The organism is Hymenobacter rigui (assembly GCF_003944715.1).
GTDB classification, from domain to species: domain Bacteria; phylum Bacteroidota; class Bacteroidia; order Cytophagales; family Hymenobacteraceae; genus Hymenobacter; species Hymenobacter rigui.
Genome location: NZ_RWIT01000007.1, coordinates 1 through 57671, shown reverse-complemented (window position 1 = coordinate 57671; position 57671 = coordinate 1). Strand labels below are relative to the sequence as shown.

The 57671-nt window shown below is 57.4% G+C and carries 43 protein-coding genes (1 of these 43 running past the window's edge); 22 read left to right on the top strand and 21 right to left on the bottom strand.

What is annotated here, in order from left to right; all coding sequences use genetic code 11:
• Both EI291_RS13895 and gcvT read right to left on the bottom strand, forming a co-directional pair.
• Positions 1-289, bottom strand: partial view of a 2-phosphosulfolactate phosphatase gene (locus EI291_RS13895; protein ID WP_125420934.1) — the 5' end (the start) only. The gene continues 434 nt to the left of window position 1, outside the view; 289 of the gene's 723 nt are visible here — the first part of the coding sequence; the start codon lies at positions 287-289; the stop codon falls past the left edge of the window.
• Positions 290-436: 147 nt separating this feature from the next.
• Complete coding sequence (gene gcvT / locus EI291_RS13890; protein ID WP_125420931.1) at positions 437-1543, bottom strand: glycine cleavage system aminomethyltransferase GcvT; 1107 nt, start codon at positions 1541-1543, stop codon at positions 437-439.
• 195 nt (positions 1544-1738) lie between these two features.
• Between gcvT and EI291_RS13885 the strand changes: the two genes are divergently transcribed.
• The 3 genes from EI291_RS13885 to EI291_RS13875 are packed head-to-tail and all read left to right on the top strand — an operon-like array spanning position 1739 to position 4167.
• A complete protein-coding gene (locus tag EI291_RS13885; RefSeq protein ID WP_125420928.1) occupies positions 1739-2104 on the top strand; it encodes a CZB domain-containing protein in 366 nt (121 codons plus the stop codon).
• Between the two features lie 27 nt (positions 2105-2131).
• Positions 2132-3673 (top strand): sensor histidine kinase, encoded by a 1542-nt coding sequence (locus EI291_RS13880; RefSeq protein WP_125420925.1) that lies wholly within the window; start codon positions 2132-2134, stop codon positions 3671-3673.
• Positions 3674-3723: 50 nt separating this feature from the next.
• The gene (locus EI291_RS13875) at positions 3724-4167 is read left to right on the top strand and encodes a response regulator (protein ID WP_125420922.1); all 444 of its coding nucleotides are present in this window, start codon (positions 3724-3726) and stop codon (positions 4165-4167) included.
• 93 nt (positions 4168-4260) lie between these two features.
• Here the strand turns inward: EI291_RS13875 and EI291_RS13870 are convergent, their stop codons facing one another.
• Positions 4261-4836, bottom strand: a complete 576-nt coding sequence (locus tag EI291_RS13870; RefSeq protein ID WP_125420919.1) for a ribonuclease HII — start codon at positions 4834-4836, stop codon at positions 4261-4263.
• Positions 4837-4969: 133 nt separating this feature from the next.
• On the bottom strand, positions 4970-5212 hold the full coding sequence (locus tag EI291_RS13865; RefSeq protein WP_125420916.1) for a hypothetical protein: 243 nt from the start codon (positions 5210-5212) through the stop codon (positions 4970-4972).
• Positions 5213-5661: 449 nt separating this feature from the next.
• On the opposite strand from EI291_RS13865, the gene EI291_RS13860 reads away from it, so the two are divergent.
• The 8 genes from EI291_RS13860 (at position 5662) to prfB (ending at position 14420) form a co-directional block, all read left to right on the top strand.
• A complete protein-coding gene (locus tag EI291_RS13860; RefSeq protein WP_205701603.1) occupies positions 5662-6234 on the top strand; it encodes an NUDIX domain-containing protein in 573 nt (190 codons plus the stop codon).
• Between the two features lie 104 nt (positions 6235-6338).
• Positions 6339-7163 (top strand): lysophospholipid acyltransferase family protein, encoded by an 825-nt coding sequence (locus EI291_RS13855; protein WP_240635551.1) that lies wholly within the window; start codon positions 6339-6341, stop codon positions 7161-7163.
• Positions 7164-7225: 62 nt separating this feature from the next.
• Entirely contained in the window at positions 7226-7513 is a 288-nt protein-coding gene (gene gatC / locus EI291_RS13850) for an Asp-tRNA(Asn)/Glu-tRNA(Gln) amidotransferase subunit GatC (protein ID WP_125420913.1), read from the top strand.
• Between the two features lie 6 nt (positions 7514-7519).
• On the top strand, positions 7520-10579 hold the full coding sequence (locus tag EI291_RS13845; protein WP_125420910.1) for a tetratricopeptide repeat protein: 3060 nt from the start codon (positions 7520-7522) through the stop codon (positions 10577-10579).
• Between the two features lie 17 nt (positions 10580-10596).
• Positions 10597-11316, top strand: a complete 720-nt coding sequence (locus tag EI291_RS13840) for an ABC transporter ATP-binding protein (protein WP_125420907.1) — start codon at positions 10597-10599, stop codon at positions 11314-11316.
• A 72-nt stretch (positions 11317-11388) separates the two neighbouring features.
• Positions 11389-11937, top strand: a complete 549-nt coding sequence (locus EI291_RS13835) for a cob(I)yrinic acid a,c-diamide adenosyltransferase (RefSeq protein ID WP_125420904.1) — start codon at positions 11389-11391, stop codon at positions 11935-11937.
• 181 nt (positions 11938-12118) lie between these two features.
• The gene (locus tag EI291_RS13830; RefSeq protein ID WP_125420901.1) at positions 12119-13183 is read left to right on the top strand and encodes a branched-chain amino acid aminotransferase; all 1065 of its coding nucleotides are present in this window, start codon (positions 12119-12121) and stop codon (positions 13181-13183) included.
• Positions 13184-13342: 159 nt separating this feature from the next.
• A protein-coding gene (gene prfB / locus EI291_RS13825) for a peptide chain release factor 2 (protein WP_125420898.1) occupies positions 13343-14420 on the top strand; the annotation gives its coding sequence in 2 pieces (ribosomal slippage) (positions 13343-13402 and positions 13404-14420; 1077 coding nt in all).
• Between the two features lie 114 nt (positions 14421-14534).
• Here prfB and EI291_RS13820 read toward each other — a convergent pair.
• On the bottom strand, positions 14535-15959 hold the full coding sequence (locus EI291_RS13820; protein WP_125420895.1) for a SusD/RagB family nutrient-binding outer membrane lipoprotein: 1425 nt from the start codon (positions 15957-15959) through the stop codon (positions 14535-14537).
• 12 nt (positions 15960-15971) lie between these two features.
• A complete protein-coding gene (locus EI291_RS13815; protein ID WP_125420892.1) occupies positions 15972-19190 on the bottom strand; it encodes a SusC/RagA family TonB-linked outer membrane protein in 3219 nt (1072 codons plus the stop codon).
• A gap of 732 nt (positions 19191-19922) precedes the next feature.
• On the opposite strand from EI291_RS13815, the gene EI291_RS13810 reads away from it, so the two are divergent.
• The 5 genes from EI291_RS13810 to EI291_RS13790 all read left to right on the top strand — a co-directional run bounded on the left by EI291_RS13810 (position 19923) and on the right by EI291_RS13790 (position 30209).
• Positions 19923-23180: a SusC/RagA family TonB-linked outer membrane protein gene (locus EI291_RS13810; protein WP_125420889.1), complete on the top strand. Its 3258-nt coding sequence runs from the start codon at positions 19923-19925 to the stop codon at positions 23178-23180.
• Between the two features lie 21 nt (positions 23181-23201).
• Complete coding sequence (locus tag EI291_RS13805) at positions 23202-24761, top strand: SusD/RagB family nutrient-binding outer membrane lipoprotein (protein ID WP_125420886.1); 1560 nt, start codon at positions 23202-23204, stop codon at positions 24759-24761.
• Positions 24762-24803: 42 nt separating this feature from the next.
• Complete coding sequence (locus EI291_RS13800) at positions 24804-25358, top strand: hypothetical protein (protein ID WP_125420883.1); 555 nt, start codon at positions 24804-24806, stop codon at positions 25356-25358.
• 242 nt (positions 25359-25600) lie between these two features.
• Positions 25601-28810: a SusC/RagA family TonB-linked outer membrane protein gene (locus tag EI291_RS13795; RefSeq protein WP_125420880.1), complete on the top strand. Its 3210-nt coding sequence runs from the start codon at positions 25601-25603 to the stop codon at positions 28808-28810.
• Positions 28788-30209 carry a RagB/SusD family nutrient uptake outer membrane protein gene (locus EI291_RS13790; RefSeq protein ID WP_125420877.1) on the top strand — a complete coding sequence of 474 codons (1422 nt, stop codon included), beginning with the start codon at positions 28788-28790 and terminating at the stop codon, positions 30207-30209. The genes EI291_RS13795 and EI291_RS13790 overlap by 23 nt, the downstream gene beginning before the upstream one ends.
• Positions 30210-30259: 50 nt before the next feature.
• On the opposite strand, the gene EI291_RS13785 is transcribed toward EI291_RS13790, so the two are convergent.
• The 4 genes from EI291_RS13785 to lon form a co-directional block, all read right to left on the bottom strand.
• Positions 30260-30991 (bottom strand): SDR family NAD(P)-dependent oxidoreductase, encoded by a 732-nt coding sequence (locus EI291_RS13785; RefSeq protein ID WP_125420874.1) that lies wholly within the window; start codon positions 30989-30991, stop codon positions 30260-30262.
• A 113-nt stretch (positions 30992-31104) separates the two neighbouring features.
• Entirely contained in the window at positions 31105-32523 is a 1419-nt protein-coding gene (gene hslU, locus EI291_RS13780; protein WP_125420872.1) for an ATP-dependent protease ATPase subunit HslU, read from the bottom strand.
• Positions 32524-32611: 88 nt separating this feature from the next.
• A complete protein-coding gene (gene porQ / locus EI291_RS13775; RefSeq protein WP_125420870.1) occupies positions 32612-33679 on the bottom strand; it encodes a type IX secretion system protein PorQ in 1068 nt (355 codons plus the stop codon).
• A gap of 135 nt (positions 33680-33814) precedes the next feature.
• Positions 33815-36271: an endopeptidase La gene (lon, locus tag EI291_RS13770; protein WP_125420868.1), complete on the bottom strand. Its 2457-nt coding sequence runs from the start codon at positions 36269-36271 to the stop codon at positions 33815-33817.
• A gap of 359 nt (positions 36272-36630) precedes the next feature.
• On the opposite strand from lon, the gene EI291_RS13765 reads away from it, so the two are divergent.
• On the top strand, positions 36631-38706 hold the full coding sequence (locus EI291_RS13765; RefSeq protein ID WP_125420866.1) for an OmpA family protein: 2076 nt from the start codon (positions 36631-36633) through the stop codon (positions 38704-38706).
• Between the two features lie 337 nt (positions 38707-39043).
• Here EI291_RS13765 and EI291_RS13760 read toward each other — a convergent pair whose 3' ends face one another.
• The 3 genes from EI291_RS13760 to EI291_RS13750 form a co-directional block, all read right to left on the bottom strand.
• Positions 39044-39547, bottom strand: coding sequence for a DUF6702 family protein (locus EI291_RS13760; RefSeq protein ID WP_125420864.1), 504 nt, complete (start codon positions 39545-39547; stop codon positions 39044-39046).
• A gap of 137 nt (positions 39548-39684) precedes the next feature.
• Positions 39685-41100, bottom strand: a complete 1416-nt coding sequence (locus EI291_RS13755; protein WP_125420862.1) for a site-2 protease family protein — start codon at positions 41098-41100, stop codon at positions 39685-39687.
• Positions 41101-41195: 95 nt separating this feature from the next.
• Complete coding sequence (locus tag EI291_RS13750) at positions 41196-42368, bottom strand: 1-deoxy-D-xylulose-5-phosphate reductoisomerase (protein WP_125420860.1); 1173 nt, start codon at positions 42366-42368, stop codon at positions 41196-41198.
• A 155-nt stretch (positions 42369-42523) separates the two neighbouring features.
• On the opposite strand from EI291_RS13750, the gene EI291_RS13745 reads away from it, so the two are divergent.
• Complete coding sequence (locus EI291_RS13745) at positions 42524-43000, top strand: hypothetical protein (protein ID WP_125420858.1); 477 nt, start codon at positions 42524-42526, stop codon at positions 42998-43000.
• On the opposite strand, the gene EI291_RS13740 is transcribed toward EI291_RS13745, so the two are convergent.
• From EI291_RS13740 to EI291_RS13720, 4 genes are all read right to left on the bottom strand, one after another.
• Positions 43001-43456, bottom strand: coding sequence for a 3-oxoacyl-ACP synthase (locus EI291_RS13740; RefSeq protein WP_125420856.1), 456 nt, complete (start codon positions 43454-43456; stop codon positions 43001-43003).
• Positions 43457-43842: 386 nt separating this feature from the next.
• Positions 43843-44688 carry an endonuclease/exonuclease/phosphatase family protein gene (locus EI291_RS13730; RefSeq protein ID WP_125420852.1) on the bottom strand — a complete coding sequence of 282 codons (846 nt, stop codon included), beginning with the start codon at positions 44686-44688 and terminating at the stop codon, positions 43843-43845.
• Positions 44689-44740: 52 nt separating this feature from the next.
• Complete coding sequence (locus EI291_RS13725) at positions 44741-45355, bottom strand: SMI1/KNR4 family protein (RefSeq protein ID WP_125420850.1); 615 nt, start codon at positions 45353-45355, stop codon at positions 44741-44743.
• 193 nt (positions 45356-45548) lie between these two features.
• Positions 45549-47045: a GH3 auxin-responsive promoter family protein gene (locus tag EI291_RS13720; protein WP_125420848.1), complete on the bottom strand. Its 1497-nt coding sequence runs from the start codon at positions 47043-47045 to the stop codon at positions 45549-45551.
• Positions 47046-47214: 169 nt separating this feature from the next.
• Here EI291_RS13720 and EI291_RS13715 point away from each other — a divergent pair, with 169 nt between their 5' ends.
• Together EI291_RS13715 and EI291_RS13710 are read left to right on the top strand one after the other, a co-directional pair.
• Positions 47215-47643: an OsmC family peroxiredoxin gene (locus EI291_RS13715; protein ID WP_125420846.1), complete on the top strand. Its 429-nt coding sequence runs from the start codon at positions 47215-47217 to the stop codon at positions 47641-47643.
• A gap of 127 nt (positions 47644-47770) precedes the next feature.
• Positions 47771-48250 (top strand): hypothetical protein, encoded by a 480-nt coding sequence (locus EI291_RS13710; RefSeq protein WP_125420845.1) that lies wholly within the window; start codon positions 47771-47773, stop codon positions 48248-48250.
• 102 nt (positions 48251-48352) lie between these two features.
• Here EI291_RS13710 and dnaA read toward each other — a convergent pair whose 3' ends face one another.
• The 4 genes from dnaA to EI291_RS13690 all read right to left on the bottom strand — a co-directional run bounded on the left by dnaA (position 48353) and on the right by EI291_RS13690 (position 53360).
• A complete protein-coding gene (dnaA, locus tag EI291_RS13705) occupies positions 48353-49852 on the bottom strand; it encodes a chromosomal replication initiator protein DnaA (protein WP_125420843.1) in 1500 nt (499 codons plus the stop codon).
• 314 nt (positions 49853-50166) lie between these two features.
• Positions 50167-51096 carry a bifunctional metallophosphatase/5'-nucleotidase gene (locus EI291_RS13700; RefSeq protein ID WP_125420841.1) on the bottom strand — a complete coding sequence of 310 codons (930 nt, stop codon included), beginning with the start codon at positions 51094-51096 and terminating at the stop codon, positions 50167-50169.
• 126 nt (positions 51097-51222) lie between these two features.
• Positions 51223-51981 carry a 5'-nucleotidase C-terminal domain-containing protein gene (locus EI291_RS13695; protein WP_125420839.1) on the bottom strand — a complete coding sequence of 253 codons (759 nt, stop codon included), beginning with the start codon at positions 51979-51981 and terminating at the stop codon, positions 51223-51225.
• Positions 51982-52136: 155 nt separating this feature from the next.
• Positions 52137-53360, bottom strand: a complete 1224-nt coding sequence (locus tag EI291_RS13690; RefSeq protein WP_148103411.1) for a porin family protein — start codon at positions 53358-53360, stop codon at positions 52137-52139.
• Between the two features lie 175 nt (positions 53361-53535).
• On the opposite strand from EI291_RS13690, the gene EI291_RS13685 reads away from it, so the two are divergent.
• On the top strand, positions 53536-55314 hold the full coding sequence (locus tag EI291_RS13685; protein ID WP_125420835.1) for a methylmalonyl-CoA mutase family protein: 1779 nt from the start codon (positions 53536-53538) through the stop codon (positions 55312-55314).
• 106 nt (positions 55315-55420) lie between these two features.
• A complete protein-coding gene (gene scpA / locus EI291_RS13680; RefSeq protein ID WP_125420833.1) occupies positions 55421-57541 on the top strand; it encodes a methylmalonyl-CoA mutase in 2121 nt (706 codons plus the stop codon).
• Positions 57542-57671 lie beyond the last annotated feature (130 nt).

Sequence of the window (57671 nt, the reverse complement as noted above, 5' to 3'; positions counted from 1 at the left end):
CGGGCACCACGCCATCGAGGTAGCCGAAGGGCGAGTTACCCAGGTCCACGCCCTCGGCCTGGCGGCCGTCCCGCTCGGCGGCGGTGAGGTAGCCGGCCGCGGTCTGGGCCCGGCACGCCTCCAGCTCACTGAACGGCACCAGATGCGTGACGCCCTGAGCCAGCGCCGTGACGATGCTGCTGGTGGCCCGCAGCACGTCTACCACCACCGCCACCTTGCCGCGCAGGTCGTAGAGCGGCAGCAGTTCGGGCGAGAAGCACACGTCGAGCGTGGGGAGTTGATTGGTCATCGGAGAAAGTTAAAAAACGTCATGCTGAGCGAAGGCGCAGCTGTAGCCGAAGCATCTCTACTGAGGGTAATCCAAGGAATTAGCCAGAGGTAGAGATGCTTCGACTGCGGCTGCGCCTTCGCTCAGCATGACGAGTAATAGATTCGTTTATGCCTCCTCGGTGCCGGGCACGAAGGGGAGCTTGGTGACGGTGGCGGGCAGGTTCTTACCGCGCACCTGCACGAAAATCTGGCTGCCGGGCTTGCTCAGCTCGGTTTTCACGTAGCCCAGGCCCACGCCCTTGCTCAGGCTCGGCGACTGGGTGCCGCTGGTTACTTCGCCAATTACTTCGCCAGCCTCGTTCACCAGCGGGTAATGGCTGCGCGGGATACCGGGGCCGTCCATCAGGAAGCCTACCAGCTTGCGCTCCACGCCGGCTTCCTTCTGGGCCTTCAGGCTTTCGGAGTTGGTGAAGTCTTTGGTAAACTTGGTAATCCAGCCCAGGCCGGCTTCCAGGGGCGAGGTGGTGTCGGTGATGTCATTGCCGTAGAGGCAGTAGCCCATTTCCAGGCGCAGCGTGTCGCGGGCGCCCAGGCCGATGGGCTTGAGGCCGTAGGGCCGGCCGGCTTCCATCACGGCATCCCACACCTGCTTGGCGTACTGGTTGGGCACGTACAGCTCGAAACCGCCCGCGCCGGTGTAGCCGGTGGCCGAAATGATTACGTCGGGCGCGCCGGCGAAAGTACCCTGCACGACGGAGTAGTACGAAATGCTGCTCAGGTCGGCGTCGGTGAGGCTCTGGAGGGCAGCTGTGGCTTTGGGGCCCTGCACCGCGAACAGGCTCATTTCATCCGAAATGTTCTGCATATCGGCACCCTGGGTGTTGAACTGCTGAATCCAGGCCCAGTCCTTGTCGATGTTGGAGGCGTTTACCACCAGCAGGTAGTCTTCCTCGGCCAGCATGTACACCAGCAGGTCATCTACAATGCCGCCTTGCTGGTTGGGCAGACAGCTGTACTGGGCTTTGCCGGGGGTGAGCTTGCTGGCGTCGTTGCTGGTGACGCGCTGAATCAGGTCGAGGGCCTGGGGGCCGCGCACCCGGAACTCGCCCATGTGCGACACGTCGAACATACCCACGGCCCGGCGCACGGTGTGGTGCTCTTCCAGGTCGGAGGAGTAGCGCACGGGCATGTTGTAGCCCGCGAAGGGCACCATTTTGGCACCCAGCTGCTGGTGCACATCATTGAGCGGAACGGTTTTGAGCGACTCGGACATGGGGTGGAGTGGAAATTGGGAGGTGAATAGCCCGGGGCGTTTGAGTGCCCCGGATTAGCCGGGCGAAAGTAGCCAATAATGCCCGGCCGGCCGCCCTGAATTCTGGTTATCTTTGCTGTCACTGCTCTGTTTGCGCCCGAGTTGGCATAGTTGCCGCTCTGCCGTTTTTGCACGAGCAACCGTATATTCCATCGTATGTCTGATGAACTGAAACAGGAGTTTGATGCCGCTCGCATCAAGCACCTGCATTTTAAATCCAAACTCCGCTCCTTCCTCTACGGCAGCAATACTGCCGAGGCCCCCATCCGTGACCCCCAGCAGTGCTCGTTTGGCCACTGGATTTCCGGCTTTCTACTTCCCCAATACGGGCATCTGCCCGAGAGCCGACAGCTCGACAATCTCCATGACAAAATTCATCAGGAAGCCAACCGGCTCATGGATATGGCGCAACAGGGCCAGCGGGAGGAAGCCATTGCCAGACTCGCGGAAATTAATCGCCTGGCCGACCAGATTGCGCTGCTGCTGCGTACCATAGAAGCCACGGTGCGTAGTAGCACCTAATTGCCCTTGTTCCGCCGCCGTTTCCGCATGAAATTTAAGCTCTCCACCAAATTATTCGCGGGCTTTTTGGTTATCTCCATGCTGTTTGCGGCGGTAGTGGCCATCAACTACCAAATGTCGAGGGCCGTGCTGCGCAACTCCCAGCGCGTGGAACGCTCCCAGCGCATCACGGGCGAGGCCACTACCCTTATGCGCAACATCATCGACATGGAAACCGGCTTCCGGGGCTACCTGCTCATCGGCAACGAGGTGGTGCTGGATCCTTACTATGAAGGGGAGCGGAACCTGCTGGGCAGGTTTGCCCAGTTGCGCAACGAGCTGACGCTGGGCACGCCACAGTATGAACGCATGGTACGGGCCCAGTACCTGTTTCAGCAGTGGGCCGCCTACTCGCATTTGCTCATTGGCGAAAAACGCGAAGCCCTGCGGCGCAACCCCGCTCAGACGGGTATTGAGGGGCTGGAGCACCGCAACCTCACCACCGACCTGACCGGCAAAATCCTGATGGACCAGATTCGGGTGCTGTTTGCCGTATTTGATCAGGAAGAGGCTGATATCCGCGTGAAGCAGCGTGTAAAGCTGCAGCAGAGCATCCGGGAAACGCGCATTCTATCGGTGAGTATTACTCTGGCGACTATTTTTCTGGGACTGCTCTACGCTGGCTACATGGTACGCCTGTTCTCCCGGCGCATCAGCGGTATGATTGAGCAGGCCCAGCGCATTGCCGGCGGCGACTACTCCACCCAGGCCCGCGACACGGCTGACGACGAACTGACGACCCTCACGGAGTCGCTGAACGTGATGACGGATACCATCAACACCAATATCCGGCAGCTGGAGCGGCGCAATCAGGAGCTGGATCAGTTTGCATACGTGGTTTCTCACGACCTGAAAGCTCCGCTGCGGGGCATTGAAACGGCTTCGCGCTGGATTGAGGAAGATATGGGCCAGGGCCTGCCCGAGCACATCCGGGAGTTTCTGCTGCTGATGCGCACCCGGGTGAGCCGCATGGAAAACCTGATTACCGGTATTCTGGACCTAGCCCGCGTGGGCCGCACTCCGCAGGCCGATGAAGCCGTGTTTGTGCGGCAGTTACTGCGCGAAATTATTGACTCGCTGGAGCTGCCGGCGGGTTTTGCGGTGGAACTGCCATTTTATCTACCCACCCTACACACCAACCGCGTGCAGCTGCAGCAGGTGTTCACCAACCTCATCAGCAATGCCGTGAAGTACCACCATCACCCGGAAAGTGGTGTGGTGCGCATCGGCTGCGTGGAAGGCCCCCGGTTTTACACCTTTTCGGTGGCAGACAACGGACCGGGTATTGCGCCTGAATACCACGAGCGGATTTTCGTGATATTCCAGACCCTCACAGAGCGCGACACCCTGGAGAGTACCGGAGTAGGCTTGGCCATCGTAAAGAAAATTGTGGAGCGCCAGGGCGGAGCCATTCACGTTGAATCCGCTGAGGGACAAGGCGCTACTTTCATCTTCACTTGGCCCAAAGAGCCGAACCGCCGCACCGAGGAAAAAGCAAATAAATCACTCTTCCCCACCCGAGTGCGTTAATTGCCGTATACACCTTTGCCGCTGGCGGCCTTTATTTTGCGTACTTCTTTATGAACTCTGAAGCGGACCAACCGAGCATCCTGCTGGTCGAGGATGACCAGATGGATATCATGAACGTGCAGCGGGAGCTGCGCAAGCATAATGTAACGGTACCCTTGCATGTGGCCCGCAACGGCCGCGAAGCCCTGAACATGCTGCGCGGCGAAGGTGGGCAGGAGCGTATTCCGAAGCCGAACGTGGTAATGCTTGACCTGAATATGCCCCGCATGAATGGTCTGGAGCTACTCGAAATTCTCCGCTCCGACCCCGATTTCGTGGGCCTAAATGTGTTTATCACCACCACCTCCGACCTGGAAACCGACCGGCTGAAAGCTCAGGACCTAGCTGTAAGCGGATATATTATCAAACCGCTGAGCTTTGAAAGCTTTGGCGAAGGCGGCACTTCCGTCGATGGCTTCAGTCTGTTTCTGGATCTGCTGAGACTGAAGGAGTAGCCGCCTGTAGCAAAAGGGAGCCCCCGACGCCGTTCCGGTTGCAAAACCATTGGACGGTATCGGGGGCTCCCTTTTTCTTTTTATTCGATGTGACTACAGCAGTCGAAAACCCATGCGGTGATGTACAGTTGGGCCAAATTCCCGGATGGCGGCGCGGTGCCGGGCGGTGGGGTAGCCCGCATTCTGCTCCCAGCCATAGTGGGGGTACTGGGCGGCCAGTTCCGTCATTCGCTCGTCGCGAAAGGTTTTGGCTAGCACGGAGGCTGCCGCAATATTGCGGTACAGCCCGTCGCCCCCGATAATGCAGGTGTGCGGCAATGTGGCATGTGCCCGGAACCGGTTGCCATCTACCAGCAGGTGGGTAGGCACTACGGCCAGTTGGGCTACGGCCCGGTGCATCGCCAGGTAGCTTGCCTGCGCAATATTGATGCTGGCAATTTCCTCAGGTGAGGCTTCGGCCACGGCCCAGGCCACCGCCTCCTGGCAGATTTCCTCCCGCATTAGCTCGCGCCGTCGGGCCGTCATCTGCTTGGAGTCATTGAGGTAGTGGGGCGCAAAATCGGGCGGCAGAATAACGGCGGCGGCAAACACCGGCCCGGCCAGGCAGCCCCGTCCGGCTTCGTCCAGGCCGGCTTCCAGCGGCTCACCGGTATGTGAATCACGTAACATAAGCGCAAAAATACGCGTGCGGGGCCGGCGGCCACGCCTGGAGCAGCAAAAAGCCTCTGCGACGGCCGTAGCGCCCGCAGAGGCTTTTCGAGTTTATATAATCAGGGGCTATGCACAGGGCACAGCGGCTAGGCTAGTGACGGCCGGCAGTAGAGCCGGTTTCAGGGGCAGCGGACTCGCCCCGCCGGAAGCCCTGCTTATCGCGGGGTCCTTCGTCAAGGTCTGCGTCCTCATCCGTAGTGATGTATTCGTTGGAAGTGGGGCCCAGGCCGCCGGTGTTTTGAATCAGCGCCGATTCAGCTTCGGCATGTTTCAGGTTGAACAACGGGTCGCCGGGTTGTGATTGCGCGTTCTGGTTCTTGGGTTGATTGGCCATACAACAGGAGAGCAACAGCCGGAATGTGAACGACTGGCAATAGAATGGTACGCACCTGTTTTGCTCAGGGTTGAGGTAGCCTGCTTACAGGATTCGGGCCTGCGCCGCCCGGCCGGCTCCACTACCCTGACAGAAAATAAAAAAGCCGCTGCCCGAGGCAGCGGCCTTTTCCGTCGCATTGGCCGGCAAAATTTCATTCATCCACCCTACTCCTTTTGCCGGAAGCCAACACTACGCGGTAAGAGCCTTCCTTTCCATAAACCCTACGCGCGCTGAATAATTAGTAAGTCAAAGGTATAGGATTGCGGAAGCTTCCCCTGTTTTATTTGATCAATGCTTTACCATACCCGGCCAACGGTGCATTCCGCCCGGCGAGAGAGAAAACACTGGTGACGGAGTGGCTGAGCGGCGTACCTTTGGCTTCTGTTTACGCTACATCCTTTCCGTATATGACTAGCTCTTCCTCTCCCGAAATCGACGAGAACCACAACCCCTGGCAGGTGCACGGCACCGAGCTGAAATACCAAAACCCCTGGATTCGGGTGCGCGAAGACCAGATTACCAACCCGGCCGGCAACCCCGGCATCTACGGGGTGGTGTCAATGAAAAACAAAGCCCTGGGAATTATTCCGGTGGATGCTGATGGCAACACCTGGCTGGTGGGTCAGTACCGCTACACCCTCAGTGAGTACAGCTGGGAAATTCCGATGGGAGGCGGCCCCGTAGAGCTGGATATTCTGGCCTCAGCGCAGCGGGAGCTGAAAGAGGAAACTGGTCTGCTGGCCGGACGCTGGACTAACATCATGCGCCTGCACACCTCCAACTCCGTGACCGACGAGGAAGGCTTCGTGTTCCTGGCGCAGGATCTGGAGCAGGGTGAGGTGGAGCCGGAAGAAACCGAAGACCTGCGCCTCTGGAAGCTTCCATTGCAGCAGGCCGTGCAATTGGTGATGGACGGTCGAATTACGGATGCCATCAGCATAGCCGGTTTGCTGAAAGCGGCCCGCCTGCTGGGTATATAAGCTCATCGGGAGGAAGTACAGCCGGTTCATACGTTGTTCACGCAGTAGCGCGGTTATTGGCCGGCTTTACTGGTTTCCACTCATTACCCTGTACTTTTGTGCGTATGTCGCGCCTGCTTCGCTATATCGGTCACCGACTGTACACCACCTGGGCTACCTTCTGGTTTGTAATGCCTTTCGTGGTTACGTATCCGCTGCAGTGGCTGCTGAGCCGCCGTCCGCAGTGGCACCGCTACCTGCACGCCCTGAACCGGCAGTGGGCCCGGCTGTTTATTTTCATGTGGGGCATGCCCGTTGAAACTGTGCGTAAACAGCCACTGCCCGCCGGGCAACCCTGCGTGTACGTGGCCAATCACAGCTCCTACATCGATATTCCACTGCTATTCCGCACTATTCCGGGCTGGCTGAATATTATGGGTAAAAGCTCTCTGGCCACCGTGCCGCTCTGGGGGCCTATTTTCGGGAGTGTGTACATCACCGTGGACCGTGACAGTGCCGTGAGCCGGGGCCGGGCCATGGTGCAGGCCCGCCGGACGCTGGAAGCCGGCCGCTCGGTGGTTATTTTTCCGGAGGGCCGTATTGGCAAGCACCCTGGTCAGCAGCTGGATGAGTTCAAGGATGGGGCTTTCCAGCTGGCTATTGCCACGGGAGTGCCGGTGGTGCCGGTTACTATGCCACTCAATCACCGCTTCATGCCCGATGTAAACGGGCTGCGGGTACGGTACTCGCCGCTGGCCATCATCATGCATGCACCGCTCCCGACTACCGGCCTGACGGTAGCCGATGCCCCGGCTCTTAAACAGCAGGCCTACGACATCATCTCCAGTGCCCTGCGGCCCGAAGCCGGCGGAATCCCGGAAGCCAGTACCTGGCGCCAGCCCGTAGCGAAAAAAACTCCGGAGCCGGTTCGGGAGCGTACTTCGGCCTGAGGCGGCCAATCCCGCTCCGGACTTCTTACTTTTGTCTTCCTCCTGACTATATCTCCTGTATTGTGAGCACCGACCTGAACACCCTGCGGGGCCTGGCCCACCTGGCCCGCCTCGAATTCGACGACACCAAAGAGCAGCAGATGCTCGGCGACCTAAACAAGATTCTGGACTGGGTTGACCAGCTGCGCCAGCTGAATACGGATGACGTGGAGCCGCTGGTGCATTTGTCGCAGGAGATAAACGTACTGCGTCCCGATGAAGCGCAGAATACGGTAAGCCATCAGGCTGGCCTGAGCAATGCGCCCCGCAAGGACTCTGATTATTTCCGCGTACCGAAAGTGCTGGAATAACTCCTGGTGCCTGCTCCTCTCCTCTCCGCCGCCGCCTCAGCCCGCCCCACACTATGGCGCGCGCCCCTAGTAGTACTGGCTCTGTGCGTTGCCCTGGCTGTGACGCTGGTTGGCTGGCACTATTTCACCGCCGATGATGCGGTGCTGCCCATTCGGCCAGTTACCCAGCTTACCCCTGTACCCATTACCGTGGCTCAGGTAGCGGTGGGGGTGCAGAAGCTGCCCGTGCAGGCCAATGGTTACCTGGTTACCCAGACGTATGATGTGGCGGGTCCGTTTCTGCAGCCGGAGGCGGCCGGAGTATTAGTAGCCCTACTGGGCGTGGCGCTGGTGTATTTTCTAGCCGTAATAAGCAGCCTGGTCCGCCCGGCGTTTATTGCGGGTATGGCCCTTGTGATTTTCCTGCTGATGTCGCTGAATGCGGATCTGCTGGATATTTTCAACGGGCAGAAGCAGTATTTCCTGCTGCTGGCATTGGTTGTGCTGGGGCTGCCGGCTTATTATTTCCATGCTTTCCGGCCTGAAGTACCCTTTCTGTCCCGGCTGGGCCTGTTTGCGGCATTAGTGGGGGCGCTTGGCGCAGTGCTGTTCCTGCACAACCCGAATCCGGCTGAAGTCACGGCACTGCACCTGAGTGCATTTTTCACGGCCAGTGGCGCTGTTGCCTTTGCTTTGCTGGTACTGTGGGTGGCGTTTGAGAACATTCACGGTCTGCTGTGGCTGAACACCCAGGCCGACAACCCTGGTAGCCGATACGGGTTGTGGCCCTTCCTGCTGGCCAGTGGCCTGTACCTGGGTATGCTGCTGCTGTATTACCTGAGTCAGACTGAACTGCTGGTTTTACCGGGCCTGCACCTCGACCCCTACGTGCTGCTGATTCCGGCGGTGCTGGTGGGCTGGTTAGGCCTCAGTCGCCGGGCTGCTACTTTCCAAGAATGGCTGCCGTATCCGGGGGCGGCCCCTACGCTGTATGGTGTGCTGGTGCTGCTGGCTGCGGCCGTGCTGGGCTACGCGCTGGCCACCGCCAACGACCCCATGCTGCAGGCTGGCCGCGACTTCACGGTATTGGCGTTTCTGTGCGTGGGTGGCGCTTTCCTGCTGTATGTATTGCTGAATTTTGCCCCGCTGCTGCGCCGTAAGCTGCCCGTGTATCGGGTGGTGTTTGAGCCGCGGCGGTTTCCGTTTTACGCCATGTACATCGTAGGCATTGCGGCCGTGGCGGCGGTATCCCTGCGCAACAACTTCTTCCTGCTCGACCAAGTACAGGCGGCCACCTTCAACAACCTGGGCGACCTGTCGCGGCTGGAAAGTGAATATGCCCCCGATGATTTGTCGCAGGCGCTGCTGGCGGAACGCTACTATGCGGAGAGTGACTTGCTCGACCAGCATAACCACAAGGCCAGTCTCGGACGGGCGGCGCTGTACCGCTTCCGCCTGCAACGGCAGAATGAAATCAACATCCTGCGCCGCGCCCTGGCCCGGCGGCCTTCCGAGAAGATTTCCTTGCGTCTGGCCGCTCTATACAACGAGCTTCCTGACTTCTTCGACCGGCTGGCCGTGTTACGCAGTGCCCTGAAGGCTACGCCGGGCAGCGCCGCCCTCAATGGCGACATGGCGCAACTGTTTGCCCGCTCTACCCTCACCGATTCGGTGGCTTTCTACTGGAACCGGGCCGAAGCCGCGGCTTCCGATAACTCTACGCTTCAGGCGAATCAGCTGGCCTATTTCATCAGTAAGCAGCAATGGGCTGAAGCCGACGAAGTAGCCCGCGCCACGGCCGATAATCCCGATGACGCAATCCGCAGCAATACATTGCTGCTGGCCCGACTCACCGGCAAAGCCCCCAAAAATTCCCCGGCAGCAGACACCACTACCAGCCTTACGCCCGCTGCTTTTGCGCGGCTGTACCATCAAGGCTTGGGGTTAGCTCTTCAGCATGATACTACTCTGCTGGCACAGTTGTCTCGCTTGGCGGCGCGCCCGGCTAACGCGGCGTACCTAGATCAGCTTACGTTTCTGCAGGCTTTCACCCAGCACTATGGCGGCCGGCCGGTAGCCGCCCAAGCTATTCTAGCTCCTCTGGCAACCGGTTCCAGCCCTGCTACGGCCTATTATCAGCAGCTGCAGGGCCTGTGGCTGCTCGACCAGCAGTTGCCTGCCCCGGCGGCGACCCGCCTGAATGAAGCCCGTCAGAATGGCTCCGCTTTGGCGGCTCTTCCGGAGGCCTATGCGCTGGCGCTGTCCAGCCAGCCCGATTCGGCCCGACGGGTTGCGGAACAGGTTCTTTCCGGCTCCGACCAACAGTTAAAACCAGCGGCCCGCCAGCTGCTGGCCGTGCTCGGGCTCGATTTCCGTACGCAGTTTACCCAGTCCCCTGATTCTCTAAAAACCCAGTATCTGGTAGTTCGGGGAGATGAGCTTCCGGCTGCTGAAATTATTCCGGCTGCCAACGCTGTTACTACCCCTACCCTGCGCGCGGTGGCGCTGCAGGCGCAATTGCCGCGGGCTATCCAGCAGAATCAATTGACGGCCGTGCAGCAAACCCTGCTGCAAGCCGCGCCGGCTATTGACGCGCCCACGGCGTCGGCCTGGAATGCGCTGCGGGGTGAGGTATATGTCCGGGGTAAACAATGGCCGGAACTGCGCCAGTTGCTGCAACACGGGCACTTCGGGAAATTTGATCTGTTTCAGCGGCTGTACTTCCGGGCCGCCCTGGCGGAGGCAGACCAACAGCCGAAGGAAGCCGCGCGCCTGTATCAGCAGCTGGCCCGTGAGGCTCCTTTCGCCGAAAACGGCTTAGTGGCTGCCGCCGACTTCTATACCCGTCGCCAGGAGTATAACCAGGCATACACCATCCTGTTGCGCGGTATTGAGTACAACCCTGGCTCCGTAGTACTGTTGAAGGCATACGTGCTGGCTTCCATACCCGTGGGCCTCACAGAATACGCCGAATCACCACTCTACCGGCTCGGCACATTGCTTTCCCCCGCAGATTACGCTACCTTTCGTACAGAGTATGAGGCGCGTCGTGCGGCTCGTGCTACCGCTGCTGCCCCCTGGAACTAACCCCTGGCCCTCTGGTTATGCTGCCTCCCGTCATCCAAACCACTGATATTTCCAAGGTCTACCGGATGGGGACGGAGGAAATTCATGCGCTGCAATCTGTCTCCATCACCATTCAGCGCGGCGAGTACGTAGCCTTTATGGGACCTTCAGGCTCCGGCAAGTCCACGCTCATGAACATTGTCGGCTGCCTCGATACGCCTTCGGGAGGGCAGTATATCCTCAATGGCAAGGATGTGAGCAACATGACGGACAACCAACTGGCGGAGGTGCGCAATAAGGAAATCGGCTTCGTATTCCAGTCGTTTAACCTGCTGCCCCGCGCCACAGCCCTCGATAACGTAGCCCTGCCTCTCATCTACGCCGGTTATGGCAAAAGTGAGCGACAGGAAATGGCGCGCGAAGCACTGCGCAATGTAGGCCTAGGCGAACGGGCATTGCACAAGCCTAATGAGCTTTCGGGCGGACAGCGCCAACGGGTGGCCATTGCCCGCGCCCTTGTCAACAGTCCCAGCATTATCCTGGCCGACGAACCGACCGGTGCCCTCGATACGCGTACCAGCCATGAGATTATGGAGCTGTTCGAGGCCCTATACGTGCGCGGCAACACCATCATCATGGTAACGCACGAAGAGGACATCGCCCGGCACGCGCACCGGATTGTGCGTTTGCGCGACGGTCTAGTCGAATCCGACGTGGTCAACCATGACTTGGCTACGCATCAGCTGGCCGGACAATAAGCCAGCCGGGCCAACATTTCCGGAGGTTTCGGGTAGTAAGCTTTTCCGTCCACCGTTTTTCTGCCTTCCCGATTGAAAATCTATACCAAAACCGGTGATAAGGGCCTCACATCCCTTATTGGTGGTACCCGGGTACCGAAATCCAGCCTGCGCATTGAGTGTTACGGTACCGTTGACGAGTTGAACTCCTATATCGGACTTGTGCGCGACCAGGAAGTGAATGCCGCGCGCCGTCCGCTGCTCAAGGAAATTCAGGACCGCCTGTTCACCATTGGTGCCTCCCTCGCTTCTGACCCGGAGAAGTCGAAGATGAAAATTCCGGACCTGCACGCCGAAGATGTGGCGTTGCTGGAGCAGGAAATGGACCGCCTGAACGAAGGCCTGCCGGAGTTACGGGTATTTATTCTGCCAGGCGGCCACCAGTCCGTTTCGTTTGCCCATGTGGCCCGCTGCGTATGCCGCCGGGCCGAGCGCCTCGTGATTCAGCTGCAGGAAGATTCCTTCGTGGCGGAACTGGTGGTAATGTACCTTAACCGTCTCTCCGATTTTCTCTTTGTGCTCAGCCGCCAGATGGCGCACGAGCTGCAGGCCGAAGAAGTGAAATGGGAACCCCGCATGTAATATCCGGCACTAAGCCAGACTAACAAGTGTTCGGAAGAAATTCCGCACCTTTACTTTCCGTTCCGTTCCGTTCCGTTCCCGATTTCCCCCACCCACCCGGCACCCCTCCAACGGACTCTGCTGTGCTTGCAGCGGCGGCGTTGTAGGCGTGCTTTCACCCTTATTTCCCACCCCACTCCTCATGATTGACACGCTGACTATGTCCACTAAACGCACCGCCGCCTCGCGTCTGCCCGAAGTGGATTTCGACAACCTGGAATTCGGCAAAACCTTTTCCGACCACATGCTGGTGGTTGATTACCACGAAGGCGAGTGGCAGGAGCCGCACATCGTACCCTACGGCGACATGTCTGTCAGCCCCGCCAATTCGGCTCTGCACTACGGCCAGGCCATTTTTGAGGGAATGAAGGCCTACAAAAATCAGGAAGGCGACATCTACATTTTCCGGCCCACCGATAACCTGCACCGCCTGAATGCTTCCGCTGAGCGCATGTGCATGCCCAGCATTCCGGAGGAAATTTTTATGCAGGGTCTGCGTCAGTTGATTCAATTAGACGCTGAGTGGGTGCCCAGCTTTGCCGGCAGCGCCCTGTATATCCGCCCGTTCATGTTTGCTACCGATGGCATGCTGGGCGTCCGCCCTTCCGATTCGTACCGCTTCATGATTATTACCTGCCCGGTTGGCCTGTATTATAACAAGCCGCTGCGGGTGCGCTTCGAAGAGAAGTATGTACGCTCGGCCGAAGGTGGTGCTGGCTTTGCCAAGAATGCCGGTAACTACGGCGCGGCCATGTACCCCACTAAACTGGCCCAGCAGGAAGGCTACAACCAGCTCATCTGGACGGATGCCTCCGAGCATAAATACGTGGAGGAATCGGGCACCATGAACGCCATGTTTGTCATTGATGGCCGCATCATTACGCCCGCCCTCAGCACTTCTATTCTCGATGGTATCACGCGCCGCAGTGTGCTACAATTGGCCCGCGACTGGGGCATGCCAGTGGAAGAACGTAAAGTATCCGCTCTGGAAATCCTCGATGCTCATGCAAACGGCACGCTGCAGGAAGCTTTCGGAGTAGGCACGGCTGCCACCATTGCCCCCATTGCCGTTATCGGCTATCAGGGCCAGGACCACGAGCTGCCTGCCGTACCCGCCGACTCTTTCTCCAACCGTGTATCAGCGGCACTGGCGGCCATCCGGAGTGGCGAGGCTACTGATACGCACGGCTGGATGGTGCGTGTGTAGCACAAACGTTCATTTGCCTCGATAGTGCGGAGCGTACCCAACCGGGGTGCGCTCCGCAACTGTTTTCGGCGGCCGGGTAATTTATCCCGACCTTTAGGCCTGCTTCCGGTTTCTGACCATAGTACTGAGAAGTCATTTTTTCATTCACACATTTATTCCATGACCCAAGATCAGGTGAAGGAGTTGAAGGGCCGCGCTGAGGCCCTGAGGAGGTATCTTTGACTACGATGCCCGCAAAGCGCAGGTAGTCGCAACTGAGCAACAGACCACTACCCCCGGTTTCTGGGATGACTCCAAGAAAGCTGAGGCCGTCATGAAGGAAATCAAGGCTGTAAAAGTCTGGACGGATGACTACGAAGCCGTTGAGAAAAGCCTCGGCGACATTGAAGTCCTCTACGATTTCTATCGGGAAGGTGACGTAGCCGAGGACGAAATGCAACGCGAGTTTGCTGCCGCCGAACAAGCCGTGGAGCGGCTGGAGTTCAAGCGTATGCTATCCGATGAGGAAGACCAGCTCTCGGCTATTCTGGAGATTAATCCCGGTGCTGGAGGAACAGAAAGCCAGGACTGGGCCGAAATGCTCATGCGCATGTACATCATGTGGGGTGAGAAGCAGGGATTCACGGTCCGGCAGGTTAGCTACCAGCCCGGCGAAGGGGCCGGCATCAAATCGGCCTCCCTGGAAATTGACGGCCCGTTTGCCTATGGCTACCTGAAAAGCGAAATCGGTGTACACCGCCTCGTGCGCATCTCCCCCTTCGACAGCAGCGGCCGGCGTCACACGTCATTCGCGTCCATCTTCGCTTATCCGGTCGTCGATGACACTATTGACATTCAGATCAATCCCGGCGACATCACCTGGGACACGTATCGGGCCGGTGGAGCTGGTGGGCAGAACGTCAACAAGGTCGAAACGGCTGTTCGGCTGAAGCACGCGCCATCCGGCATCGTTATCGAGTGTCAGATTGAGCGCAGCCAGCTTATGAATAAGGAGCACGCGCTTCGTATGCTCAAGTCTCGCCTGTACCAGTTGGAGCTGGATAAGCGCAATGAGGCCCGCGCCGTCGTCGAAGCCGGCAAAAAGCGGATCGACTTTGGCTCCCAGATCCGCAACTACGTGTTGCATCCCTACAAACTCGTCAAAGACCTCCGTACCGGCATTGAGCGCTCTGATGTGCAGAATGTACTGGACGGCGACCTGGAAGAGTATATAAAGGGTTTCCTGATGCAGAAATGAGGACGCTGTCCAAGAGTGTTTTTTCAGATCCTCTGCTTGCAAAGCATCTAAAACTCCTGAAAAATAAAAAGGGCCGCCAAATTGGCGGCCCTTTTCTTTTCGTTCCGGAACGAATTAGAATTTGTCCCAGAAGATCTTCGTGTCCACGTTGTCACCGCCGATGGCAGTAGCAGCGGCACTGTTGTTAGCAGTGTTCAGGTTCTGCTCTACTACGGGGTAGAAGAAACGACGCGGGATGTTCGACAGCGCCTGAGCAGGTTTCACCAGAGCCGGGTAGTCCAGACGACGGTACTCGCGGAAGCCATCAACTGGCTGGTCGTAGAGAGCAATCCACGCCTGAGTACCGATTTTCTGCTTGTAGTTACCCGTAGCCGTTGTGTAGTTCACGGCAGGCTTAGCCAGGTAAGTAGCGGCATCGGCAGCCGAGCCACCCCACTGCTGGATAGAAGCTGTTACTGCAGCGTCATAGTGCGACTTAGCCGTGCCACCCACATTGAAGCCACGTTCTACAGCCTCAGCCAGCAGGAATTCTACCTGAGCATAAGACAGCAGCACACCAGGGTGCGTGGGATCTTCCTGGTTAACACCAGGAGCCGAGAACGAAGCGTAGTTGTTGCTGGCACCATATACACCACCACGGATTGCGCCGTTCTTCAGCTTGAAGAACTGAGTAGCACGCGGGTCGCTCAGGTTATTGAGAACCGTAACGAAGGTGTTGGCAGCAACAAAGTCGTTACGCCCGCTTTGCACCAATTGCTCAAACAGTGGGTTTGTGTTCGGGTTTGAGTTCCCAAAAGTCAGATCAGCGTTTTCGCTGTTCGAAGCAATGGTTTTGCCTTTGGTAGCCTCCGCCTGCGTTTTGGCAGTTGCTGCGTCATCGTCAGAGATGGTCAGCGCCATACGCAGCTTCAGCGAGTTAGCAAACTTGGCAAACTCAGCTACGTCACCACCATAAATCAGATCAGCACTGCCCAGACCTTCAGCCGTGGGGTCAAACTTGCCAATGGCCGAATTCAGACGCGTGAACAGATCCGTGTAGATGGTTTTGGCATCGTCGTATGTCGGCTGAGGATTGTTGAAATCTAGAGCCTGCGAATACGGAACGTTACCGAAAGCATCAACCAGCGTGGTCCAGGCGTATACCTCCAGTACCTCAATGGAAGCCAACTGGTTAGCTTTTACAGCGGGGTCCAGGGTAGCATCTGCATTGATAATGCTTTTTGCCTCTTTCAAATCACGCAGTACATCACGATACATAGCGGTCCAGAAACCACCATTGATGTTGCGGGTTTTGATGTCATAGATGCTTTCATCGTAGTACGTGGTTTCAGCCCAATGCTGAACGTACAGACGGAAAGGGTTCAGGTTAACGCTGGGGCTAACCAGGGTACGCGTCAGGCTGAGTTCAGCATTCGAAACCAGCGAAGTAGCGGGTACGGTGCTCGGACGCTTAGGATCAATGTTATAGTCATCCAGAGTGTCAACGCAGGAAGTAGCAAGTACCAGCGCCGGCAGGATGAAGAGAAGTGATTTTTTCATTTGTAGATTTCCTTAGAAGCTTAAGCGGATGTTACCACCAAACGTGCGAACAGCAGGGAAAGATCCCGAAGAATAACCCTGACCCAGGTTACCTGAGCTCAAAGCATCTTCTGGGTCAGCATCCGGCAGATTCTTGGAGATAATCCAGAGGTTACGACCTACTACCGAGAAGTCAATGCCTTTCACAGCACCGAATTTCGAGGTAATAGAGGTCGGCAGCGAATACGTCAGCGACACTTCGCGCAGCTTCACGAAGCTGGCATCGTACACGAAACCAGCAGCAGGGTTACGCAGGTAGCCATACAGACCGTAGTTCGTGTTGCTTACGCGCTTCGTGTTTGGCGTACCATCAGCCAGCACACCGGGCAGGATAACACCACCGCCGTTGGCAATTGTGTTACGCGAAGGGTTGCCCAGGTCGTTCAGACCAGCCGTTTCCGGGGTCATACCGGTAGCCAGGCCGTAGTAGCGGTCCAGCGAGAACACATCACCACCGTGACGAACGTCAACCAGGAAGTACAGAGCCAGCCCTTTGTAGTTCAGGGTGTTCGAAACACCGCCGGTCCAGTCAGGGTTGGGGTTACCGATTACCTCGTTAGAGGTAGCCGACTGCTGGTAGTAGCCAGTAGTCGAGCTAACTACTTTCTGACCGTCTTTGTACACGTAGTTTGAGCCACGGATGGAGCCGAAGGGCTCACCTACAGTAGCGTTGGAGCTAACACCGCCCTGGTACGTAGCCAGTACAATGTTTTTCACATCCTGGTACAGCGACAGAACTTCGTTGCGGTTACGCGTCCAGTTGGCATTCAGCGTCCACGAGAAGTCAGCCGTTTTAACCGGCGTTACGAAGGCTGTCAATTCGATACCGCGGTTACGCACCTCACCCGAGTTTACGTAGCGCGAGCTGTAGCCCGTGGCCGTCGACAGGGTAACCGGAATGATCTGGTTAACCGTGTTCTGCTGATACACCGTGAAGTCGAAGCCTACGCGGTTGGAGAGGAAGTTCATTTCCAGACCACCCTCAGCGCTCTTCGTCCGCTCCGGTTTCAGGTCGGGGTTGTTCTTCACACCCGGCACCGAGAACAGCGGGTTGCCATTAAAGGTCGAAATCTTCGTGTAGATGTCGTTTACGGCAAGTGCAGATGCACCCTGACCTACTTCGGCGTAGTTGGCACGGATCTTACCGTAAGACAGCCACGACACGTCCTTCATCAACTCCGAGAATACGAAGCCGGCAGCCACCGAAGGATACACGAAGGTGTTGTTCTTGCTGGGCAGCGTAGTCGACTTGTCACGACGGGCGGTCAGATCCAGGAAGATCATTTCGCGGAAACCAAGCGTAGCGCTGGCAAAAATGCCATCTACCCCAATTTTGGTTTCGTTTTCAGTCGGGGGCAGCGGGTCGCTGGCCGAGTTAGACAACGAGTACAGATCCGGCACCACCAGACCACCGTTGGTGGCAGCAAAGATGGAGCTTACATACTGACGACGCAGGTTAGCACCGATCAAGCCTTTGAGGCTGAAGTTATCGGTAACGTTTTTCGAGAAGTTACCAATCAGGTCGTAGTTGTACTCGCGCGAGGTACGGTTGAAGCGGTTGTAGCTCGACAGACCTACGCTACCAACGGCATTGCGCTCCTCCTGAATTTCATCGTAGGAGTCAGCGGTTACACGACCCAGGATGTTAAACCAGTCAGTTACTTTATACGTGGCGGCTACGTTACCGAAGAAGCGGTTACGCTGGTCGGTTTCGTAGTTTTTGTAACGTACCCAGTAGGGGTTGTTCCAGTAGATGGGCGACAGGTCGCTGGGGTCAGAGTAGTTCCAGGTAGCATTGCGGCCGGTACGCTCGAAAGCGGCTTTCTGCTCCTTCAGATCTACGTTGGTCTGCCACCACTGACGGAAGTTGGTCAGTACGTTGCCATCACCATAACCCGTGCCATAACGGCCTTTGCCATCAACACGCGTGTAGTTGATAGCAGCCGTCGTGGTCAGCTTGGGCGTCAGGTTCAGCGAGCCGGCGAAGTTGACAATGTTCTTGTTTACTTCGGAGTTCTCCAGCACACCCTTGTCGCGGATGTTGTTGTAGCCCAGCTTGAAGTAGCCATTGTCGTTGCCACCGTCGATGGAAACGCTGTTGTTGAGGGTGAAAGCCGTCTTGAAGAAAGCTTCCGGGCCATTTTTGGCAGCCTGCCAAGGTGTAGCCTTCTTGTAGTTGGGTGAAGTAGGATCAAATGAATCCCACTGATACACCATCAGGCTCGGGTCAAATTTGCCACCGTACGAGGCATCTTCCGACAGAGGCGTCACCAGATCATCAACACCGTCGCCGTTGATGTCGCGCGACAGGAAGAAGCCCGAAGCATCTTCGTAGTAACGGCCGTAACCGGCACCGTACTGGTCCTGATACTTGATAAAGGTTTTCTTGTCAATCCGGCCGGCTGTAGCACCCAGGTTGATGGTTACGCCCAGACCTTTGCGGCCTTTCTTGGTGGTAATCAGGATTACACCGTTGGCAGCACGCTCACCATACAGGGCCGTTGCGGCAGCACCTTTCAGGATAGTCGTTGAAGCAATGTCGTCGGGGTTGATGTCAGCGGCAGCGTTACCGTAGTCGTAGCCACCACCACCCGTCTGCTGGCTAGTAGAGTTGGTGTTGGCGTTGCTGATTGGAACACCGTCCACTACGAACAGGGGCTGGTTGTTACCGAACAGCGACTTGGTGCCCCGGATCAGGACGTTGGTAGAACCACCGAGCGTATTGCTCTGACGGATCTGAACACCAGCTACTTTACCGGACAGGCCGTTGATGAAGTTGGGGTTACGAGCTTTGGTGATGTTGTCACCCTCAACCTGCGTAGCCGAATAAGGCAGCGAGTTACGGGTACGCTCTACGTTCTGAGCCGTTACAATTACCTCGCCCAGTTGCTTGGAGTCAGTAGCCAGCCCAATGTCAATAGTGGAAGCATCACCAATTGTCCGCTCCACGGCTACAAAGCCAATTGAAGTGAACGACAGGGTGGTGGCAGTTGCAGGTGCGCTAATGGTATAGGTACCGTCGGAGTTGGTGGAAACACCAATAGTGGTACCCTTAACGAGTACCGTAACTCCCGGAAGGCCTTGACCAGTCGAACGGTCGGTAACCCGCCCAGAGATTTGCCGGTTCTGCGCGGCCGCCTGCTGCAACAGTACGGGCGCGGCGAGAGCCGCCGTCAATAAAATTTTCCGCATGTGAGTGAAAAAGGTTTGGTGAGTTAAACTGAGCTCCAAGTTAGGATTTGATGTCTAAAACTGAAAAATTTTAAACACTGCTCTCATTCTTCGCTAAAAGTAATCAACTGTTTGAACATTTATTGCAATATAAGCTACAATACGCCTGCCTCCATCAGTTCCCATTCCTATCAACTTAAATTAATACAAATATTAATTGATTTATTTTTAATAAATCATTAATTACTGTTCATCTTATCAGACAGTGTGCCTGCAAGATTGCGAAGAAATTATGGTTTGGGGCTGCGCTTGGTACGCATACAGGACATCAATAACACCCTTCGTGTGCTTGCTACAACAATGAAGCGACACTTATGGAGTACTGCTTTGCCGCTGTCATAGTTAATTACGCAACCAGATGGAGGCCATTGGATTCCGGGCTGTTAGCTGGACCTCAAACGGACTCTCATTACATTAGGTGTGAGTTTTACACAGATTAAAACCATTTCATAAAAGGCACTACCCATAAGGCTGTGAAGCCACGGGTTGCACTGGTTCCATCTTCCTAAGCGAGTCACACTAGCCACTCGCATGCAAACGCTTCCTTACGAGTATCGCATACTTTCTTGGTTTTCCATTCAAATTCCTCAATAAAATAGCACCAACACCAGTGTTAAGTGCAAAAAAACTACTTTAGCCACTCAGGCGTCACTCTCATTCCCTTTCTATAGTCCCAACTCTACTTCCTGTTTCATGAAACACCATTACCTGCTGGGGGCTCCGCTCCTGGCTTTGTCTGTTATTGGGCATAGCCAGGCGCAGACCCGAACTATTACTGGCCGCGTGCTGGACGCAACGACCAAGGAAGGCTTGCCCGGCGTCAGCGTGATTGTGAAGGGCTCCACGATTGGTACTGCAACCAATGCAGAGGGACAGTACAGCCTTAGTATTCCGGCATCGGCTGCTACGCTGGTGGTTAAACAATTGGGGTTCACCATCCAGGAAATCAGTATCGGCAGCAGTGCCGTGCTGGATGTTGCGTTGGCCGTAAATACCGAGGAACTCAGTGAAGTAATTGTTACGGCGGCCGGTATTCAGCGTGAGAAACGGGCTTTGGGCTATGCCGTCAGCGAAATCAAGAACGAGCAGGTAGTGCAGAAGTCGGAGCCGGATGTGCTGCGGACTCTGCAGGGCAAGATTCCGGGCGTAAATATTACCAGCGCCAGTGGAGTGCCAGGCTCTTCCACACGCATTACCATCCGAGGTAACTCATCGTTGCAGCGCAATAACCAGCCACTGTTTATTGTGGACGGAATCCCGTTCAACAACGACCAGCTGAACTCCGACAGTCCACTGGTGCGGGGTGCCGGCTATTCCAACCGCGCTGCCGACCTGGACCCCAACAACATCGAAAGCATGAACGTGCTGAAGGGCGGCGCGGCAGCTGCCCTCTACGGCTCAAGGGGGGCAAACGGGGTAATTGTGATTACCACCAAAACCGGTAGTAAGAAACGCGCCCAGAAAGGCGTGAAGGTAGATTACAGCTCGGCTTTCTCGCTGGAGAAAATAGCCAACCTGCCCCAGTATCAGAACTCATACGGCTCGGGCTCCAACTTTGCGTACGGTACCACCAATGGCAGCTGGGGGCCCCGGTTCGGCACTATTGCTCCGGTGCAGCATCCTCTGGCCACGCTACCCGAGCTGCAGACGGCTTTTCCGGAGTATGTGGATCAGACCTATGAGTATAAGGCCTACCCGAACAATGTGAAGGACTTTTTCGACACCGGCCGGCTGTTTGAAAACTCGGTAACGCTGACGGGAACAACGGATAATGCTACGTTCACCAGCGTCGTGTCGCGGGCTGACCAGCAGGGCATGATTCCGGAGTCGAACTTTATCCGCAACAGCATCAGCGCCGGGGGCTCGTCGCAGTTCAATAAGCTGCGGATTGGGGGCAGCGTAACCTATACGAACAGCAACCAGCAGGGGCCGCAGCTGGGGGCCAACAATGCCATCGGCAATGCCTCGGCGTTTGCCCGCATCCTGTTTCAGCCGCGCAACATAGATCTGATGGGGCTGCCTTCTACCAATCCGCTCACCCGGGGCTCGGTGTACGGCTGGCTGACCGGTCAGGCCGATAACCCCTTGTGGTCAGTCAAGAACAACCGTTACACCTCCCAGGTAGACCGGGTGGTGAGCAATGTATCCCTTGGCTATGATATCAATAGCTGGCTAAGTCTGAGCTACGTGGGCGGGGTGAATACCTACACGGAAGCTCGCCGGACGACCATCCGGCCGGGCTCGGTGGGAGCCGGTGGCGTGGGCAATATTCTGGAAGACAATATCCGCAACACCGAACTGGAGCAAACGCTGCTGCTGACGGCCGACCGCAACCTGAACGAAGATATTTCGCTGCGGGCCGTGGTGGGCCATAACATCAACCAGCGTCAGTTCGAAAGCACCTCGTTCAGCGGTAACAAGATTACCGTGTTCGGCATCGACAACATCAGCAACACTCAGGAAATTTTCACCAACGGAGCCGATTACAGCAAGCGGCGCCTGTTCGGAGTACTGGGCGACGTAACGCTGGGGTATAAGGACTGGGCCTATCTGAACCTGACGGGCCGCAACGACTGGTCCTCTACCCTGCCGACCAGCAACCGGAGTTTCTTCTATCCCAGTGCCGGGGTGTCGTTTGTATTCACCGATGCCTTCGATCTGAAGTACAACTGGTTGAACCTGGGCAAAGTGCGCGCCAGCATCTCGCGCACCGGCAACGACGCCGACCCCTACTCCCTGGCGACTCGCTACATTATTAACCCATCGTATGGGAACAACGCCGGCAGCACCGATTTCCCATTCCGAGCCGATGGGGTATCGTTTCTGACGCCGGGGGCCAGTTTCGCCGGTACTATCGGCAACCCCAACCTGACGCCGGAATTCACGACCAGCGCTGAGGTAGGACTTGACCTGGGCTTTCTGAAGGACCGTGTTGCGTTGGAGGCTACCTATTATAACCGGCACACGACCAATCAGATTTCGCCCATCCAGATTCCGACGGCTACCGGCTTCAGCCAGTACCTCACCAACTTCGGCGAGGTATCCAACAAAGGCGTGGAGCTGGGCCTGACGCTGATACCGGTGCAAACGGAGAATTTCAATTGGAACAGCTACACCACTTTTGCCCACAACCTTAACCTGATTGAAGCCCTTGCCCCAGGCCTAGATCAGCTGCCGCTGAACGCTCCGGCTTTTGCTGGCGGCCCGCAGGCCATTCACTTCGCCCCGAAAGATGGCAAGAAGTACCAGTACGGCCTGATTTACGGCTCGGTGGCGGCCCGGGATGAAAACGGCAACCTCCTGATCAACCCCAAAACCGGCGCGCTGGTTGAGTCCACGGAATTTAAGGTAATCGGGAATCCGAACCCCAAATTCCAGATGGGCTTTACCAACTCGTTCCGCTGGAAGTGGATTACCCTGAATACCGTGGTTGACTACCGTTACGGCGGCGACCTGTACTCCACCACCATCCAGTCGTTGATTGGGCGGGGTGTGACCAAGGACACGGAAGACCGGGAGCGGCTGGTACTGATTAAGGGCGTACTGGCCGACCCGGCCAACCTGCAGCAGCCCCAGCGCAACTCCGATGGCAGCACCATTCCAAACAACCGCGCCATTTCCGTCAACGACCTGTACTTCCAGTCGGCTGGCGGCTCTATTGCCCTGAACAGCCCGGACGAGTATTCCATCTTCGATGCCACTACGGTGCGCCTTCGGGAAATTACGCTGGGCTTTGCCGTGCCGACCAAGTGGGTGGAGAAGGCCAAAATTGGCGGGCTGACCATTTCGCTGTCAGGCCGCAACCTATACTGGTACTCGCCTAACCTGCCGAAGTACACCAACTTCGACCCCGAAACCAGCTCGTTCAGCAACTCTAACGCCCAAGGCTTTGAGTACACCAACGCCCCCACGGCCCGCCGCTACGGCGTGAACCTGCGCGTTACCTTCTAACCTCGTCTTCCTTCCCTGAATATGCTATTCCGCAAAACTCTGCCAGCCCTTGGCCTGCTTGGCTTACTGGCGCTGGGCACCGGCTGCAACGATTTCCTGGATGTTAACACCGACCCACTGAACCCCACGCAGGTGGAAAGTCCCCTGCTGCTGGCGGCCACTCAGGCGGCTATGAGCACGTACTTAGGCCAAAGCGTGAACGGCCTGAGTCAGCCTACTTCGGCCATCATGCAACAGCTGGTAAACACCCGCATTGGCTCCTACACCCTCACCGGGCAATCATTCGAGAATGAGTGGGCTGGTCTGTATACCGATGCCCTCTCGAATAACGAGCAGATTATCCGGCAGAGCACGGCCAGTCAGCAGTGGGCATACGTGGGCATTGCCCAGATTCAGAAAGCCTACATTTTCAGCCAGATGGTGGATATGTGGGGCGACATTCCGTACTCAGAAGCCCTGCAGGGGGCAGCTAACCGTGCCCCACGCTACGATGATGACGCGCAGATTTACGACGACCTGTTTCGGTTGCTGGATGAGGGTATTGCCAACTTGGCCAAGGATCCAAGCAGTACCATCAGCGGTGACCTGATTTATAATGGGAATCTGACGCGGTGGCGGCAGTTGGCCTCCACTATCAAGCTGAAGATGTACAACCAGGTGCGGTTGGTGCGCAACGTGCAGCAGCCTGTGGCGGCGCTACTGGCTGCCGGCGACCTGCTGCCCAGCGGTGCCGACTTCGAGTTCCGGTACGGTGCCAGCACCCAGCCCGATAACCGCAACCTGGGTTTTATCGGCGACTACGCCAATAGCGGCCGGGAAAACAGCATCAATCCGCGGTTTTTCCAGCTGATGAAGTCCCGGACTGATCCGCGCATTCCGTACTACTTCTATAATCAGGTAACGTCCTCGGTAGCGCAAACGGTGGATTTTCAGGACGGGAAGTTCATTTCAACGCGTTTCGGCAGCGTAGGCCCCAACGCCGCTACCAACAACTCCAGCCTGCGTACCCTGCAGGGCCTGTACCCCATCGGCGGCAAGTACGACAACAACTCCGGCGGGCTGGCCACTCAGTCGTCCGGGAAAGGGGTGGTAGCCCAGCACTTTCTGCCATTCTTCTCGCGCAAATTTATCGAAGCGGAGCTGCAGCTGACGGTTTTGAGCAACCCCGCAGCGGCACGCCAGGCTTACGAGGACGGTATCCGGGCTGCGTTTGATAAGGTGAATGCCATTGCTACGGCCGATGGCAGCCCTGTTATTTCAGCTACCAGCATCAACAACTACGTCACGGCGGCCCTCACCCGCTACACCAACGCCGCTACTGATACCGACAAGCTGCGGCTGATTATGACAGAGAAATACATTGCCAGTTTCGGCTCGGGCCTGGACCTGTACACCGATTACCGCCGCACCAACCTCGCCCCGGTGATTGTGAGTGCCGATGACGACAACGATGCGCAGACGGTAGCCACCGGCCCATTCCCGCTGCGCCTGCCCTACCGCCAGTCGGATCTGCTGGCCAACCCCAATGCGCCGGCCCAGGTGAACGTGGCCACCGACCGTGTTTTCTGGGACCCGAATTAAGCGTCCGTCTTTTCCACCTGTACTTCTGACAATACGTTTCTTATGAAATATTTCTCTTTTCTCCTGTTTCTGCTCGGTCTGCTGACTGTATCGGGCTGCCGCAATGATGACAAGGACCCCTACCCGGAACTGGAAAGCCTGCCCGTCATCTTCCCCTCCGTTACGGCCACCAAGTCATTCTACGACTACAACCAAGTCCGGAGCAGCGCCAACCCGGTGTTTGAGTTTACCATTGACCCCGGCAACCAGCGCGACATTCAGCTGGCGTCCATTGAAGTATATAAAACCTTCCGGCGCGGGACCAGCGTGGAGCCCCGCATTCTGTACAAAACGGTATCCTCGTTTCCGGCGACCCTGACCATCCCCTTCTCCGATGTGCTGCAGAACCTGACGCGCACGGTCACCACCAACGGCCAGACCACGCAGGTACCTTTTCAGCCCAACTTCTTCGTGCAGCGCGACGAAATCGTCTTCACGTTTGAATACGTGCTGACGGATGGACGTCGCATTGTACTAACGCCACTGGATGGTGGCAAGATTCAGGGTGCCCTGGCCAACGCGCCGTATGCGGCTGTGGCCGTCATCCGGGTGCCCTGATTACCTTTTTCCAACTTGCTTGGACTGAATCCTTCTGAACGAAGATTTCATCTCTTTTTCACCTTATTCTATATCCGGCAAATAGCCCCTTTCATCCGGAAAAAAGACACATTCAGCCAGAAATAACATATTTATTTACCATTGGGTTGAATACTTTCAATGATCAGGTCTTAATTTTAGAATTCTCATACTAGCGTTTGCTCCTCCCAAATACTTACCATCCACCTTTTTGCATCATTTCGATGAAAAAACCCTTACTTGTTTTGTTACCGCTGGCTACTCTGGTGGCTACTCAAACGGTAGCACAAACCAGATCTATTTCCGGTCGGATTACTGACCGTACCACTGGTGAAGGCCTTCCGGGCGTTACTGTGTTGGTAAAAGGTTCTACGAATGGAGTTTCTACCAACTCTGACGGCTCATTCACCCTTACCGTTCCCTCCGCTAGCCAAACACTGCTTGTTTCTTCCATTGGTTATCTGACCCAGGAAATTACTATCGGCAGTGAATCGACCTATGCTGTAGCACTTTCCGCTGATACCAAAGCGCTGAGCGAGGTAGTGGTGACCGGCTACGGTCAGCAGCAGGAACGCCGGGATGTTATCGGCTCCATCGCAACAGTTAAAGCATCTGACTTCAAGGACCAGTCAATCATTGGGGTGGACCAAGCATTGCAAGGCCGGGCTGCAGGTGTACAGGTAATTCAAAACTCCGGTACTCCTGGCTCGGGCATTGCTGTTCGTGTACGGGGCGCAGCTTCCATCGGCGGCAGCAATGAGCCTTTGTATGTAGTTGACGGTCTGCCAATCATCTCGGGCAACACCACTCAGTTAGGCACCGGCAACCAGCTGACAAACGGCTTGAATGACCTGAACCCTAACGACATTGAGAGCATCGAAATCCTGAAAGATGCTGCTTCGGCGGCTATTTATGGCTCACGCGCTTCCAATGGTGTAGTTATCATTACCACTAAAAAAGGTAAAGCCGGCAAGCCACGTATTGATCTGGACTACTACACCGGGGTTCAGACGGTATGGAAAAAACCAGAAGTGCTGAATGGTGAGCAGCAAACCCAGCTATTCCTGGATGCCGCGGCCAACCGCTACCCGGCCAACGCTGCGGGTAACTACCCCACAGATGCCACCTTCGGCAACCGGGTATTCCGTTCCAACGCGGATCTGGCGGCCTATATCTATGGTCCCGGAGGCGCTACTACTACCAATGGTATTTCGTCGTATGTTGACGCAGGCCCCATCCGGACACTCAGCCAGTTCCAGAATCCCTCGACGGCACCCTCCACTAACTGGAGCGACGAGGTCCTGCGCAGCGCGGCCATCAGCAATTATGGCCTGACCTTCTCGGGCGGTAACGAGCAGAACCGCTACCGGGTAGCACTGAACTATTTCGATCAGCAGGGCACTATTATCGGCTCAGGGTATTCCCGTGCCAGCGCCCGTACGTCGCTCGACAACAAGCTTTCCGATAAGGTGCGAATGGGTGTATCCATTGGTTTGTCGCAAAGCGTTAACAACCGCATCAACAACGACAACAGCATCTACGGGGTACTTACTACTTCCCGGCTGTACGCCAGTGACCTGCCCATTTATAATGCGGACGGTACGTATTATAAAGTTGGTTCGCTGGAAAATCCGGTGGCAGCGGCTAAGGAGCCCTTCATCAAGAGCACTAACAGCCGCCTGATTGGCACCCAGTATACGGAGTTTGAGCTGATCAAAAACCTCAAATACCGCGCTACATTCGGCCTTGACTTCACTTATGGCCGTGACGACCGTTTCTACTCTACCCTGACCAATGCCGGTGCTGCCGTACGTGGTGAAGCCACAGTAGCCACCCTGCAGGATGTGAACTACAACCACATCAGTGCCTTCAACTACGCCAAAACTATCGGCGACCATACGATAAGCGCATTGTTAGTGGGTGAATTTCAACGTGATTCATACCGCGACACATTCGCTCAGTCGACGGGCTTCCCCAGCAACTCTATCCGTGAACTATCGGCAGGGGCAACCAAAACGGCGGCTACCTCCAGCGGTACCGGTAATGCGCTATTTGGCGTGCTAGGTAAGGTAGATTATTCCTTCAAAGGCCGTTACCTGATCGGAGCCTCATTGCGGCGTGACCAATCTTCACGCTTCGGGGCAGACAACCAGGTAGGTTATTTCCCGGCTGTGTCAGCTGGCTGGCGTATCCTGGAAGAAGGATTCCTCAAGGATCAAACCCTACTGAGCGAACTGAAACTGCGTGGTAGCTACGGTGAAACCGGTAACCAGCCCACGGCCAACTTTGGCTCCCGTGGCCTCATCAGCCCGGGCTACAACTACCTCGACCAAGGTGGTCTGGCTCTAAGCCAACTGGCCAATCCGGAACTGAAGTGGGAGCGTACCCGCAATACCAACGTGGGTATTGACCTCGGTTTCCTTGATAACCGTTTCTACGTATCGGCTGATGTGTACAAGCGGAAAACGGATGACCTGCTACTGGCTCAGCAGCTCGTATCGGATACAGGTTTCCGTAGCTACAGTGCCAACGTAGGTAACTTAGAGAACAAGGGGCTGGAGTTTGCCTTGACTACGGTAAACTTCCGGAACGACAACAACGGCTTCAACTGGGAAACCAACTTTAACATCAGCTTCAACCGCAACTTGGTTACTAAAATCTCTGATCCTAGCCCAACCGGGGTAGCCTCGGGTTTTGCAAGCCGCCTGAAAGTAGGTGAGCCGCTGGGTGCATTCTATGGTTACCGGGTTGACCACATCTTCCAGAGCCAGGAGGAAATCAACACGCTGAATGCCGCCGCGCAGGCAGCTACGGGCAGTTCAACCGCTACGTACCAGAGCACGGCTACCCGCCCTGGCGACATCATGTTCAAGGATCTTAACGGCGACGGGCGGGTTACGGCTGCTGACCAGGAGATCATCGGCAATGCACAGCCGAAATTCTATGGTGGCTTCAATAACACGCTGCGTTACAAAGGCTTTGATCTGGTTGCATTCCTTCAGTTCAACGTCGGCAACGACATTTACAACAGCGCCGCCAGCAATACACAGGGCATGAGCACCACGTACGGTCAGGATGCCGTAGTGCTGAACCGCTGGACCCCGACCAACACAAACACGAAAGTGCCACGTGCTGTGTACGGTGACCCCAACACCAACACCCGGACTTCCGACCGGTTCTTGGAGGATGGTTCATACGCTCGCCTGAAAAACGTCACGCTGGGGTACACCCTACCGGCTGCCCTGTCCAGCCGTGCTCACATACGTTCGGCCCGGATTTTTGCTCAGGCGCAAAACCTAGTAACGTTCACCAACTACTCGGGTCTTGATCCGGAGGTGAGCACCTTCAGTGGCTCCAATACCTCATTGGGCACCGACTTTTTCACTTATCCGCAGGCTCGTACCATCACGGGTGGTATCACGCTGGGATTCTAATCTTTTCAGAGACTTTATCATGAACATAGTTTCAGTACGTCGTTTCGCTACGCGCTCTGCTTTTGTACTGGCTTTGGGCCTGGGAGCAGGAGCCTGCGATAAGGCTATAAATGTGGAGCCCCGGAACAGCGTAAGCTCTGATACCGGCTTTACAACGAAAGAGGATGCCGCCGCTGGTCTGCTGGGGGCTTACGATGCAACGCAGTCGGCCGATTACATGGGGTTGGCTTATCCTTCGTTGGTTGACCTTATTGCGGGTGAAATCCGCTTTGTTGGTACGTTCACAACGACCTACGGAGTAACGGCTCAAAACCAAGTTCTGCCTGATAACATTCAGGTAGGCAACACATGGTCGGCTATTTATACGGCTATCCACCGCACTAACTACCTCATTCAGGAAAGCGAAAAGATTTCGGATCCAGCTTTCCCTAAGCAAAGCACCATTGCGCAAGCCCGCGCCCTGCGCGCTTACCACTACATGAACCTGCTTGCGTTGTGGGGTGGCACATCGGAAGGCTACGGTTACACCGGTGGACTTGGAGTTCCGTTGCGCCTGAAGCCAACCGTTGACATTGGCCCTGATACCAAGCCCATTGCACGTTCATCGGAGGCAGAAGTAGCTGCCGCTATTCGTGCTGACCTTGATTATGCTATTGATAATCTAGCCGTTGGCACGGGTAACCGTATCACAAAAAACTCGGCGCAGGCCCTGCGTGCCCGGTTTGAGTTACGGATGCGCAATTATGCAGACGCTTTGCGCTTCGCTAACTTAGTGCCTGTACCGGCTGGTTTTGCAACGGCAGTTCCGACTGGCACGACCACGCCTGATGCTATCTGGCAGTTGGCTTTCTCATCTACGGACCAGAACTCTTACGCATTCTACTGGTATCCTTCGCCTGGTGGACGCAATGAGTTTGACCCCGGCGCAGCACTGGCAGCCGCTCACCCGGCAGGTGACAAGCGCTTGGCTGTAAACGTAGTAACCGGCGGAACCAACCAGAAATACACGCGCACATCGACTCGGGATGACCCATTCAACTCGATTCGTTACGCGGAAGTAGCACTGACAATTGCCGAAGCAGCTGCGCAGACTAACGATTTGGCTACTGCCACCACGCAACTGAATATCATCCGCTCCAGAGCAGGTCTTAGTCCTACCACGGCCACTACGGCTTCCGCTTTAGTAGCAGATATTCTGCTACAGCGTCGTCTGGAGTTAGCATACGAAGGCATGTACTGGTTTGACCTGCGGCGCACCAACCGGGTACAGTCTGTTCTCGGTACAGTTCCGCCTGCCACGCCTAACGCATACAATCAGTCTTTCCGTAACCTATTCCCGCTGCCACTGCGGGAAATCAACTTGGCTACAGATATCCTGGTTCAGAACCCTGGCTACTAATCCCAGCGCTTAAACAGAAAGGCCCCAGCCAATATGGCTGGGGCCTTTTTTTATGGCAAACGGTCTATTCGGGTTATTACTTCTTCCGTGGAATCCATTGTCCGTTGCAGCCAGGCTATAATCTTTTCGGCGGCCACCTGTGGCTTTACCAACTGTCCTTGGCTGTGATAATCGGTAAACTTCCCAGCTTCGCTGAAGCGGTGGGTGTCGGCGGTGCGGATGTGCTCCTGCATGGCCGTGTCCAGAATACCGGGGGCCAGGCTGCGGATGCGGATGCCACTACCGCGCAGGTCCTGTTCCTTCTGAGCGGTGCGGGACAGCGCATCCAGGGCCGCTTTCGATGCCGAATACGCCGCCCACCCATCTACAGCGCGCTGCGCTGCGCCACTGCTGATGTTGAGAATAGTGCGCGGCACCAAAACGGCCGAATAGGCCTGTAAAAACGTATTCATGAGCATAGCCGGCGCAATCAGGTTCACGTCGAATACAAACTCATAGTGTTCATTCTGCTGCTCGCCTACGTATCCTATTTCGCCCAGCACACCGGCATTGTTTACCAACGTAATACTGCTGGCATTCGGAAAACGCGGAAACACTTTGTGGAGATTGTTCTGCACGGCCAGCATGTCCGACAGGTCCAGCGGCTGGTGGTGGTACCGCTCGTGCTCAATGGTGGCATGGCGCGATACCCCTATAACGGTGGTATCCGGCTGATGTAGCAGCGTTTCGGCCAAAGCTTTACCTAGGCCGCGGCTGGCTCCGGTGATGATATAGTAATGCATGTGGTAGCGGTGCTGATGCGTGGAAGAATACCGCTCAGTACGTTAAAAAGCGAAAAGCGGCAGGAATCCGGCCGCTTTTCGCTTTTTGACTGGGCCATTCTATCCGCGCAACCTTACAGGATATACTGGCTCAGGTCACGATTACGGGACATATCCCGCAGGCGCTCCTCCACCAGTTCCCGAGTAATGAGGATGTGGGCGTTGGCCCCGATTACATCCGGCACGTCAAACAGAATATCATTCAGCAGGCGGCTCATGACGGTGTGCAGACGTCGGGCCCCGATGTTTTCTACCTCGCTGTTCACTTCGAAGGCAATTTCGGCCAGGCGCTCCAAGGCCGAATCATCAAACTCCAGCTTGACGTTTTCGGCCTGCAACAGGGCCTCGTATTGCTTGGTAAGCGCATTTTTGGGGTCCTTCAGAATACGGAAAAAGTCATTCCGGCTCAGGCTCTGCAGCTCCACGCGGATGGGGAAGCGCCCCTGCAGCTCCGGAATCAGGTCAGAGGGCTTAGCGACGTGAAACGCCCCGGCGGCAATGAACAGGATGTGGTCGGTGTGGATGATGCCGTACTTGGTATTCACGGCCGAGCCCTCCACAATAGGCAACAAGTCGCGCTGCACACCTTCCCGACTTACATCGGGGCCGCCGCCACCCTTGCCGCTGCGGCTGGCTACTTTATCAATTTCATCGATGAAGATAATACCCGCGTTTTCGGCCTGGCGGATGGCTTCATCCTTCACCTCATCCATATCAATAAGCTTGGCCGCTTCCTCATCCAGCAGAATCTTGCGGGCCTCGGCTACGGTTACTTTGCGCTTGCGGGTTTTCTTGGGCAGCATGGAGCCCAGCATGTCCTGGATGCCAGCCATGCTGGCCTCATCCATACCGCCGGGTCCGCCAATAACGCCAATACCGGGGCCGCTGTTCTGCTGTACCCGTATGTCGATTTTTCGCTCATCCAGCTCGCCATTGCGGATTTTTTCCCGAAACCGCTCCCGGGTCCGCTCATTCAGCTCGTGGTCAGAATCGGGCATGTCGCCTGCGGAGGTTGGTAACGGAAAGCCGACGGCAGGCTTTGCCGCAGCAGGCGTGCCGGCCGTAATCGGCGGAATCAGAATATCTAGAATAATATCCTCCACGGCCTGCGCGGCCTGCACCTTTACCTCTTCCTTGCGGCGCTGTTTTACCATGTTCACCGACTGCTCCACCAGGTCGCGGACCATACTTTCCACATCGCGCCCCACGTAACCAACTTCGGTGAATTTGGAGGCTTCTACTTTGGTGAAGGGGGCTCCGGAAATGCTGGCCAGACGGCGGGCAATTTCAGTTTTGCCAACGCCTGTGGAGCCAATCATCAGGATGTTATTGGGCACTATCTCGCGCTGCATATCGGCGGGGGCATGCAGCCGACGCCACCGGTTGCGCAGGGCAATGGCCACGTGCCGCTTGGCATCCTGCTGGCCAATGATATACTTATCGAGTTCGGCAACAATCTGGGCCGGGGTCAGGAACTCCGCGGAATCGAGCATAAGGCAATAGGAAAAATGCCGTAATCGGCATGACGAACAATTTGTACCACACTACCCCTGCAAAGGTTTAGCGTAGTGGCCGCCTGCCTTAGTACGGCTGTTTCTTGAACAGGGAATCGAGGTTGCGGGAAATGGTGAAGTAGTTGGCTCCACCCGAGGCATGGTAGCCGGCGTGGGTGTAATCGAGCTGAAACTGGCTGATCCGCAGCATAACGCCAAACGAAAAGCCGGCCCCCCCGGACGTATTCTCCAGGCGCAGCTCCCGGCGCTGCAGGTGGTTATACCCCAACCGCACGTTCAGGTTTTTGCTGAGCAGCAGCTCCCCTCCTACCACGAAGTGGCGGGCAATTTTATCACCCAGGCTTTTTGTGGGCTTGATTTCTTCGCCGTTCTCATCCAGTTGTCCGCGCTGGTTCGGGTCGAGGTACACAATATCAAGCTGCTGGAGGTGGTGGGCCGTAAAGGAAAAGCGAAATGGCAGATGCTCCGGCTTGAAGGAAGTGCCCAGCTGCACATCCAGCGGCATGGGCTCCCGGCCGGCCCCATCGTAGGGCTTGAGCTGGACACCGGCGTTGCGCACTACCAGCCCCACCGTGAAATCCTGCTCGGGGTGCTTGAACAGGCCGCCCACATCAGCCAGGGCAGCGTAGGAATGGTTGCCGGCAATGCCAGAGCCGGCCAGCTTTAGCGTGCCCCCAATAGTGAAGGCCCCGCTGGTGTAGGAATCGGCTACACTCAGGGCATATTCATTCACCGAGAACTGGCCCAGCGAATTACCGGCGGCATCAAACTGCTCAAACTGCCCATAGCTCAGGTACGTGAGGCCCACCCCGAAGCGGCCGGCCTTTTGGGTATTGAACACATACGCGGCCGTGCTCTGCCGAATATCAGCCAGATAGTCTACATAGCCCAGGGCCAGCCGACCGTCCATTTCCTTGTTCAGCAGGGCCGGGTTACCGTAGAGCATGGTGCCATCGGCGTCGCGGGCCGATACGTTCACGCCGCCCAGCCCGGCCAGCTTGGCGCTGGTGGGCAGGTTCAGAAACGACATGGCCTGCTGCCCGCCAATCTGGGCCTGGGCGGCCGGAGCAGCCCACAGCAGGCCCAAACCCGAAACAGCAAAAACAGCAGCGAAGCGGCGTAGTGGTTGAATCATCAGCAGCAAGATACAGCCTGAAGACAGGAATGATAAGGGAAAAGTCCGGGAGCGGAAAACCGCACGGCTACAACGATAAAAAACCGGTTTACCGCATATCTGCTCCCGTTTATCTTTTCCTTCTTAGGCTGCGCTCTAGCTAACCTCCACGCTGGGCCCGGCGGGTAGCGGCGCTTCCTCGCGCACTACCAGCTTGATGGGGTGGGCTACCTTCTCCTCCAGTAAGGCTACACGCAACACGTCATCTACCCGGTCGGCGTAATGAATGGTGAGGTCCTTGAGGTACTCGGCCGAAATTTCGTCGATGTCCTTTTTATTTTTCGGGCAGAGGATAATGTCGCGCACCCCGGCGCGCTTGGCAGCCAGAATCTTCTCCTTGATGCCGCCCACCGGCAGCACCTTGCCGCGCAGGGTGATTTCACCGGTCATGGCCAAATGGCTGCGGATTTTACGCTGGGTGAATACGGAGGCAATGCTGGTGAAGATGGCAATACCAGCCGAGGGGCCATCCTTGGGCACGGCACCTTCGGGGAAGTGAATGTGCAGGTCGTACTGGTCGAAGAGGCGGTAGTCGATGTCCAGCTCCTCGGCCCGGCTGCGCAGGTAGCTCAGGGCCGTTACGGCGGATTCCTTCATCACGTCACCGAGCTGGCCGCTGAGCGTGAGCTTGCCCCGGCCCCGGCTCAGCAGACTTTCGATGAACAGAATGTCGCCACCAACCGAGGTCCAGGCCAGGCCCGTTACCACGCCGGCAGTTTCGTTGTCCTGGTACTGGTCCCGGTCAAAGATGGCCGCTCCGAGGATGCGGCGCACATCTTTGGGCTCCAGCGTGGCGGGATGGGGTTCCTTCATAGCCTTGCTTTTGGCAATGTTGCGCACCACCGCGCCCAGCTTCCGCTCCAGGCTGCGCACCCCCGATTCGCGGGTATAATCATCAATCACGCGCTGCAGAGCGCCGTTGGTGATACCGGCATCCTTGAGCGTAAGGCCGTGCTCGTGCAGCAGCTTGGGCCAGAGGTGCTTTTTGGCAATCTGGGTTTTCTCTTCCAGCGTGTAGCCAGTCAGGTCGATGATTTCCATCCGGTCACGCAAAGCGGGCTGAATGGTTTCCAAGGAGTTGGCCGTGGCAATGAACAGTACCCGCGAAAGGTCATATTCTACCTCCAGGAAGTTGTCGGTGAAGGTACTGTTCTGCTCGGGGTCCAGCACTTCCAGCAGCGCCGACGACGGGTCGCCGCGGAAGTCAGAAGCCAGCTTGTCGATTTCGTCCAGCACAATCACCGGGTTGGATGCCCCGGCCTTCTTAATCTGCGAGATAATACGGCCGGGCATGGCCCCCACGTAGGTTTTGCGGTGCCCCCTGATTTCGGCCTCGTCGCGCACCCCGCCCAGGCTCATGCGCACGTACTGCCGGCCCAGGCTCTTGGCAATGGAGCGGCCCAAGCTGGTTTTGCCCACGCCGGGAGGCCCATACAGGCACAGAATGGGGGCTTTCAGGTCGTTTTTGAGCTTGAGCACGGCCAGGTACTCCATAATGCGCGCCTTCACCTTTTCCATCCCGTAGTGGTCCTGGTCGAGGATTTTCTGGGTGCGCTTCAGGTTGAAATTGTCCTTGGTGTACTCGCCCCAGGGCAAATCCAGCAGGAATTCCACATAGTTCAGGCTTACCGGGTACTCGGCGGCTTGGGGGTTGATGCGGGTGAGTTTATCCAGCTCTTTGGCAAAGTGCTTGGCCACGGCCTCGGGCCACTTCTTGTCCTTGGCGCGCTGGCGCAGCTTTTCCACTTCCTGATCCGGGCCATCGAAGCCCAGCTCGTCCTGCAGCACTTTGATCTGCTGGCGCAGGAAATAGTCGCGCTGCTGCTGGTCGATGTCGGTGTGGACCTTGGTCTGGATTTCTCGCTTGATTTCCAGCAGCTGAATCTCCTTCATCATCAGCTCCAGCAGGCGGGTGCCCCGCTCCACGCCGTCGGCCGTTTCCAGTAGCTGCTGCTTCATGCTCACCTCCACGTTGATGTTGGAGGATAGAAAATGCGTGAGGAAAGAAGGCGACTCGATATTATCCAGGGCTACCTGGGCTTCCTGCGGAATTTCGGGGTTGAGCTTAAGCATGCGGGCCGCCGCTTCCTTCAGCGACGACACCAGCGCCTTCACTTCCTTGGAGCTTCTGGCCGGGAATACCTCCGGAATGTAGCTCACGCGGGCCGTGAGGTAGGGCGTCGTCTGTACGGCTTCCTCGATGCGGAAACGGGACTGGCCCTGAATGATGATGGTGGTGTTGCCATCGGGCAGCACCAGCAGCTTCAGAATCTTAGCCATGGTGCCCACGGGGTACAGGTCCTGCAGCTCCGGGTCGTCGCTCTGGCCGTTTTTCTGGGCTACTACGCCCACAATCTTGTTGCCCCGATAGGCCTTGCGCACCAGCCGAATGCTTTTCTTGCGCGTGACGGTGACGGGCAGTACCACACCCGGAAACAGCACGGTATTGCGCACCGGCAGCAGCGGCAGCACCTCCGGCGACTCCTCCGCCGTAAGCGGCTGGTCGGGGTCGGCGGCCACAATGGACACCATTTCGGCAGGATCTTCAGTCATCAGCAGCAAGGAAGAAAGGGACGAGGAGGACGGGGTATGACGGCTCATGCGAGGAAAGGCAGGCAAAATCGAAGCCAGATGCCACAATGACAGTTAGCCAGGCAGACTTCGGCCCCTTAGCGGCGGGGCGTTTTCGAAGGTACGGATTCGGCAAGTGCCGTGCCATCACCAGGAGCCGCCACATCGGCAGATGCAGGCGTGCGTGAGTAGATGAGTGAGTGAATGGAGAATACGTAAGGCTGTGGCGCATCAATCCATTCTTTCCTTCTCTCATTCCTCACTGACCTATCCACCGGTATCCAAAATTTCCTATTTTTGATGCTTGCCGGTTCCCACCGTCTTCGTGCTTTATCATTGCTATGCGTTCCATTGCTCGCCTGTTCACGCTGTGCATAGTGCTTTTTGCGCTGTGCCTGCCCGTTGCTCTGTTTGCCCAACAAAAAGCCGGCTTACCCAATGCGCAACGTAAACTCACGGCGAAAGTAATTCGGCAGGCAAGGGCCCGTACTGATGCCACCCCGGAGTTTCCGAACATCAACCGCCTGCCCTATTTCCAGGACAAAAAGGCGATGCGCGAAATCCAGCGGGCCGAAAAACGCAAAAACTGGACGGCCGCCCGCAATCTGCTGGAGGCCTACGTGGGCCAGTTTGGCATTGAGAATTTCTACAAGGACAACACGCTGCTCTGGCACCTGGGCCAGCTCTGGGAAAAAGCCGGCAACGAGGACCGCGCCAAAGCCTACTACCGCCTCGCCCTGAAGCACCGCCGCCAGACGCTGACCAAAGTGCAGCGTTACTACGACTCGCTGGAGCAGAAGGAAACCGAGCTGTACGTGCCCCTTAAAACGTACTACGACATTGTAGAGTACCGGAAGAACATTGCCACCTTCCGGCCGCCCAAAGGCGTGTACACTACCATGGGGGATGCCATTAACTCCCAACGGGAAGACTACGGCCCCACGCTGAATGCCGACGCTGACCTGCTTATTTTCTCCTCCAAGCGCAAAATGCGCGGCCTGCACGGCGTAATTGATGAGGACCTGTATACCGCCCGCCGCGAAAACGGAGTATGGTCGCAGGCAGAGCCGCTGCCGAAACCCATTAACTCGCCCTACAACGAAGGCTCCGCCTGCATCAGCAAGGACGGTACTACGCTGTACTTTGCCCGCTGCGAGTGCCCCACCTGCCACGGCAATTGTGACCTGTACACGGCTACCTTCAAAGACGGCCAATGGACGATGCCCAAAAGCCTGGGAGCCAACGTCAACTCCACGGCCTGGGACTCGCAACCCACACTTTCGCCCAACGAGGATACGCTCTATTTCGCCTCCGACCGGCTGGGCGGCTTTGGCCTCTCGGATATCTGGTACACGGTAAAGCAGAAGAACGGCCAATGGGGCCGGGCTCAAAACATGGGACCCGTGGTAAACACCCGCGAGAGTGAGGTGAGCCCCTTTTACCACCCGCTTTATCACGTGCTGTATTTCAGCTCCCGCGGACAGCTGCTCAATTTCGGCGACTTTGATATTTACAAAACGTACCGGGTGCGCAGCCGCTGGCAGGAGCCCATCAACATTGGCCCGCTGGTAAACGGCAAGGGCTCGGAATACTACTTCACCATCGACGCGGAGTCCAAAAACCTGTACTATGCCCGCTCCGAGGAGAAGGACATGAAGAACCTGGACCTCTACTCCTTTCCGCTGCCTATGGAGGCCCAACCCCTGGCTACCACCCACGTGGAAGGCTCCCTGATTGACTCCGTCAGCCAGAAGCCTCTAAATGGCATTGTGAGCATCATCGATACTGACAACGGCATTGAGGTAGCCAGTAAGTATTTGCGCGACGACGGCTCGTTTGATTTCGACCTGATTGAGGGCTCGCACTACGTGATGCTCATTCAGAGCCCTGATTTCTTCAGTGTGGAGAAGAAGTTTGCCCTGGAAGGCGACACGGTGATGAAGCTGATGACCAACTCCATCGACTACAAGCTGCCGCTGGTGTTCAAAAACATTGAGTTTGACCAGGATAAGTCGCATATCCGGGCCAGCATGCATCCTATACTGGACCGTATTGCGGTGTTTATGGTGGACCATCCCACGTTCCGACTCAGCATTACGGGCCACACCGATAGCAAAGGTGACCCGGACTTCAATGAGCGCCTCTCGCAGGAACGGGCCGAGTCCATCCGGCGCTACATTGAGCTGAAGGGTAAGCTGGCCCCCAACCGTATCGACAGCTACGGCTATGGCTCCTCCCGCCCCTTGCGCGAAAATGAAGCCACGGAGGAAGATGCTAAAACCAACCGTCGCGTGGAGTTCCGCCTGTTGCGCCCCGAGGGCAAAAGCACCGACGAGTTCAAAGCTGATCCGCTGCCGACCAATAAGCCGGAACCTAAACCTGCGGCAGGTGACAAGGACGGCAAGCTGGAATGGTAACTACACCGGCAACCAACCACGCTTTCTATCGGCTATTAGCCGCCGAAACAGGGCTTGTCTTGCTGTGGTTTATTCCTTCTCCTTGGTTTATGGCTTGGGCTTTGATCCTGGGCATTCCAGCGTACGTAATACTCGCAACGCAATTCTTTTTCATGCGCCAACCGTTCTGGGCAAAAATAGCTGCCATCTTCGGCCCTATTACGGTATGGCTCATTGGCTTGATTATTAGGTAGTACTGACCAGCTTTAATGAAAAAGCCCCTGATGTCTGTATAGCATCAGGGGCTTTTTATATATGGCGCAACAACGTTGGGCGGCTCCGTTGATGACGGGCTGCCTTACCACTTCAGCTGCTGCTGGTCATCACCGTCGCGGAAGAGCAGGCTTTGCTTCTGGCCCTTCACGTCGAGGTTCACAATGTTCATTTGGTCGGGGAAAAGCTCCAGCAGCAGCCGGTGACGCAGGGTAACGCCGGTAGCCGCAGCGGGCAGCGGCGCCGTGAAATACAACCAGTAAGCATCCGTTTCTTTTTGCAAGCCCACCAGCGTCAGGGGCAGCGTCTCAGCGGGCCGGACACTGAACTGCACCGAGCGGCGCAGCACATCCAGCAGCAGCGGGTTCAACTGAGCCCGCGTGAGTTGGTCGGTGCGCACTGGGGCGGTCTTGCCGTTAGACAGTTCCTTTTCCAGATCATCGGTGAAGATTTTCAGGGCCATTTCCAGCCGCTGCTTCTCGGGGTTGAAGCGCAGCTCCATAATGCTGGCGTGGTAAGCATGCGCCCAGGCAGCCAGACTCAAGGTAAGCAACAGCGCTAGGGGCAGCAGAAAGCGGGGAAATTTCATGGCGTACAGACGATGAGCAAAAGACCGGGTTGCGTGTGCGTTACCGGCTTTCGGCAACAGAACCCATTTTATGTAAAAGCCGTGCCACCTTTCGCGGGCGGCACGGCTTTTATATGAAGCGTACAGGTTGCTATACGCTAACCAATGGCATTGATAATCTGCTTAATCACCAATACATATGCCATCAGACTCAGAATCAGGAACATGCCCACTTTCTGGGCATTCTCCAGGAATTTATCGGAAGGCTTGCGGCCGGCAATCATCTCATACAGCAGGAAGATGACGTGGCCACCGTCGAGAGCCGGTACGGGCAGCAGGTTCATGAAAGCCAGCACCATCGACAGCATACCGGTCAGGGTCCAGAACCGGAACCAGTCCCACTTGCCACCATACTGCTGGGCTATTTCCACCGGGCCGCCCAACGACTTACTGAAGGAAGCCTGACCACTGAAAATCTTTTTGAAGCCTTTAATCTGGGTGGTGATTACGCCAAAGGCCCGATTGGTACCTACCCCTATCGACTCAATGAAATTGTAGTGGTGAACCTTGCTATCCAGCAGCAGCTTGGGCGCAAATCCGATTTTACCATCTTCATCAATCTGCACCTGCAGCGTTACGTTTTTCCCGTTGCGCTCCACTAGAAGTGGGGTCAGGTTTGAGGTTAAAGCTTTCGGCTTTACGCCCCGGATCCAGTTGAAAAAGCGCTGCAGCAACGAAGGATGCTCCATTTTGTTGGCATTTTCCTTCAGGGCCTTCTGCAGGTCGGAGAAGAAAGGCACGTCCTTGTTGCCAACTTTCAGAATCTTGTCGTTGGCCTGCAGGCCTGCTTTGGAGGCCGGGGTGCTCAGCGCCACCTGCTCCACTCTGAACGGAATCAACGGCTCCACAAACCCCTCTTTGGCATCGGCGAGGTCATCCATGAAGTTGTTGGGAACCGGAATATCAATCAACTGCCCGTTGCGGTCAACGGTATAATAGGCATCGGTGCCCAGAATGGCTTCCGTGCTGTACACATCCTCGAAATCATCGAAAGGCTTTCCGTTGATTTTAACGATTTTGTCTCCGCGCTGGAAACCCAGCTTTTTGCCCAAATCTTTCGCCTCAATGCCATAGCGCACTTCTGAAGCCGGCAGATAGGGCTCCCCGTACTTAAATGTCAGCAGCGAGAAGATGACGATGCCGGTAATGACGTTCATGATGATGCCGCCCAGCATCACAATCAGGCGCTGCCAGGCCGGCTTGGAGCGGAACTCGTTGGGCTGGGGCTCCGAGGCGAGGCTGTCGGCGTCCTGGGTTTCGTCAATCATGCCGTGAATGGCCACGTAGCCACCCAGCGGAAACCAGCCCAGGCCGTACTCCGTCTCCCCGATTTTCTTCTTGAACAGGGCGAAGTTCATCACCCCGGGCAGCGGAAACAGGAAGTCGAAGAAGATGTAAAACTTATCGACCCGGATTTTAAAGTATTTGGCGGCGGCAAAGTGGCCAAACTCGTGCAGGCCAACTAGTATGGAAAGGCCCAGCAGCATCTGCCCGGCCATGATAAGTCCTTCCAAAGGAAATGAGGTAATGAGGTGATGAAGGGTAGTAGTGCCCGTCGCAACAAACAACGCACCGAAGCTTAGAGTTGCGGCCGGAGCCCGCCAAGGTGTCAGACGCGGGTGCCGATAAGCTCCCGGGCCACGCGGCGGGTTTCCTGGTCGGTCAGCACGTAGTCGTCGAGCGAGGGAGTGGCAAGGTACGAAACCCGCGCGAGGCTAGATTCCACCACGTCCGACATTTCCAGGAACCCGATTTCGTCGCGCAGGAAGGCGGCCACGGCAATTTCGTTGGCCGCGTTGAGGATGCAGGCCGCGTTGCCGCCCCGTTTCAGCGCCTCAAACGCCAGCGCCAGGTTGCGAAAAGCGGTAGTATCAGGCTGCTCGAAGGTAAGCTGGGGATACTCGAGGAAGCTGAAGCGCGGGAAGTTGTTGGTGAGCCGCTGCGGATAGCCCAACGCGTACTGGATGGGCAGCTTCATATCGGGCAGGCCCAGTTGGGCCTTCAGGGAGCCATCCTCGAACTGTACCAGGGAGTGAATGATGCTTTGCGGGTGCACCACCACATCAATCTGCTCGTCGCGGAGGTTGAACAGCCACTTGGCTTCTATCACCTCCAGCCCCTTGTTCATTAAGGAAGCCGAGTCGATGGTGATTTTGGCACCCATATCCCAGTTGGGGTGCTTGAGGGCCTGAGCCTTGGTTACCTGGGCCAGCTGCTCGCGGGTACGGCCCCGGAACGGCCCGCCCGAGGCCGTGAGGATGATTTTCTCGATGGGATTCTGCTCCTCCCCCACCAGACACTGGAAGATGGCCGAGTGCTCTGAATCGACGGGCAGCAGCTGTACGCCGTGCTCCTGCACCAGCCCGGTGATGAGCTGGCCGGCCACTACCAGGGTTTCCTTGTTGGCCAAAGCAATATCCTTCCCGGCCCGTATGGCGGCCACCGTGGGCAGAAGCCCGGCGTAGCCCACCATGGCCGTGAGCACCACGTCGGCGTCGGGGCGGGCGGCTACTTCGGTGAGGGCGGCCGCGCCGGCCAGCACTTCGGTTTCGGGCTGATTGGCTAACGCCTCACGCACTTGTTGGTACTTGGCCTCGTCGCCGATAACCACGGCGGCGGGCCGAAACTCCCGGGCCTGGGCAATGAGCAGCTCAGCGTTGGACTGGGCCGAGAGGGCCGTAACCTGAAACCGGCCGGGCTGGGCGCGTACTACGTCGAGGGCCTGGGTGCCAATAGAACCAGTGGAACCCAGCAGGCTGACGCGTTTAGGGGTAGTGGACATGAGCTATAGCTAGCGGAGCGGAAAAGAAACGGCGGGAAGCTGAGCAAAAGTACGCGGAAGTTCGGCTACCTGCCGGGGTCATTGGTTTTCCCGTTTGGTACCCAAGCCGCCGGAATCGGCGTACTTTTGGGCTTTCTGCTTTTTCCCGCTTCGCCGTGACCGAACCCGCCGCTCCTTCCGCCTTCGATAAAGCCCGCACCGGCCTGTGGGCCAGCCTGCAAAAGCACCTGAGTACGGTGTACACCGCCGAAAAGGATTTCCGGGCCGCTACCCGCTTCACCGATACATTTCCCTTCTCGGCAGCCAGCCTGGAGCCCCAGCAGCTGCTCGACTACCAGCACCAGCGGGCGGTACTGCGCGACCTGTACGTGGACGAAACCACCCAGCTCGACAGCCTGGTGAAAGCCGTGCGCCAGAAACCCTACCAGGAAGACGACAAGAAACTGCTGTTTCTGATGATCCTGGGCTACATGGACCTGGCCGAAACCGTTTTCACCCTGCTCGACACGCACCGCCCTACCAAGCTGGAGCCCGACGAGGAAATGGACGAGGCCAACGCCCGCTTCGAGCGGGTACGCAACTTTGTACGCCTCAACATCCGGGGTATTTCGGGCCTGCTGCCGCGGGTGTAGTTACTCAATAGCCGCTATCCGAACCGGCTTGCCGTTGAACACGGCCGAATCCCCCACCCGCTTACCGGCCAAAGCGGCGGCCACGGGTGCGGCAGCCGATACAGCGAAGTAGTCCTGGCCCTCCACGGTGAGCTTGCCAGCACTAATGCCGAGGTAGAACGTGCCCATACTGGTGCGCACCAAAGCCCCGGGCCGCACGGTGTCGCAGAGCAGGGCGGGGTTGATGCGCTGCAGTTCGCCCTGAAGCTGCTGGGCCTGTTGGAGTTGGATGGCGTTTCGGTCCCGCTCGTTCTGGGCCATGGCGCGGCCGGTTTCGTACTTGTCGCCGGCGCTGCTCTTGGTTTCAGAGTTGGCCGATTCCTGGGCGGCCCGGATGGCAGCCTGGCAGGCGTCGATGCGCTCCTGCACGTAGGCGAGGCAGAGGGCGTGGAGGTGGGGTTTTATGTTTACAGTCACGTTATGCAAGGAGGAAGAACAGCACAAACGGCATAAGCAGAGCGCTTAGTGTTATATAGCTATAACCGCGCTTATTCTTATCAAATACAAAAAAACACAAGAGCGTTGCCACATAGAGCAGCGAGAATAATACGCCAAATAGTATCGGATAAACGACAATGGTGCCGCGCCCACATGCATCAAGTAATGAATGATCTGCTGTTACCAACTTTAGTATGCACCACCATAGCAGGATATAGCCAGTATGTAAGAGCAAGGCAAAAGGGTATTTTCTACCAAATTCAGTAATAGATATCATGCCTATTAATGCTTTTCAGGAGGGAAACGTAACCTCATTGCAGGCGAACTACCAACTATGATTGTGTAACATACAAGCACGCTTTTTTTTACTGCTGCACCACGTTCACCACTACCGGAAAATGGTCGGAGGGGTATAGGCCGCGCATGGAGTCGGTGAGGACGGCATAGTCCAGCACGGTAAACTGTCGGCTCACGAAGATGTAGTCAATACGGTCGGCCAAGGGAGCATCAAGCTTGAAGCCGTTAAACGTACCCACGGGGCCGTAGGGCGGCTGCCGGGTGATGCGGAAGGCATCCTGGAGCAGCGTCTGCATCGTCCGGATTTGCTCGGTTTCGGGGGTGGAATTGAAGTCGCCGACGCAGATAACCGGAGCATTTTTGGCAATTTCCCTGATCTTCTGCACCATCAGCAGGCCCGACTGGCGGCGGGCTTCTACCCCCTCGTGGTCGAAGTGGACGCTGAAGAAGTATAGCTCCTTTTTGGTGACAAGGTCGCGGAACCGGGCCCAGCTACAGATGCGGTTGCAGCAGGTGGCGTCCCAGCCTTTGGATGGCTGACCGGGGGTTTGACTCAGCCAGAAATCCCCGGATTGCAGCAGCTGCAGGCGGCTTTTCCGGTAGAAGATGGCCGAGTGCTCCCCGGCCTCCTTGCCATCGTCGCGGCCGTGGCCCACGAAGCTGTACTCAGCCAGTTCAGCCACGCCGTCGAGCTGGCCGCGGAAGCCTTCCTGGGTGCCGAATACATCGAAGCCATGGTAGCGCACCAGGTTTTTGACGAGCTCCTTGCGGTTGGGCCAGGCATTCACCCCGTCGCTGGCCACATTGAGGCGCAGGTTGTAGGTGGCTACCCGCAACGGCTGGGCGGCTTTTTGGGCAGCGACAGGTTGGCTCCCGAGCAGGAAACTCAGCAAAACAAGGAAAAGCAGACGCATGGAGGAAGCGGTAAATGGGAGGCGGGGCAAATTACGGTTTCTGGCCTTTGTGCTATCCGTTGCGGATTTCCTTGTACCCGGCGAAGCTGTCCTGCACGAGTTCGGTAAAAGAGCGGTACCGAATGGCACCGGGCAGCCAGTTGGCGAAGTACCACGCCTCCCATTCACCGGCCTGCTGCACGGCCGGATTTAGGGCCCAAAACCCGGCGTCACCCCAATCTGAAATCATCAGCAGCCCCCGAAAGTATTCTCCCCTTGCCTGACCAGCTATTTGGGTGTCGTCGTAGCGGAAATAGTCTTCATCCGGCACGCTTGGGATTGACGTAACATCTTTTTCCCACAAGGCTACCAGATCAGCATCGGTGTTCACGAGCCAATCCACTTCCTGCGCGGGCCGCAACCGCCAAATCAATTGCTCCATCGGACCAAATCCATTGGAAACCAGCAAAAACGTCCGGTAAGACGGCGGCAAGTTGGTTTGTAGCCGTTTCTCCAACTGTAGCATCTCAGCTTCCGTAGCACCCAGGGCTCCCAGCCAACCGGCCTGCCGTTGGGGTGGCGTTACCAGCTCGGCCAAGTTGCCATCCGTAAAATCAGGGTCGGTCAGAATTTCCTGATTGATTTGCTGAAGCAGCTCCAACCACTCGGCGGGCGTTGTGAAATTCATATTGAGTGATAGTATAGAAAGGGAATATAGCGGATTTGTGCATGGTCAGACCAGATTGTAGAGACGTGACACTTCGCGTCTCCTCGTTGCTGACGTTGTGTAAAGCAGTTCGAACGAGCCGTTCAACGACGAGACGCGAAGTGTCGCGTCTCTACACCGTTCGAAAGCCGCTACAGTATTTATTGAAGCAGATTTACCCAACCCCCAACAGCCCCTCGGCCAGCGTCCGGTCGTTGCTGAGGCGGGGCACTTTGTTCTGGCCGCCGAGCTTGCCCTGGCTTTTCATGTAGCGCTGGAATGCCCCGGCCGGCAGCGGCGTGAGCTGCAGCGGGGCTAGGATATGGCCGCGCAGCAGGTCGTCGTAGTACACGTTGCGCTGACGCAGGCTGGCATCGAGGGCGGCGGCGAAGGCGGCGGCATCGTGGGGCGGGCGGGCGAATTCTATGAGCCACTGATGGCGGGAGGGTACGGCGGGGTCGTCGCTGACCTGGGGGGCTACCGTAAATTCCACCACCTCCACCTCGGGGTGCTGGCGCATGGCTTCGCGCAGGGTCTGCTCTACTTCTTCGGCAATAACATGTTCGCCGAAGGCCGACAGGAAGTGCTTGATGCGGCCCGTCACCACCACCCGAAACGGGTACTTGCTCACGAAGCGCACCGTGTCGCCGAGGGAGTAGCCCCAGAGGCCAGCGTTGCTGCTGAGTACCATGGCGTACTGGCGGTCCAGCTCTACCTCGGCCAGGGTGCACCGGGGCGGGCTTTTCTCAAAAAACCGCTCGGCCGGCACAAATTCGTAGTAGATGCCTGCGTCCAGCAACAGCAGCAGGCCAGGGTTGCCGGGCTCATCCTGGAAGGCCAGAAAGCCCTCGGAGGCCGGAAACAGCTCCACGCTGTCCACGGGCCGCCCGATGGTTTCCAGCAGCTTTTTGCGGTAGGGCTCAAAGTTTACGCCACCGTACACGAATAGGTCGAACTCGGGGAACACCTCCCCCACCGGCCGACCGGTACGCTGCACGATGCGGTCAAAATACATCTGCACCCAGGGCGGAATCCCCGAAATCAGCGTCATGCGCTCCGGCAGGGTTTCGTCCACAATCCGGTCGAGCTTGGTTTCCCAGTCCTCGATGACGTTGGTGGCGTAGCTGGGCAACTGGTTGCGGCGCATGTAGGCCGGCACGTGGTGGTTCACAATGCCCGAGAGCCGGCCCGTGTGGATGCCGCCCACCGTTTCCAACTCCGGACTGCCCGACAAAAACATCAGCTTACCATCCAGAAACCGACTTTTACCAGTGCGGTGCACGTAATGCAGCAGCGCATCCCGGGCCCCGTTGATGTGGTTGGGAATACTGTCCTTGGTTAAGGGAATGTACTTGGCCCCGGAGGTGGTGCCCGAGGTTTTGGCCAGATACAGCGGCTTGTCCGGCCAGAGCACGTCGGCTTCCCCAGCCTTTACCCGCTCAAACCACGGCTTTAGGGCCTCGTAGTCGCGCACGGGCACCTGCCAGGCAAAATCCTGGGCCGTACGTACGCCGCCCAGGTGGTGGGCCTGCCCGAAGGCGGTACCGGCCCCACGCTCCAGCAGCCCGCGCAGCACCCGCTGCTGGGTTCCGATGGGGTCATGTTGCCACCGGGCGTACTGCCGGGCAATGTAGGTGGCCAGCGGCCGGCTCAGGGTAGATTTCAGCCCCATGAATGGCGAAGTTGTGAAAGGTGAAATGGTGAGAAGAACAACAGCATCTTCTCAGCCGGCGTCATTCAAAGGTACACTTCCGGCCATTTCCCACCAGAAGCGCCAAGCTCATCCTTTGCAGCTTGTCTTGCGTACTGCCTTCACAACTTCACCTTTCACACCATCACCCATGATCAACCAACGTGGCACGGCCGTCTGGAACGGCGACATTAAAGGCAGCGGCGAAATTTCCACCCAGAGCGGCACTGTAAAGGCACCTTACTCCGTGGGTGCGCGGTTCGAGGGCCAGAAAGGCACGAACCCCGAGGAGTTGATTGGCGCGGCCCACGCCGGCTGCTACACGATGTTCCTGAACAGCATTCTGAGTAAGGACGGCAAAGCCGTAAAACACCTGCACACCGAATCGAAAGTAACGCTGGATACCTCCGGCGACGTGCCGAAAGTGGTCAAAATCAGCCTCAGCACCGAAGGCGAAGTAGAAGGTATTTCGCAGGAAGAATTCCAGCAATACGCCGAGAAGGCCAAGGAAAACTGCCCCATTTCGGTGCTGCTGAAAGCTGTGCCAGAAATGGAGCTGGCCTCGGCCAAGCTGAAGTAATCAGTTGCCAGTTGTGAGTTGCCAGTTGCCGGTTCAGTCTAGAAAACCAGTAACTGGCAACCGGCAACTCACAACTCATAACCGGCAACTGCTTACTTTTGCGGGCTACAGCGACTTTTTGCCTTTTATGCATCCTGATTCTACCCGCATTCGTCTTCAACCCGCCAACACGCAGCGCATCCCATTTTGGGGGCAGCTTTTTCTAGGCCTGCTCTGGATAGCCTACACGGTGGCCCTTATCGTTACGGGTGCAGGCGCCAGCGACTTCCAGTTTCTGCATATCCTGTTTCTGCTGTTCAGTCTGGTGTATGTAGGCTACGTGCTGGTACACAACGCTCCTATTTTTGGTACCCAGAGCTACCTGGAGTTTACGCCCGCCTACATCGTGCACAAAGACGGCCTGTTCCGCCCCAAGCAGGCCTTCCCGGCCGAGGACATTGCCGCACTCGAACTGGCTCCCCAGCAGCTGCGCATGCAGTTGAAAGAGGGCGGCTCCTACTCCCTGAGCCTGCGCCAGGTGAAAGGAGCCAAGCGCAAGCGCATTATGCGCGAGCAGGTACGCGCCTTTGCCGCCAAGCACGGCATTGCTCTGCGCGACGCCCAATAGAGAGGTAAGACTACAAGCAGTGAGAGGTGAGACTTTCGTTCTGGCAAAGCGCCATATGAACGAAGGTCTCACCTCTCACTGCTTGTAGTCGCAGGTCTTTTCCTACTTACCCGCAAATTTCTTGCGCAGCTCCACAATGGTACTGCGGAACGACTTGTCAGAATCAATTAGGTCCGACACGGTCTGCACGGAGTGAATCACGGTGCTATGGTCGCGGCCCCCGAAGTGGTGGCCGATGCTTTTCAGGGAGTGAGTGGTGTGCTCCTTGGCGAAGTACATAGCCACCTGCCGGGCCGTTACCACTTCCTTCTTGCGGGTTTTAGCCTTCAGCAGCTCCAACGATACCCCGAAATACTCGGCGCAGGTTTTCTGGATGAAATCCAGGTTCACCTCGGCCTCCACCTCTTCAATGATGTGGCGCAGCGCCTGCTTGGCCATTTCCAGGTCAATCTCGCGGCGGTTGAGGCTGGATTGGGCCACCAGGGAAATCAGCACGCCTTCCAGTTCCCGCACGTTGGTATTCACCGAGTGAGCCAGGTATTCCACCACCTGCGGCGGAATATCGATGCCATCCTGCTGCATCTTGTTCTGGATGATGGCCATGCGCGTCTCGAAGTCGGGGCTTTGCAGGTCGGCGGTGAGGCCCCACTTAAAGCGCGACAACAAACGGTCTTCCAGCCCTACCAAATCCCGCGGGGGGCGGTCGGAGGTCATCACAATCTGCTTGCCAGCCTGGTGCAGGTGGTTGAAGATGTGGAAGAACATTTCCTGGGTCTTGTCCTTGCCCGACAGGAACTGCACGTCGTCCAGAATCAGAATATCCACCAACAGGTAAAAGTTGGCAAAGTCCTGCACCTGGTTGGAGCGCAGGCTTTCGATAAACTGGTTCGTGAACTTCTCGGCCGACACGTACAGCACGAACTTGTCGGTGTTGGTGGCCTTGATGTGGTTGCCGATGGCCTGCACCAGGTGGGTTTTGCCCAGCCCCACCCCACCATAAATCATCAGCGGGTTAAAGCTGGTGGTACCCGGCTTGTTGGCCACGGCAAGGCCGGCCGAGCGGGCCAGGCGGTTACAGTCGCCCTCAATGTAGTTCTCGAAGGTATAGGTGGTATTCAGCTGCGACTTCAGGTAGTCGCGCTCAATGGTTTTGCTGGCCTCGAAGGGGTTGCGCAGGGTGGGCGGAGCCGGAGCCGGCGATACGGCTGCGGCGGCTACGTTGCGGGCCGAAGCCGTAAGGGCGCTGGCTGCCATAGCCGTAGCGGCCGGCGTAGCCGAAGCAGCCGGGCCGGCTACCTTGCGGGCGGTGGGCAGGTTCAGGGTGCGCGGCTTCTGCTGGGCGTTGCCCTGATCCACCACAATGCTGTATTCCAGCCGGCCTTCGGGGCCCAACTCCTGATGAATTGCGCGCTTCAGCTCCTCTACGTAATGCTCCTCCAGGAACTCGTAGAAGTACGTGCTGGGCACCTGAATCAGCAAAATGTTATTGTGCAGCTGCACCGGCACGATGGGCTGAAACCACGTGCGGAAGCTCTGCTCACCAATCGTTGCCTTAATGACACGAAGACAGTTGGCCCATACGGTTCGACAATCTTTGAGCATCAATCAGATAGGGCAAAAGCAACAGGTGCGCAGGTGAGGGAATAAGCAGCCGGTAACGTGCCGAAACAGGCGCGTTTTTCTAAGGGGGAGACAAAAATGTGGAAAACTCCTGAGACAAAAAAAACTTCTGACCCTTGCATTTTTCACGCTTTTACCACTTGTCACTGCAAACCGGGCCGGAGTTTTCTTCAACGGTTTTTTTGCAGGTACAGGTATTTTTTACCGGAATAACGCACCAGTAAAAAAAGCGGCAGGCTCTGGCCTGGCAGCCGAAGCCACAAAGCCGGAGCCTACTGCATCATGGTGGCTGTGGCCTACGCCTCGCGAATGGGCATTACGGCCGTAGCGGCTACCGTGGGGCGACGGGTGCCGTGCTCAAACGCGTAATCGAGGCGGCCCAGGTTAATGCCGGACCAGCCCACCTGATTAATGAGGGTAGCCTGCCCGTTGGGGCTGGCAATGGGCTCCGGCTTCTCCATAAAGGTGTGCGTGTGCCCGCCCAGAATCAAATCGATGCCGCTTACCTGCGCGGCCAGTTTCCGGTCGTCCAGCTTGGCGCTTTCGTATTTGTAGCCCAGGTGCGAAAGGCAGATAACCAAGTCGCACTTCTCGGCCCCGCGCAGCTTGGTTACCATGTCCTTGGCTACGGCCACAGGGTCGAGGTACTTGGTGGCCCCGAAGTTTTTATCGGCAACCAGCCCGGCCAGTTCAATGCCCAGCCCAAATACCCCGATGCGGATACCCTGCTTTTCGAACACCTTGTACGGCTGAAACTTGCCGGCCAGAACGGTATCCGTGAAGTCGTAGTTGGCAATGAGGAAGGGGAACGTGGCGTTGGGCAGCTGTTTCTGCAGGCCTTCCAGGCCGTTATCGAAGTCGTGGTTGCCGAGGGTGCTGGCATCATAGGCCATCTGGCTCATGAGCTTGTACTCCAGCTCGCCCTGGAAGAAGTTAAAGTACGGGGTACCCTGCCAGATGTCGCCGGAGTCGAGCAACAGCACGTTGGGCTCCTGCTTCCGGATTTGCTCGATGAGCGTGGCGCGCCGGGCCATCCCGCCCATGCCGGCCCACTGGGCGGCATTATCGGGGAAGGGCTCGATGCGGGAGTGCATATCGTTGGTGTGCAGAATGGTGAGGCGGACGGCTTTTTTATCGGCCGCGGCGGCGGGTACGGCAGCCGCACCCAGCAGCCCCAGCGAAGCGGCCCCCAGGCCGGAGTATTTCAGAAATTCGCGACGGTCCACGGTTGGAATGTGCTGAATGTGATAGAATGTGGAAAATGTAAAAAATCAGGATTGGGGACTAAGCGAAGACGTTATCACGAAATTTCATTTCGCACATTCCTCCTCATTCCCCGCACATTTCTCACATTAAATTTTCACCCGGCCTTCTACTTTGGCCTCAATGGGCTTGCCCTGCTTGGTTTGCTCCTGAATGTACTCGGCAATGGCGGAGCGCAGCAGTACCCCGGTACCCCGGGGCTTGATGGCCTTGAAGAACACCATGTTGTCGCCCCCGCCGGCCAGATAATCGGAAATGGCAATAGTATAAGTGCGGCTGGCGTCAAAAGGCTGGCTGTTGATGAGAATATTCTGCGGCTTGCCATCAGCGGCCACCGTGTAGGTAGCTCCTGAAACGGCCATTTTGATGCGGGCCGCGTAGTCAAACAGCTGCTGCACCACGGCGCCGGGAGCATCCAGTACCACCAGCTCATTCTCGAAGGGCATCAGCTCAAACACCGAGCCCATGGTAACGGCACCGGCCGGCAGCGGAGCCCGCAGCCCCCCGTTCGACATCACGCCCAGATCAACCGGCTTGCCCAGCTCCCGGCTGGCGCGCACCCGCTGAATATCGCCCACGTAGTTGGCCAGGGGCGACTCGCCGCTGTTCTTGGTAATGGCTACCGGTGCCTGCCCCAGTACGGCGGTCATCTGCTCGGTTACGCGCTGGCGGTAGGGCGCAATGGTAGCGGCGGCCTGGGCATTATCGGCAATGGATTTGCCCACGGGCTGGGCAGTAACAGGAGCCAACTGGGCTTTCGGCAGATAAGCACCACGCTGACAGGCCGGAGCCAGCGCCACCGTTGCCAACAGGCCCAGCGCAGCTACGCGGGAACGAAGAAACTGCATGAATTCAGGAAAAGAAGGACAGCAAACCGTAAAGATACGGCAGCGGGGCGGGAGTTGAAACGCTGACCCCACGAAGGCCGCAGGCCCCGGCCGGGCCGATACATGTATACAACGTATCGGTCCGACCGGGACCTGCGCGGAAGTAAGGTGCTTACCTACTGACCGAACGTGTATCCAGCCAGCACTGAGAGCCCACGCGAGTTGGAGATAATGCCCGCGGCGGAAGAAGTACTGTCGAGCTTATCCAGCCGGCCTTCCAGGTTAATGCTGCCTTTAGAGCCCGTTGGAATAGTAACCCCAACTCCAAACAAGCCGCCAATGTTGTAGGACTTCAAATCTATGGCAGTGATGGTTCGGTTGGAGGAGAAGCGAGGCAGATAATCTGATTTCTCCGCCTTGTTCTTGATGTTCTGCTTGGCCACAAATCCGGCTTGCACATACGGCCGGACGATGCCCTTCGTGAGACTATACCGTAGCAACAGAGGCAAACCAACAGAGGCAATATCCACTTTCAACGTGCGCTCATAGCCAGGGCCCAGCGGCCCCACACCATCATAGGTAGTGGTATATTTCTGCTGGGTAAACCACAGTTCTGCCAGCAGCGAAAGATGAGGATTGAAGCTGGCGGGCTTCAGGTTTAGCGCTACGCCAAACGAGGGCAACACATCGGAGGTAAGATCAAAATACTGTCTGTCGTCCTTATAGGTGACATTGGCCCGGTAGCCCCCCACAAAAGCGCTAACCCGAACCTTATTGGTTTGCTTGCGAATAACGTTTTGCGGGCCGCCAACACAGGTATTGTAGGCGGTAACCGTTTTCACCAGGCGCGACTCTTGGAGCTCTAAACGAGTTAAGGAAGTTTGCACTGTCGGGCAGTCTGCCATAATCTGCCACAGCACATTGCGGAACGGATAAACCCGGGTGCTGACCTTATTTTCAGCCTGAGTTTGCGGATTGATCTGCAATACAATTGTATCGCGCTGTACCAACGGCTGTAGCAACGGTGCGCTGGCTGTTTGGGCGTAATATTGCTTGCTCTCGTTTTCGTTGGTGTACCGTAGCAAGGTGAGCTTCCCATCGGCCAGCACCTGCATAAATACCGGCGTATGCGCAGCAACTGGCAGAACGGATGCCCGGTACGTACCGCCAGCATCAAGGCCATAACCCCTGATTTCGGTCGGTCTGTATTCGGTGGCCCCCGCCTGGGCAGAAGCCCGGAACCGACACAGCGTTGCACCCCGCAGCTCACCCCGTGAGTCTACCTCACCCCGTAGCGTGTCGCCACTCAGGGGCAATACATAACCCGGTTGAAAATTAGTTTGAGCTGCTGCCGAAGCAGTTACTGCCAGCAATGGCAGCAAAAGCAAGATTTTTTTCATGAATACACGAATGATAGAAGCCACTCTAATGCAGAGTTTTCTCCAAAAAGGCTGCAAAGGTAAGGTTGAAGCCGCTCATTACAAGCACCGATTCTAAAGCAGCATTCCAATCCTGAACCGGTATCTTTAGCCCGCCTCCAAAGGCATCCGTTTCCCACCCCCACCCCGCCGTATTATGGCCGATTCGCCGCGCCCTGCGCCTGTTTCGTTTTCTGAGTTTGACGCCTTGTCCACCGCCCAGTGGCAGGAGCGCATCACCCGCGACCTGAAAGGTAAAGACCCCGCCACCCTTACCTGGATGACGCCGGATGGATTTGCCGTGCAGCCCTTCTACCACCGGGAAGCCCTGCAGGCGCTGGGCGGCGCACCAGCTTCGCAGGCCCGGCCGACCACGTACTGGCGCAACGTACCTACGTATTCCGTTCCGGCCCTGGAGCGCGGGCACCACACCATTCAGCGGGCCGCAGCGGCGTTGCAGCGTGGGGCCGAGGGCGCACATTTTGTGCTGGGCCTCGCCGAAGGCTTCGATATAGATTTCCTGCATCAGCACATGCCCCTGCCGGCTACGTACGTGGGCTATACAGTCCGGAGCGGTGCCTTGGGGCTGCTGCAGCGGCTGGCGGCTCTGCAGGCCGCTCCCCAGGGCTTTCTGGTTTCCGACCCCGTTACCCGGCACGCCCCCGATCTGGCGGCGCAACTGGAGGAGGTGCGGGCAACCGTGCAGCTGGCCCGTAACTGGCCCAAGTTTAAAGCCCTGGGGCTGGACATGGCCTATTATGGTAACCGGGGCGCCACGGCCACCCAGCAGATTGCCTTCGCCCTGAGCACGGCCGCCTACTACCTGAGTGAGCTGCCTACCGCCGACCTTTCGGTGGCTGAGGTGGCGGCAGCGCTGCACGTGCATGTGGCCGTGGGCCCGAACTATTTCTTTGAAATTGCCAAGCTCCGGGCGCTGCGGAAGCTGTGGGCTACTTTGCTGCACGCCTACGGCCTGCCCGCTGAAGCCGCGCAGCAGCTCACCATTTTCGCCAGCACGGCCACCTGGAGCCAGACCACTCTCGACCCGCACACCAACCTGCTACGCACTACCACGGAGGCCATGAGCGCCGTGCTGGGTGGAGCCGATGCCATCAGTGTAGGCACTTTCGACGGGCTGTTTCATGCTCCCAATGAGTTTGCGGAGCGCCTGGCCCGCAACCTGCCGGTGCTGCTGCGCGAGGAAGCCTACCTCGACCGGGTGCAGGACCCCGCCGCCGGCTCCTATTACGTGGAAACCCTCACCGACCAGCTGGCCCGGGAGGCCTGGAACCTGTTTCAGCAGATTGAAGCGGCCGGTGGCCTGCCCGCCGCTACCAGCTTTGTAATGCAGGAGCTGCACGCCTCCGCCCAGGCCCAGTTCCGGCGCATTGCCAATGGTGAGCAAGTGGTTATCGGCACCAACAAATTCCACAACCCCAACGAGAAGTTCGACTACAACCCCAAGCGCCTGCTGAGGAGCCGGGACTTCGACAGCACCCGCGCCACCTACCCCGCCGAGGTGCTGCGGCTGGCCACGGCCCTGCACTTTGAGCGCCGGGAGAAAAAGAAAAAACGGGCGGCGCTGGTGCTATTGGGCACGCACACCAACCAGATTATTCTGGAGTCCTTTCTGCGCACGTTGCCGGAGCAGGAGCGTGCCGAGCTGCATAAGGCTCACCCGGAGGGCACGTTATCCGTGCTGTTTTCCTCGGCGGAGGAGGCTACGCTCATGTACGCCACGCCCGAGCAGTTCGGCCGCCTGGCCCGGGCCATCAGCCACGTTCCCATCGACGAGCCCAACTTCATTCCGCCCTCCCTGCTCACCGCCGACCTGGCTACGCTGCAGGAAGCCACGCATATTTTCGGGCTGAAGGAATTTACGGTACAAGGCTACAGCACCGAGGCCGTACTGGCCCGTTTGCAGGGAAAAAAGTAGTTGTCAGTTGCTGGTTGTCAGTTGTCAGGAAGCCGTTCTTCTTTCACCCCTGACCACCGGCCGCCAGCTCTTCTAACAACTGACAACCAACAACTATCAACTGAATATGAAGCCCGACTTCTCAACTATAGCGTACGACGCGGCTCAACTGCCCGCGCCGGCCACCGAGCCCACCGAAACTTCCACGCCCGAAGGCATTGCGCTGAAGCAGTTTTACACGGCCCAGGATGTACAGCACCTCGACCACCTCGGCTTCGGGGCGGGGCAGGCTCCTTATCTGCGCGGTCCGTACAGCACCATGTACGTGCAGAACCCCTGGACCATCCGGCAGTACGCGGGTTTCAGCACGGCTGAGGAATCCAACGCCTTTTACCGCCGCAACCTGGCAGGCGGGCAGAAGGGCCTCTCAGTGGCCTTTGACCTGGCTACCCACCGGGGCTACGACTCCGACCACCCGCGCGTGGTGGGCGACGTGGGCAAGGCCGGCGTGGCCATCGACTCGGTAGAGGACATGAAGGTGCTGTTTGACCAGATTCCGCTGGACCAGATGTCGGTGAGCATGACCATGAACGGGGCGGTGCTGCCCATTCTGGCGTTCTACATTGTGGCGGCCGAGGAACAGGGTGTGAGCCCCGATAAGCTGGCGGGCACCATTCAGAACGACATTCTGAAGGAGTTCATGGTGCGCAACACCTACATCTACCCGCCCCAGCCGAGCATGCGCATCATTGCGGATATCTTCAGCTTCACGGCCCAGAAGATGCCCAAGTTCAACAGCATCAGCATCTCGGGCTACCACATGCAGGAGGCCGGGGCCACCGCCGACCTGGAGCTGGCCTACACCCTGGCCGACGGACTGGAATACGTGCGGGCCGGGCTGGCGGCGGGCATGAAGATTGACGACTTCGCCCCCCGCCTGTCGTTCTTCTGGGCCATTGGCATGAACCACTTCATGGAAATTGCCAAGCTGCGCGCCGGCCGGTTGCTCTGGGCCAAGCTTATCAAGCAATTCGAGCCCCAGAACTCCAAAAGCCTGGCTTTACGCACCCACTGCCAGACCTCGGGCTACTCGCTCACCGAGCAGGACCCCTTCAACAACGTGGCCCGCACCGCCATTGAGGCTATGGCCGCGGCCCTGGGCGGCACCCAGAGCCTGCACACCAACGCCCTCGACGAGGCCATTGCCCTGCCCACCGACTTCTCGGCCCGGATTGCCCGCAACACCCAGCTGTACCTGCAGCACGAAACGGACATTACCCGCGTGGTGGACCCCTGGGGCGGCTCCTACTACGTGGAAACCCTCACCCACGAGCTGGCCGACAAAGCCTGGGCCCTGATTCAGGAAGTGGAGGAGCTGGGCGGCATGGCCAAGGCCATTGAAACCGGCCTGCCCAAAATGCGCATCGAGGAAGCCGCCGCCCGCAAGCAGGCCCGCATCGACTCGGGCAAGGAAACGGTGGTGGGCGTGAACAAGTACCGCGTAAACGAGGCCACCGATATTGAGGTGCTTGACATCGACAACGCCGCCGTGCGCGAGTCGCAGATTGCGCGCCTGAACACCATCAAAGCCTCCCGCGACACGGCCGCCGTGCAACAGGCCCTGGAGGCCCTCACGGAAGCGGCCCGCACCGGCAACGAAAACCTGCTGGCCCTGGCCGTAGATGCGGCTCGACTGCGGGCTACGCTGGGCGAAATTTCGGATGCGCTGGAGAAAGTGTACGGCCGCCACCAAGCCACTATTCGGGCTATTTCGGGCGTGTATTCCCAGGAAATGAATTACGACGAGGAGTTTGCCAAGGCCCGCCAGCAGGCCGATGAGTTTGCCCAGCGCGAAGGCCGCCGCCCCCGCATGATGGTAGCCAAAATGGGCCAGGACGGCCACGACCGGGGCTCCAAAGTAATTGCCACCAGCTTCGCCGACGTGGGCTTCGACGTGGACATTGCGCCCCTGTTCCAGACGCCCGCCGAGGTAGCCCGCCAAGCCGCCGAAAACGACGTGCACGTGGTGGGCGTGAGCAGCCTCGCCGCCGGCCACAAAACCCTGATTCCGCAGCTACTCCAGGAGCTGCAGCAGCTCGGCCGCGAGGATATCCTCGTCATTGCCGGTGGCGTCATCCCCGCCCAGGATTACCAGTTCCTCTACGATGCCGGCGTGGCCGGCGTGTACGGCCCCGGGACGGTTATTGCCGTAGCCGCGCAGGAGATTTTGGGAAAGTTGGGGGAGTAAATCTATATAGCGGATTCATGAACGGTATACATGATAGCCGCAATGGTTGAACCAGGCTTTGGCGTCCTTGCTGGAAATCCAGTCCACGGCCGTTTGGATAGCCGCCTCCACTGCTTCACGGGTACGGGCC

Bases quoted from the DNA above. Each gene is read 5' to 3' on its own strand.
- gcvT (WP_125420931.1), bottom strand. From the start codon at position 1,543: ATGTCCGAGTCGCTCAAAACCGTTCCGCTCAATGATGTGCACCAGCAG.
- EI291_RS13885 (WP_125420928.1), top strand. From the start codon at position 1,739: ATGTCTGATGAACTGAAACAGGAGTTTGATGCCGCTCGCATCAAGCAC.
- EI291_RS13880 (WP_125420925.1), top strand. From the start codon at position 2,132: ATGAAATTTAAGCTCTCCACCAAATTATTCGCGGGCTTTTTGGTTATC.
- EI291_RS13875 (WP_125420922.1), top strand. From the start codon at position 3,724: ATGAACTCTGAAGCGGACCAACCGAGCATCCTGCTGGTCGAGGATGAC.
- EI291_RS13870 (WP_125420919.1), bottom strand. From the start codon at position 4,836: ATGTTACGTGATTCACATACCGGTGAGCCGCTGGAAGCCGGCCTGGAC.
- EI291_RS13865 (WP_125420916.1), bottom strand. From the start codon at position 5,212: ATGGCCAATCAACCCAAGAACCAGAACGCGCAATCACAACCCGGCGAC.
- EI291_RS13860 (WP_205701603.1), top strand. From the start codon at position 5,662: ATGACTAGCTCTTCCTCTCCCGAAATCGACGAGAACCACAACCCCTGG.
- EI291_RS13855 (WP_240635551.1), top strand. From the start codon at position 6,339: ATGTCGCGCCTGCTTCGCTATATCGGTCACCGACTGTACACCACCTGG.
- EI291_RS13840 (WP_125420907.1), top strand. From the start codon at position 10,597: ATGCTGCCTCCCGTCATCCAAACCACTGATATTTCCAAGGTCTACCGG.
- EI291_RS13830 (WP_125420901.1), top strand. From the start codon at position 12,119: ATGATTGACACGCTGACTATGTCCACTAAACGCACCGCCGCCTCGCGT.
- EI291_RS13820 (WP_125420895.1), bottom strand. From the start codon at position 15,959: ATGAAAAAATCACTTCTCTTCATCCTGCCGGCGCTGGTACTTGCTACT.
- EI291_RS13815 (WP_125420892.1), bottom strand. From the start codon at position 19,190: ATGCGGAAAATTTTATTGACGGCGGCTCTCGCCGCGCCCGTACTGTTG.
- EI291_RS13810 (WP_125420889.1), top strand. From the start codon at position 19,923: ATGAAACACCATTACCTGCTGGGGGCTCCGCTCCTGGCTTTGTCTGTT.
- EI291_RS13805 (WP_125420886.1), top strand. From the start codon at position 23,202: ATGCTATTCCGCAAAACTCTGCCAGCCCTTGGCCTGCTTGGCTTACTG.
- EI291_RS13800 (WP_125420883.1), top strand. From the start codon at position 24,804: ATGAAATATTTCTCTTTTCTCCTGTTTCTGCTCGGTCTGCTGACTGTA.
- EI291_RS13795 (WP_125420880.1), top strand. From the start codon at position 25,601: ATGAAAAAACCCTTACTTGTTTTGTTACCGCTGGCTACTCTGGTGGCT.
- EI291_RS13785 (WP_125420874.1), bottom strand. From the start codon at position 30,991: ATGCATTACTATATCATCACCGGAGCCAGCCGCGGCCTAGGTAAAGCT.
- hslU (WP_125420872.1), bottom strand. From the start codon at position 32,523: ATGCTCGATTCCGCGGAGTTCCTGACCCCGGCCCAGATTGTTGCCGAA.
- porQ (WP_125420870.1), bottom strand. From the start codon at position 33,679: ATGATTCAACCACTACGCCGCTTCGCTGCTGTTTTTGCTGTTTCGGGT.
- lon (WP_125420868.1), bottom strand. From the start codon at position 36,271: ATGACTGAAGATCCTGCCGAAATGGTGTCCATTGTGGCCGCCGACCCC.
- EI291_RS13765 (WP_125420866.1), top strand. From the start codon at position 36,631: ATGCGTTCCATTGCTCGCCTGTTCACGCTGTGCATAGTGCTTTTTGCG.
- EI291_RS13760 (WP_125420864.1), bottom strand. From the start codon at position 39,547: ATGAAATTTCCCCGCTTTCTGCTGCCCCTAGCGCTGTTGCTTACCTTG.
- EI291_RS13750 (WP_125420860.1), bottom strand. From the start codon at position 42,368: ATGTCCACTACCCCTAAACGCGTCAGCCTGCTGGGTTCCACTGGTTCT.
- EI291_RS13730 (WP_125420852.1), bottom strand. From the start codon at position 44,688: ATGCGTCTGCTTTTCCTTGTTTTGCTGAGTTTCCTGCTCGGGAGCCAA.
- EI291_RS13725 (WP_125420850.1), bottom strand. From the start codon at position 45,355: ATGAATTTCACAACGCCCGCCGAGTGGTTGGAGCTGCTTCAGCAAATC.
- EI291_RS13720 (WP_125420848.1), bottom strand. From the start codon at position 47,045: ATGGGGCTGAAATCTACCCTGAGCCGGCCGCTGGCCACCTACATTGCC.
- EI291_RS13715 (WP_125420846.1), top strand. From the start codon at position 47,215: ATGATCAACCAACGTGGCACGGCCGTCTGGAACGGCGACATTAAAGGC.
- EI291_RS13710 (WP_125420845.1), top strand. From the start codon at position 47,771: ATGCATCCTGATTCTACCCGCATTCGTCTTCAACCCGCCAACACGCAG.
- dnaA (WP_125420843.1), bottom strand. From the start codon at position 49,852: ATGCTCAAAGATTGTCGAACCGTATGGGCCAACTGTCTTCGTGTCATT.
- EI291_RS13695 (WP_125420839.1), bottom strand. From the start codon at position 51,981: ATGCAGTTTCTTCGTTCCCGCGTAGCTGCGCTGGGCCTGTTGGCAACG.
- EI291_RS13690 (WP_148103411.1), bottom strand. From the start codon at position 53,360: ATGAAAAAAATCTTGCTTTTGCTGCCATTGCTGGCAGTAACTGCTTCG.
- EI291_RS13685 (WP_125420835.1), top strand. From the start codon at position 53,536: ATGGCCGATTCGCCGCGCCCTGCGCCTGTTTCGTTTTCTGAGTTTGAC.
- scpA (WP_125420833.1), top strand. From the start codon at position 55,421: ATGAAGCCCGACTTCTCAACTATAGCGTACGACGCGGCTCAACTGCCC.